The organism is Sphingobium sp. CCH11-B1, from assembly GCF_001556865.1.
GTDB lineage: Bacteria > Pseudomonadota > Alphaproteobacteria > Sphingomonadales > Sphingomonadaceae > Sphingobium.
In genome coordinates, this window is sequence record NZ_LSJY01000080.1 from 1 (window position 1) to 55934 (window position 55934).

The window sequence follows — 55934 nt, forward strand, 5'->3', positions numbered from 1 at the left end:
GAACATACCGTTCAATGGTGCGTCAGGCACGGTGCAGACTGTCCAGATAAGGCGATCAATTCTTCGCGCGCATAGTCCTTGCTGCCGAACGCATTGCGCAGATTGCGATTGAGGCGCGACGGGTGGCCGCTGGCATGACAGAGTTCGTGCAGCGCCGTCCGGTAGAAATTGATCTGTTCGTGGAAGGCCGGTTGCGGGGGCACCTGCACATAGTCGGCGCTCGGGACATAGTAGGCCTTGTCCCCACCGATGCGGAAATCGACGCCCGATGCCGCAATGACCGCTTCGGCGATCGGCACGACTTGGCGTTCGGGAAGCGGTGCGGGGTCGGTGGCAAGGCCGGGGCGCAAGCCTTCGCACTGTGCGACGTTGAACACGGTGAAGCGTTTGAGGAACGGCACCGCGCGGGCTTCGCCGCCGGTCTGGCGCGCGCGTTCCTTCTCGGCTTCGGGGGTGAAGCGGTCGGCATAGACAACCCTTGTCCCGCGCTCGCCTTTCCTGACATTGCCGCCCGCCTCCAAGGCTTGGCGGAAGGTCAGCCACGATTGCGACGGATAGCCGTTCTCGATCACTGCTCCCCACAGGATCAGGACATTGACGCCGCTGTAATTGCGGCTGGTGAGCCCGTTGCGCGGGAGGCCGGGGGCGGCGGAGAAGCCTTGACCATTGGGGCGGCCCCAAGGCTGGACCCAAGGGAAGCGGCCCGCCTCAAGTTCGGAAACAATGCGGCCCGTCACCTCGTCGTAAAGATTGGCGCGCTCCGCCGGGGGCTGGCGTTTGCTGCCCTCTGCGCGCGCGCGTTGGCTGCCGGTCTGGTGCATGGCTATCCTCCAATGCCGCCCCAAAAACCCCAGGGCCTCCCCCGGAGCGGGGGTGGGCGGCGAATTGCGACCTGCCGGGCGCGGCCAGGAGGCGGTCCGCACCCGCAGGGCCGAAATGCAATGGAGGAGCCGGACCCGAGCGCAGTCGAAGGCCGGCTTGCGGGACGCCGGGCCGGGCCCAGAAGGGAGCGCCGCCCACCCGCGCGACGAGGGGAAGGCCCAACGAAAAATGCCGCCGCGCCGGTCAGGCGCGGCGACGACAGGCCGGAGCAAGGCTCCGGCATCCCGCCAGTCCGATCGTCACCTTTGGCCGGGACGCGCGAAGCGTGGCCCGGTGGAGCTTGGCGAACGGATGTGAGCCTAGCGGAATAGAGCGGCGGTCGCGCCGCAGGCGCGAGGCGCCTGAAAACCCGGATGCGTCAGGTCAGACCCTGCCGTCTTGAAGCACTCTCGTCGTGGTCGCCATGCGCGCGGTGACACGAGGAGCGAGCACTCGGCCCACTGGCCCCAACAGATCAACCGTGCAGCGGGGATCCGTTCGAACCGGTGCAAGCGGTCATCGCGGGCAACAGGCTCATCATGGCGGCACCGGCGATGATGATCGCGCCGACCGCCGCGGCGATGCCGGTCGCGGTCGGCCCCGCACCGCCGAGCTGCATCAGGCTGGAGACGACACTGCCGCCGGCGATCCCGGCGGGCACGGCGAAGAGAAGCGCGATCGCTCCGCGAAGCGGAACGGGCAACCGCGACGCGATGAGCATGCGTCCGATCAGCAAGACCGCGACGCCGACGACGAGGCCGAGAAGCAGACCGAGCAACGGCCCCAGTTCGCCACCCCCCGCCCACAGAAATGCGGCCGCACCGAGCCCGACCGGGAGTGCGAAGACGGCGAGCCGGAACATCGCCCAGGCGAAGAGGACGATGCCGGTGGCGGACAGGATCAGACCGAGCAACATCACGACCAACTCCATAGGCTCGGAACATAGCAGAAACACGATTCGGCATGAAGCCCCGATCGGCTCGCACTATGGGCGGTCTGGCGCGTTCTTCTCGGGCGACGTCGATCGCAGCGCGACGAACAGCGTGGCCGCACCGGCTTCGCTCCGGCCGGCAGGGGGCCGGTCGCCGATCGCGAAGAAGATGGCATTGACGGTACGCGGCGTTGCACTGGCGGCCGTGACAGCCGACCGGGAATTGACGGGCACTCCGGCGACGCTCGCGAGATAGGCGCGGGTCTCACCGGGCAGCGCGCGGCCGGTCCGCACGTGCTCGGCATAGCGTGCCGGTCCCGCGTTATAGGCTGCGAACAGTCCGGGATAACCGAAGCGGTCATACATCAGACGAAGATAGAGCGTCCCCGCCAATATGTTGTCGCGCGGGCTATGGGGATCACGTCCGAGCCCGAGCCGCGCGCGCATTTCGGACCAGGTGCCGGGCATGAGCTGCATCAGTCCCATCGCGCCGGCGTGCCGGTAGAATGGATCGAGCGCGTCAGCCGGTGCCGCCGCCAGCAGCGCCAGGGCGGTGATGGCGACCCTCAGCCCAGCCACAGCAGTCGCACCTCGCCGATGACGTCGCCGCGCGATGTCGGTCCGAAATAACGCCCATCGAACGAATCCGGGCTGTCCATCAGCAGGAACAATGCGCCCGAACGCAACATCACGCAGCCATTCCACCACGGCATCGGACGGTCGCGGCCATCGGCTTCGCGGCGTTCGGCCACCGGGTGGCCGTTGACATAGATCTCCCGCCCGCGCGCACAGACGCGATCGCCGGGCGCGGCCGCGACGCGCTTGACCAGCGGGATATTGATCGGAATGTAGCGCCGCTCGGCGGCGAGCCGGCGCCAGCGGTCGGGCACCCGGACCAGCACCATGTCGCCCGATGCGATGTCCTGCCGTCCGCTGACGGCATAGAGACCGATCGGCGCGCTGGCCGATGCGTTCCAGACCAGCCACGGCGTTGGCGGCAGCGCGATCGTGGTCGCCAGCGCGGCCGCGCCGAGACCGATCAGCGCGGTGGGTTTAGCCGGCAGACGGGAGGGTAGCAGCCTAGCCATTGCCTCCCTCCCGCATGTTCGCGCGCGACCAGGCCTCGATATCGTCGATATGGTAGCGCCAGACGGTGCCATGCTTTCGGCACGGCGGGCCGCGCCGCTCCCGGCGCATCTTCTTGAGCGTGTCCCCCGCGAGACCGAGATGGAACGCGGCCTGCTTGGTTGTCAGAAACGGGCAATGCTCGCGTGCCCGCCGAGCGCGCTCCGCGGCCGACGACGCCGTGGCTCCACCGTCCACAGCGGATGAATCCGCCTCGATCCGTGTTCGCGCGCCGCCGCCTGCTTCGGGGTTTGGATCGTGTGTCATGAGTGCAGCGCCCGGTCCGACGAACCCGCGTTACCCGCCGATCAGGCCCGCACGCGCGGCTTCCTGTTCGGCGACATAGGCATCCAGCATGTCGGCCTGGCCGGGGAGCAGCGCGTCGATCGCAGGGAGGCCGTCGATATCGTCCCGGTGAAGCAGCACGGACGGGCACTGGCCTTCGACATTGCCGAGATTGGGGCGATGCTGGGCATAGCCGATGAGCGCGGCCAGATCGGGATCGAACGCTCGAGCGATGGCGGGCGGATAGACGAGATACTGATTCTCGAACGTCCGCAGCCATCCGAGGCAATAGGAGGTGATGACCGCGCGGCGCACATGATCGGACTGGTTAGCGCCGGCACCATGCAGGATCGATCCGAGGAACAGCAGCGCGGAGCCGGGTGGCATTTCGGCGGCGACCGGACGTGCATCGCCCGGTTGCGATGCCGCATCGTGATGGCTGCCCGGCCAGACCAGCGTCGCGCCACTCTCCAGCGTGAACGGATCGATCGGCCAGATGACGTTGATCTGATAGTGCATCCCGGTCTTGACGCCGCCCCAGAGATCCTGGTCGCGGTGCGGCACCTGCGCGAGCGCGCCGGGATGGATTTCGATCGCCTGGGTGAGGTTGAGAACGATACGATCGCACCATTCCCCGAGCACCGTTTCGGCGATACCGCGGATGATCGGGTGCAGCACAAGGCCGGCGATATGCCGTGAACGCCGCAACAACGCGCCAAAGCGCTTGGTGCGGGCTCCGTAGAATCCGCCTTCGCAAAAGGGCGTGGCGACGAAGCGCGGTGCGAGTTCGGCTTCGAGCGCGGTGATTAGCTCGGTCGGCACGGCGTTATCGACAATGACATAACCGTCGGCGAGCAGCATCGCGGCGAGGCGGGCGGGGTCGTGCATCGCCATTCCCTTCACGCGGCTCTTGCCGCCGCATCGGGAGTGATCGCACCCGGTACATAGATGCCGTTCGACGCCAGCAGCGCAGGCGTACCGGCGCAGATCTCGATGCGGAACGCTCCAAGGAACGCGCCATCGATGCGGCGCGCGGGGCCGAGCGGCGCTGCGCGCCAGCCCATCGCCAAAACCTCCTCGCGAAAAGCAGCGGTCACGACGCCGGTTAGCATGGTGATTCCGCTGCCGAGCGCATGATCGACCATCGCCGAGATGAGCCGGTTGCGGACACGCAGGCGTCCGGGGGCGCCCAATCGTTGCGGCAGGCAAAGTCGCGTAATCTCGCGAACCTGCTCCCCCCGGGGCGCATCGCACTCGCAGAGCGACGCGAAACGATCGGCGAGAAGATGTGCGCCCTCTGTCGATAGCAGCCGCATCGACCCCTGGTGAATGCAGCCATCGTCGGTGGCGATCAGATAGACCGCCTTGTCGCCGTCATAGCTGTCGATTTCATAGCGGCCGCCGACGACCGGAACATCCCAGCCCAGCAGATCGACGAACAGGGTCTTGCGGTCCTCGAACATCGAGGCGGCGCGCGCATCGGTAAGCGAGCACCCTTTGACAATATGGATCATGGCAGTAGCTCCCGTTCAAATTGAACAGTCGCGAAGGGAGCAGAGATGAAGGGCTCAAACAGTCGTCAATATTGAGGATGCGGCGATCCCGCTCAGAACCGCGGGACGATCTCCTCGATGCAGACGATTCCGCAGGCGAGCGCGATCGCCGGGAGCTGCGCGCGGGAATAGATTCCGAAATGTTCGCGCAGGTCACGCATGTAGGTGCGCACTGTCGTCGGGGCGATGTTCATCATGATCCCGATCTCGACGTCGCTCTTGCCCATCGCCGCCAAGCGAAAGCATTCGAGCCGCTTTGGGCTGAGATGGGGTAATTTCAGCGGGCGCGCCGGAAAGCCGTGCAAGCGCCGCGCCTCGGTAAACGCCTCGCTCGCCATCAGCGTCGCGATCCGGCAGATATGCGATGGCGGCAATTGCCCGTCGCGCGTTGCGAACGTACAGCATCCGGGCGGCTCGCCGGCGACGCCAATCGGAACGGTGAGGCCGTTGCGCAGGCCATGACGCGCGGCTTCGCGCACGATGCGCGCCTGTCGCCGCGTGAAGCCGCCCAGCAGTCGCTCCATTTCGTGCCAGCAGAACGCCCGGCTTGTCGAGCGCGCCGCGAGCAAGGCGGGATCGTCGCGGTAATAGCCTTCGGCGACGAAAACGTCGCCCCAGCTCTGGAAATTGTCCATGCGGAAATATCGCCCACCGGGCTGAAAGAAGGCCATGCTCTGGACGATCGCGAGCCATGGGAGGCCGAGCTGGCGTGCGGCGGCCTCGCTGCAACTGAACAGCTCGCGATCACTGTTCGCGCGCCTGGCCTGCTTAATATAGGCATCGAGGTCGCGAAACGGCACCGAGGGGCACTCCTTTCGACGCGCGCGTTGCGGGCGCGTCTATCGGGCGCGTGGTTCCAGCCCACGCGCGTGCAGCCCCCGATGATTTACTTGGTCTTGCTCGGCCGCCCCGTCGGCTTGTGCGGATGGCGCCGGAGCGTCACCGCCGGGCGCGCCAGTATCGCGCCGATTTCCAGTTCGTCGTCCGAAACGATCGAGATCGATATCCGGCCGGACAAGAGATAGACGGCATTAACGCCGAGTGCCTTCGCGAGCCGCTCCATTGCTTTCAGCGTCGGGCTCGACCGGCCATTTTCGATCGCACTCAGATAAGAGCTGCTCGTGCCCGCATCATGGGCGAGCGCTTCTTGCGTGATGCGCATCGCAAGCCGCAATTTCCTGAGATTCAAACTGAAGGACTTCGACGCATCCATAAGGGCGTAAGTTCACGCCCTGCGACCATTACTCCACACTGGATACAGGTTGGAGTTATTATCTATATTATTACGTTTTTACAAATATTTAAATGAGATTCCCGAACAACGCGCACTCAACTCTGATGCGGATTCTCAGGCGCGCCAAAAGACCGCATTCGGACGGTCGAATCGGTCGATGACCGAAGCCCTCACGCCAGGACATTGGCCGTGGACGCCGCAGTGGAAATCCCATCGGCGTCGTCACATCCGGGGCGAGCATTGATTTCAAGCGCCGAGCGAATCACGATGCGAACAACGTCCCGTGGACACGTCCGCAATCGCCGTTCCGGCGTGGCGTACAGGAATCATCGGATAGTTTGACGTGCCTGTGTGTCGTTGTCTCCTTTGATTTGAATGCAGCGCAGCGAAGCGGAGCGTCGCATTGGTTCATAGTTATGAAATCACCGTTCGTGTCGGGCCGCTGGCCGCCCACCATGCCAACCGACTACTCGCAACAGTCGGTTCTGGCGGTAATCCCGCAGCGGTCCGGTTTGCTCCAGCCCCGCCGAATTGTACTCGGATCTTCATGATGCAGCGGGATCGGTCCGGGGATCGGTAGTGACGAGCCCGAAAAACGTGGCGCCGGCATTGCCTGGAGGATATTGTCGATCTCCCGATAGACGCCTCGCGCTGCCATATGAGGATGGCGCGCCGCTTCGTCCGGATCAAGCACGGGGGCAAAGCAGGCATCGCTGCCTTCCAGCAGTGTGCGCCATTCTTCCCGTGTCCGCATGGCGAATATCTCGCTAAAACGCTGCTTGAGCTCGGGCCAGGCATCACGATCATAGCCGTCGTCAAAACTGCTATCGCCGGCCAACCCCAGCTTTTTGCAAAGCAGCGCATAGAACTTGGGCTCGAGTGATCCGACTGAGATGAAATTCCCGTCGGCGCACCGATAGGTCGAGTACCAGTGAGGGCCGTCAAGGATGCTGCAGCCGCGTATGCTGGCAACCTGGCCGGCGGCCTTCAGGCTCAGGAGCAAGTTCATCATGTGAGCGCTCCCATCGACGATCGCGGCGTCAACCACTTGCCCATTCCCGGTATCCCGCGCGTGCATTGCCGCTGCGAGGACGCCGATGGCCAAATAGAGCGCTCCACCCCCAATATCGCCTACCAGGCTTGGCGGCGCCATTGGCGGTTCACCGGGATGCCCAGCATACCAAAGGGCTCCTGACAGCGCGATATAGTTGATGTCATGGCCGGCCGCTTGGGCGAGAGGTCCCTGCTGCCCCCAACCCGTCATGCGACCGAATACAAGGCGGGGGTTACGCGCTAGGCAAACCTCGGGACCAAGGCCGAGCCTCTCCATCACCCCAGGCCGCATGCCTTCGATCAGTACATCGCCCCTTTGGACGAGATCCAGGACATGCGCGACGCCTTCGGGGGACTTCAGATCCAAGGCAATTACACGTTTCCCGCGGTTCACAATGGCGCCGCTGCCAAGATCGATATTTTCGGAGTTAGGGCTTACGCGTTCAATGACGACGACATCGGCGCCAAGGTCGGCCAACAGCATTCCGCAAAACGGCGCCGGGCCGATGCCCGCAATTTCGAGTATTTTGAGGCCTGCAAGCGGACCAGTTTTCGTCATTCAGGCATACCTGCGTCTGAGACCTTGGCGCTTTGATCCAGGCCGTTTCGCCGCTCCAGATTTCGAGACGGGTTGCAGTCGTGCTGGGCGGCAGTGTCGAAAGTAAGATTGGCAAAATGACCTTGATTCGCCTAATTCATTCTCTGGAGCAATTATTCCTGTGGGGCATGTCCATGCTCGATTCTCGCCTCAAGCATGCCGTCGCGGTTGGTCAGCTTCGTTCCTTCTCCAGGGCAGCGGATGCGGTTGGTGTCACGCAGTCGGCGGTGACCAAGAGTGTCGCTGAACTCGAACGGCATCTTGGCTATTCCCTTTTCCATCGGACCTCACGGGGCGCGATGCCGACAGAGGAGGGACGCGAATTTATTGATCGCGCAGCGCGCTTGCTTGCCGACGCAGCTGAACTACTCGGAGATACAGCCCGCCGCGCCGACGCCTATGCGGGCCCGCTTCGAATCGGACTGTTCCCAGGGTCAATCGACTGGTTGCTCACCCAACCTCTGGTTTCTTTGCTGCGGCGCCATCCGGCAGTGCGCGTCGAAGTCGTTTCGGGCAACAGCGAAAGGGGCGTGCGACTCCTGTCGCGCGGCGATATCGATGTCGCCTTTGGACTTGAAGCGGCCTTTGCACGCTGGCCGGAATTCAAGTGCGAGCGGGTCGCCTCGATCGAAATACTGCCTTTTGTGCGGAACAATCATCCCATTCTGGGGATAAACCCGACCAGCAAGGAGCCGCTGGTCCAGTTCGAATTCGTAGTGCCCTCATCTTCCGAACCCTACACATCGATCATTCAGCAGATGTACGAAAAAAGCGGTAAGCGTCCCGCTGACTGGATCCACATGACAGACTATTTTCAATTGGTTCGACGGATCGTTGCCACATCCGATGCTATCGGGATGGTTGCAAAACAGTTCACCGAGAACTCATGGTTTCGCGCCAATTTCGTGGCCTTGGAGGGAATCGGTTTATTCGATCCATTGACGCTTTGTTATGCTGTGCGTAGCCGCTGGCAGGTAAAACCGGCTGGCCGTGCGCTCGTCAGCCTTGTTCGTCAGGCATGGCGCACCGCATCATCGGATTAACGGCAAGGGGGCGGGGTGCGATCGGAAATCCGCTGCATCCGTCGCGATCAGCTAGAGCATTTCGCGCAGAAGTGGGAACCGGCTTTCCGGCAGGAAATGCTCTAGCAAATTGATCTTGGGCATTTTCCGAGTTGGCGGGTGATTCCACTCGCCTCGAAAATGGCCTAGAAGCTAATCGCCACTTCTCCGCCGATGACGCGCCCCCTGTTTAGCGGTGAAAGGCTTGCACCCGTGCCCCCGAAGGCCGCCGGCAAAGGTGTATCGCCGCCAATCGTCACCTCATTCAGGAGGTTTCGGCCATAGATGGAGAAGCGCCAGTGCTTGTTGTCGGTCGCCAATGTGAGGCTCGCATCGAGCATATCGGCGCCCTGAAGGAAGCCGACGTTGTTGTCGGTGAATGCCGCCTTGTCGCGATGCGTGAAGCTGACACGCGCCGTTGCTGTCCCCAATTCGCCAAGCTGCTGATCATAAGTCAGCCCCACGCCATAGGTCCATGGCGACAGCCTTGGCAATTTGAGCGCACGATCCACATCGTTGATGACGCCATCACCGCTGAGGTCGAACTGGACGTTGCGATACTGGCCATTCACGTAGCCGAGCTGACCCGAAATCACGAGGTTGGACAAAAGAAAAAACTGCCCCTCGGCCTCGACGCCTTTGATTGTGGCGTCGGCGGTGTTCCGTATGACCTGGCTGACGCCAAGCGGTCCGGGCAGGTTGATCTCGCGCTGCAGGTCCTTCATGCGATTGTAGAAGGCCGCCAGGTTGATCCGGTGGCGCCCGAATTGCTTCTTGGCGCCGAGTTCGAAACTGTCCTGGGTCTCTTGATTGAATGGCCCCGGCGGCACAGCGGGATCGGTGTTGCGCAAATTATATCCGCCGCTGCGGAACCCGCGCGTGTAAAGGCCATAAATCTGCGTGTCGTCATCCGGCTTCCACTGAAGGCCGATTTTCGGCGTAAACCCTCGCCATTTTGCCGCGTCGGCGAAATTGGTTGCACAGATCAGCGTGTCTAGATTGCAACCATTTGCGCGTAAGGCCGAGACCCGAACGGCTTTGCGTTCCCAACTATACCGCGCGCCGAGATTCAAGGTCAGCGTATCGGTGAAATGCCAGTCGGTCGAAGCAAAAATGCCCCATGTTGTCTGGTCTTGCGTACCCCCACCGGAAACGATCCGAGCACCGCCCAAAAGATTCCGCAGCTCGGCGTAACGAAGATCCTGGGAAAAATAGTATAGACCGGTTGTCAATTCGACGTCACCGAACCTTCCGGCATAACGAAGTTCGTCGCTGAGTTGATCCTGGTCGATTTCGAAAAAGGCATGAAAGAAGGACTGTGGTGTTCCATCGATATCAGCGCCCGCGGAGGATCGGAATTTCCGATAGCCAGCGATGTTGGTGAAGACGCCTTCGCCCAGACCGACATCGATGTTGGTTTCCACGATCGCCTGGTCCCATTTGGCATCATAGAAACCTGGGAAATTGATCGAAAACCTGAAGCTGTCGCGGGGAAACAGCGCGTGACTCTGGACAGGGGCTCCATCGCTTTCGACATCGCCATGCTCATAGCGGAGATCCATTCGGAAGCGGTCGCCACCCTTGAGCGAAAGTGCCGGGCGAATGATAAGGTCATGTGATTTACCGAAGCTGCGATTGTCGAAGCGGTTGCGAAACCAGCCATTGTCGTCGCTGTAGTAGACGGCCAATTTGGCAGCCAAAACGTCATCGACGATAGGTCCGGTAACCGTGCCGCTTACGGTCTTTTTCAGTCCCGTTTCAATGGATAGCTTGGCTTTGGCTCCAAAATCGAAGCTGGGCCGCGTGGTCCGCACAACCACGGCACCGCCGGTAACGTTGCGACCGAAAAGCAAGCCTTGCGGTCCACGCAGAACTTCGATCCCCTCAAGGTCGAAGTTGTCCAGCACGACACCAGCGTTGATGCCGAGGTAAATACCGTCAGTGAAAACGCCTACGGTGGGGTCGATCGATGGGATCGTGCTGTTGATGCCGAGGCCCCGGATAGTGAAATTGGCATAGCCCGGTGCCGTACCCACATCCTCGAGCTGGACGTTGGGAACGTCGTAGCTCAGACTTTGAAGATTCTGGACGAACTTGGCATCCAGCTGCGCTTCACCAAAAGCCGTGACCGCCATCGGTACTTTCTGCACGCTTTCGCCATAGCCCTTTTTGGTGGCGGTAACGACAATGTCCTCAGCCAGCGCTTCCGTGGCGCTCCCGGTTTGGTCGTTCGCCTGGGGCGTTGCTTCCTGGGCAAATGCTGTTCCCGAGCACAACAACGCGGCAGAAGCCAATAGACATCCTCTCATGGCTGATCCTCTCTTCCCAGGAGATATTGTGTAGTTCATGCCGTTTGGCGGCATTTGAGGGCCGTCGTCCAATTCAATTCGCTGCAGAACTATTCCTGCTGCTCATCGATATCTGGCGGCAGCACGACGCCATCGGCAGCCCGACGGCCGCTCAAAAATATCATGGTAATTCATCGGGTTGATTACGCTCTCAGCGCCCGTTCTACCGCCTCAAGGCTGTCATTCAGCCCGAGCGGGTGCTCGGCATCCGTGAAGTCGACAATTCTACCCCAGTGCCGGGCGACATCATCGAGCGTGAACGCCCTGTCCGCTCCGAAGGCGTGCCCAAGCGCGCGCTCCCACCTAAGCTTGGCGATATAGCCGGCTCCAACTTCAAAAAGCCCTTTGGTTTCGCTGCAATTCTCGTGCGCAAGCCAACCGACCAATGGACTGATCGCTTCCGCTCTGAGATTGGCGAGAAACTCTTGTGGAAAGGCAGTCGCGGTCATACGCGATGCGGCGATTGGGGCGATCGTATTAACCTGGATGTTTCTGGACCGCCCCTCCTCCGCCAGCGCGTTCGCAAGCCCCAATATTCCGAGCTTGGCTGCGGCATAGTTGGCCTGACCGAAGTTGCCGTAGATTGCGGCTGCAGACGTGGTCATGACGATGCGGCCATAGCCCTTGTCGCGCAGTATCGGCCATGCTGCCTGCGTCACTGCCCGCGTCCCATTCAGATGGACCCGCTGAAGCAGTGTCCAGTCTTCGTCGGTCATTTTGTGGAAGCTCACATCGCGCAGGATGCCGGCATTGTTGATGACGACGTCAACGGTTCCGAAGTTGTCAACCGCGGCTTGGATGATCAGCGCGCCCTCCTCGACCGACGCATAATTTGCCACCGCCTGACCGCCCGTGGCTCGAATTTCGTCGACCACATTGTCAGCGGCTGTGGAGCAGCTGCCGCTCCCTTTCTCGTCGCCACCCAGATCATTCACCACCACCTTGGCTCCGCGCCCGCCAAACATCAGCGCGTACTGGCGCCCAAGTCCGCCTCCGGCTCCGGTCACAACCACTACCCTGCCATCGAAACGAAGCTCTTCGTCCATCGCTTGTCTGCCTCTTTTACCTGAGCGACGCATCTGCGCATTTGATCCTGTGCGAGTCAGGCACGCGGCTCCATTTCCGTCGACGCTGTCGTTTTCGTCTGAGCCTTACCGAAAGGCTTGAATGCCGGTCAGGGCGCGCGAAACAACAAGCTTTTGAATCTCCGTCGTGCCATCGGGGATGGGGCAAATGATCGCCTCACGCACCAGCCGCTCAACGATGAATTCGCGGGTGACGCCGTTGCCGCCATGGATCTGAAGCGCATCGCGCGTCGCTTCGATCGCCATTTCGGTGGCGTACCACTTGGCCATCGAGCATTCCGTCTCTGCGCGCGTGCCCGCCTGGACGAGGGATATTGCCCGGTGCGTCAACAGACGGGCTGCGTCGATCTTGGTCGCCATGATGGCGATCTTGTCGGCGATCAGCTGATGGCCGGCGATCTTCTTGCCATGCTGCGCGCGATCGCGAGCGTACGCGATCGCCTCATCCATTGCTCGCCGTGCGATGCCGATACTCCACATCGCCATATGGCAGCGGGCAATCTCGAACACTTGCAACGTATTGCGCAATCCATCGCCGACCCGGCCGATCGTGTTTGCCACCGGTACGCGGCAATCGGACAGGAATATCTGTGCAGTCGATTGGCCGTTGAGCGCCATCTTCTGGATATCGCGCACCTCATACTCACTCTCGTCACGATCGACCAGGATGTGAGTGACTTCATTTTCGCCAGTCTTGCACGTACAGATGAAGATGTCCGAGTAGGCTCCGTTGGTGATCCAGGTCTTTTCGCCATTGATGACCCAGAAATCGCCGTCTCGTACGGCGCGTGTCTTGATGGCGGCGACGTCCGAGCCGACATCGGGCTCCGAGATGCCGAGCGAAACGAACTTCTCGGCCGCGACGAGGTCGGCAAGATAGCGTTGCTTGATCGTCTCCGGGGCGAAGCGGCGGATGAGTTCTGCGCCAACCGCGTTGATGAAGCCGGGTATGGCCACATCGAGCGAGGAATAGGCGATCTCCTCGAAAATGAGCAGATGAGTGAGCCATCCCATATCAAGCCCGCCCCATTGCTCCTGATGCGGTGCGGTAATATGGCCATAGCCGGTCAGTGCTTGAGTCCATTCCTTCATGAGCGGTTTGGGGATGAATCGCTCCCCATGCCGGCGGATTTCCGGCTCAAGCTTGTTGTCGAGAAAGCGGCGGACGGTTTCCACCGCCATGCGTTGTTCATCGGACAGCTCAAAGTTCATATCGTGACCCCGTGTTTCCCTAGGCGCGCTCTGACAACTACCGGCCCAGGATCGTGACGGCGACCACCGCCTCTTCCACCCCGATGACACCTCCGCCGTTCTGCGCGATCGCGAACCGGGCATTCGGAACCTGTCGATCTTCCGCCTCGCCGCGCAATTGCAGCGCAAGCTCGTAGATTTGGCCGAGCCCGGTGGCGCCGATCGGATGTCCCTTGCATTCAAGCCCGCCCGACGTGTTTACCGGAATACGCCCACCCAGCGCCGTCTCACCGCGCTCTGCCGCGAGTCCGCCCTCGCCAGGCGGCGTCAGGCCGAGCGCCTCGATTTCAATGATCTCGCCAACCGCCGTGGCGTCATGCACCTCCGCGACGCCAATATCTTCTGGCCCCACGCCGGCCATCGCATAGGCCCGGTTCGCCGCAAGGCGGCTGACATGGTGGTCATAATCAAAGGGATCGCGCGCGGCGCCGGTTTGCAGCACAGACGCCAGGATTCTTAGCGCCCTGTCCGGGGCTGCCGACAGTTTGCGCCGACCGGCTTCGCTGCAGATGATCGCAGCGGCGGCGCCGTCGCTGATCGGGGAGCACATCGGCAGTGTGAACGGGTAAACGATCGGAGGCGCAGCGAGTACACTTTCGACGGTATATGGGAGGCGATACTGGGCAAGCAGATTGCGCGTCGAATGCATGTGATTTTTCGCCGAGACGGCCGCGATTTGCGCTTGCGTCGAGCCGTAGGTCTTCATGTGCGCGCGTGCCATCGCGGCGTATACATCCATGAAAACGCTGTAAGGCTGACTCGATGTCGTTCCTTCCGGAACATCGACGCCATTGCCCATGGCCAGCAGCTGCGCGCGGCCCGACTCGGTTTCATGCACGTCCCAAGCGCCATCGAATGCACTGAACATGAGCGCCTTGTCGGGCGAGTACATCTTCTCCGCGCCGAGCGCGAGTACGACATCCGCTGCCCCCGATCGAACATAGGCGGCGGCCATGTGCAAGGCCGTGGAAGCCGTCGCACATGCGTTTTCGACATTCACCACGGGAACGCTTGAGATGCCCATCGCTCGCGCCACGATTTCGCCGCGGATCATGTCCTGGCCCTCCATATGCCCCTGGACGCAATTGCCGAAGAAGATGGCTTCGACATCGCCGGCGGTGCATCCTGCGTCGGAAAAGGCCTGCGACGAAGCTTCGGCGCAGAGCATTTTCAGGCTCTTGTCGAACTGTTTTCCGAACGGGGTCATCCCAACCCCCATGACGAATATGTCGGTCATTCGTTGATCCATTCTTCCAATGTGTTCCGCATCCGATCAGGTCTCACCGGTCGGAAAAATCGGGCTTCCGCTTCTCCCGGAATGCCGCCAGTCCTTCGACAATGTCGTTGGACAAGGCGTAAGCAGCCATGGTTTCGAGTTCCTGACGCAGCCCGACTTCGAGCGAGCTATCCTGCGCAGCGCGGACTAGCTGCTTCATGTAGGCGAGCCCTGGCCGGCTCTTTTCTGCAAGAGATTCTACCAGCGCTTGCGCTGCCGCAATGAGATCCTCGGGAGCAACCAGTTGGGTCACGAGTCCGGCTTCCTTCATCTCGGCAGCCGAGATGGTCCCGCCGGTCATCATCAGATGTTTCGCACGCGCTTCGCCGATCTTCCTAGGGAGTCGAACCGACCCTCCACCGCCGGGCAACAGGCCGTAATTTGCATGGGCGTCGCCAAATCTGGCCGGGTGCGCGGCAATGACGAGATCACAGCACAACACCAGTTCCAAGCCGCCGGCGAGCGTAAGGCCGTTGACCGCCGCAATTATCGGAAGGCGCGACGTCTCGATCCTGTTAAAAGCCTGACCGAGCGGCGGCAGAAACAGATTTAAGCGTTCGGCGAGAGTTTGTCCGCCTGTTCCATCGCCAATTGCGAGCAGATCCGCGCCAGCGCAAAACGCCCGTCCGGCGCCGGTAAGAATGCAAGCGCGCACCGTCGCATCTGCTTCCGCTGCCTCGATCGCTGCGGCGAGTTCCTCGGCCAAAGCCAACGACAGACTGTTCAACGCTGCCGGCCGGTTGAGGGTCACCCAAAGCGCTGGGCCGCGTTGCTCAACCAGGATGTATTCATAGTCCATTGCAGTCTCCCGCGCGCCGGCAGGCGGTCACCGGAATAGAGGATGTGGCTAGGATGGCTGCGTCGGTCATGCCCCCGAAATGCGCCGGTCCTGGCCCGCCCAATAGGGCTCTCGAAGCTTTGAACGAAGCACCTTTCCGACATTGCTCAACGGCAGTGGCTCGGCGGTAAAAACGACCTTGCTTGGCTTTTTTGCGGAGCCCAGACGCTGGCGCACCAAATCTATTATCTCGGTCTCCGTGATTTGTGCTCCGGGCTTGACACGCACCATTGCAAGCGGCGTTTCACCCCATTTTTCATGGGGCACGCCAAAGACCGCGACCTCGAGTACACCGGGATGGTCGGCAATTACGTTTTCGATTTCGGTGGGATAGATATTGAAGCCGCCTGACACGATCATGTCGTTGTTGCGATCGAGCAGATACAAAAATCCGTTTGTGTCGATCATGCCGACATCGCCGGTTTTGACCCAGCCATCTTCCATGCGCCGGGCGGTTTCCTCCGGATCGTTCCAGAATTCCTCCATCTGGCCATTTTCGAACCGTGCGACGATCTCGCCGGGCTCGTTTGGTCCCAGCACCTTTCCGTCCTCGTTACGGATTTCGATATCGGCGCCACTCATGGGACGTCCGACCGCCCGAATTGGGGCAGAACCTTCAAATTCGCCGAACCACTCGTTGGGCCCCATAGACGCGATGGGCAGGATTTCGGTCTGTCCATAGCCCGAATGAAGAACATGATTCCCGAATATCTGGCACGACTTGCGAAGCGTCGGCTCGGAGATCGGCGCTGAAGCACTCAGCAGAAACTTCAAATTCGGAAAGTGGCGGCCATATGCCCCGTCGTGATGCACTATGGCATTGAGCATGGTGGGGGCTACAAAGGCATGGCTGATCCGTTCCTGCTCGAGAGTGTCAAGAAAGGACGCTGGATCGAAGCCGTCCATCATCACGTTGCGGGCGCCGCAATACCAGGCCGGCACGAACAGGAAGCCCGATGCATGGGACAACGGGCCGACATGCAGAATGGCATCCCCTGGAGCCACTTGGGGGCCGATGCTGAAAAATGCGGCGGAGATCGTCATCCATGAACGGTGCCGATAGGCAACGCCCTTGGGTTTGCCCGTCGTGCCGCCGGTGTGGCGGATGACACAATAGTCCTCCGGCGCGACGACGGGATCGGGATCCCGGTCCGAGGCTGTCGCCAACCAATTCTCATAGTTGTGATCGCGGATAATGATCCGCTCAAGCGTCGGAGCTTGGGCATCCAGCCCCGCCAACTCCGAAGCCAATGCCTCATCGACCAGCGCCAACCGAGATCCGGTACTCGCGATCATATGGGCGTGCGCTTCACATCGGTTGCGCGCATAGAGAGGAACACGCGTATAGTTTCCAATGGCAGCCGCCAGTATGATGTCGGCGGCCTCGATGGAGTTCTTCTCCAGCGTAGCAATCCGGTCACCCGGTTGAAGGCCGCACTCCGCAAGAGCATTTGCGAGCTTCACGCCGCGCAACCAGGCTTCCGAGAAAGTCAACCGCCTGTGGCCGTGAACGAGAGCCTCTTGCTGGGCGAAATAACGTGCGGCGCGACGTATTTGCGTACGGACGTCCATCAGCCGCGCTCCTCTAAGGCGCTCGCCCACAATGGCGCAGTCGACACATAATAAACTGACATGCGATAGGCCTCTCCGGACTTCTTTTCGTAAGCATCTGTGTCTGCAGCATTGATCCAATCGTCCAATTCAATATTCTGCGATGCTATTCTTGCTGCTCATATTATCGTGCCGGATCATGTCGGCGGCTTTCTCGCCGATCATGATGCAGGTTGCATTGGTGTTGCCGTTGACGACTGATGGCATGATCGAGGCATCGGCCACGCGGATATTTGCGAGGCCGTGAACGCGCAGGCGGTTGTCGACCACCGCCATCTCGTCGGTGCCCATCTTGCATGTTCCCACCGGATGATAAGCATGATTGGCTTCTGCCCGGATATAGGCGTCGATCTCTTCATCAGTTTCAAGGTAGCGGTCAGGATAGAGAGGCCGTTTCATCATCGCCTTCATGCGATCCGAATGCAGGATCTCCTGCACGACACGGAAGGCATTGCGCAACGTCTTGAGGTCGTCGGGATGACTCAAGAGATTGAGGTCCATCTTGGGATCGGATTCGGGGTTTGAGTCATGTAAGGCAACCCAGCCGCGGCTCTTTGGGCGCCCAATATTGAGAATGATCGTATAGCCCCATTTCGTCATCAGCTTGTAGTCGCGCGCATGGTCGCGATAGGCGAGCGGCACGACATGGACCTGGCAGTCCGCCCGGTTCTGCCCCGGCGCGGATCGCAAGAAACCGCCTGCAGCCGTGGGCGGCGATGCCAGCCAGCTTTTCCTTTGCGTGAGATACTGGAATAGGTCTCGCACGGTCTTGAGCGCGCCAACGACATTGAGTGCGATCCCGAGCCGCTTCTTCGACTGGTAAACCAGCATCAGGTCAGGATGGTCGTGAAGATTCTGGCCGACACCGGGAATATCATGAATCACTTCGATTCCATGCTTCTCCAACTCATCACGCGGTCCGATACCGGAAAGCATCAACAGTTGGGGCGAATTATAGGCGCCGGCGCTGACAATGACTTCCTTTTCGCACGGGATCGTCTTCAACTGCCCGTCCTGGGAATACTCGACTGCCACCGCGCGGTTGCCCTCAAACCTGATACGATGGACGCGGGCATGTACTTCGACGCGGAGGTTGCCGCGCCTGCCCATCACCGGATCAAGGTAACACGCCTTCACGCTGGCGCGCTTCCCGTCCTTCACGGTAAACTGATAGATGCCGACACCTTCCTGGCTGGCACCATTGAAGTCCGGATTGGCTTGATGGTCCAGTCCAGTCGCCGCCTCGATGAAAGCATCATAGACATCGAATTCGCGCTTGCCGTTGGATACGTGAAGCGGTCCCGACGAGCCGTGAAACTCATCCTCACCGCGCTCATTATTCTCAGCCTTGCGGAAATAGGACAGGACATCGTTGTAACCCCAGCCGTCGTTGCCGAGTTCGGCCCAGTGGTCGAAATCCGACCGGTCGCCGCGGATATAGACCATCCCGTTCATACCGCTCGATCCACCCAGCATCTTCCCGCGCGGATTGTAGAGGCGGCGGTCGTTGAGCGCCTTTGAAGGGTCGGTGTTGAACCGCCAGTTGAGCGTATTGATCCGATAGTCTTGGATCAGCGCCGCAAAAGCGCCGGGCGTGGACACAAGCGGCGAGGTGCCTGGGCCGCCTGCCTCGAGCAGGCAAACGGTGACATCGGGGTCCTCGGACAACCGGCTGGCGATAACGCCGCCCGACGACCCACCTCCAATAATTACATAGTCAGCCATTTGCTTCCCTTGTCATTCGACCCATGCTGGCGACCCGGCGTCATGCAACATGCCAGCATCAACCGCCGCAGCCACGTCAGAGGATCTTTTCGAAGATGTTGAGTAGTCCTTCGGTCTTGCTCGAATAGGGTGGCAGAAGTTGACCAAGCAGGCTGAGTTTCGGCTGAGAGAACACCGGCTTGTAATGAGTGAAGCGCTCGAAACTGGCGACGCCGGTATAGGCACCGATGCCGCTCTGTCCGATGCCACCGAAAGGCAGCCGGCGCTGGAAGACGTGCATGACCGTGCCGTTGAGAGTCACGCCGCCAGCGTGCGTTTCGGAAATGATCTTGCGCCGTTCCTCACTTTCGTCGCCAAAATAATAGAGCGCCAGCGGGCGCTCATGCCGGTTTACGTAGCGAATGAGCTCGTCTTCGGAGCGATATGGCATGATCGGCAGGATCGGTCCGAAAATCTCCTCCTGCATCATCGCCATGTCATCGGTAACGTCGAGAACCGCCAACGGCACGATCCGATGCCGTTCAGGAAGCGTTCCATCGCCGTTGTCCGAGAGGTTGAGCACCGTCGCGCCCTTGGCTTCGGCATCATCGAGCAAACCTTGGAGCCGCGCGAACTGTCGGTCATTGATGATACTGGTGAAATCGGGGTTGCTTGCCGCGTTGGGGTAGCATTTGGCAACCTGAGCGCGGAGTGCGGCGACGAAGCTTTCCATCTGATCGACATGGACGAAGGCATAGTCAGCGGCGATGCAGGTCTGGCCGGCGTTGAGCAGCTTGCCGAACACTAAGCTTTCACAGACTTGTGCAAGCGATGCACCCTTGCCCACGATGGCAGGGCATTTGCCGCCAAGTTCCAGAGTAACAGGTGTAAGGTTGGCAGCCGCCGCTTCATAGACTTTGCGGCCAACCGCGGGTGAACCGGTGAAGAGAATATGGTCGAAAGGTAGGGCCGTCATCGCCTGTGCCATGTCGGGCCCGCCCTGGACAATCGCGAATTCCTCTTCGGCGAAATACCGGCGCACAAGCCGCTCGCTGGCTTCGGCGGCGTTGGCGGAAACTTCGCTCGGCTTTGCGATCACGCGGTTGCCGGCCGCCAATGCACCGGCCGCGCCAACGAATATGGTGCCGAGCGGATAGTTCCACGTGCCGAGAACGCCCACCACACCTAGGGGCTGGGGGACCAGGCGCGATGAACCGGGAAGGCCGAAGATGTCAGTCTTCACCCGCCGCGGCCTCAGCCACGTCTTCAGATTGCGGCGCGCAAATTTAATTTCCGATATGCCAAGCATCAGGTCGAGCAGGATAGTCTCGTAGCGGGATCGAATGCCGAAATCGGCGGCAACGGCATCGACCAATTCGTCTCTGTGCTGCTCAAATATCCGGCCAAGGCGCCCGAGCAGGTCCATGCGTTCTTCGTAGCTGCGCGAAACCTGCTCACGCGTCCCTTCGCGTTGGGTCGCGAAAATTCGTTCCAGCTCAGTTCTGTTCCGAGACGCATCCACGTTAAATCGTCCGGAGGCGCGCTGGCCGCTCGGCGCTGCTCGCCTGGGCGGTGCTTTCAGCTGCGCCGATCTCAGTGATCACAGCGCGCTCGATTCTGTACGCCGTGCCGATGAATGAGGGACCGTTGCCGGTGGAACGCATAATGGATGCTCCTCGGTCTGAAAGTCAGGTCGAAAAAATCGGGGGCAGCGGGCGGGAGAGGATGCCCGCCGCCCCCGTCGCAGCAGCGATCAGAACTTGACTGTCGCTTCGACGCCATAAGTGCGCGGCATGCCGCGGTTCAGATAATCGTAGCCGAACACGTTGATGTTGAGGCCGTAGGTGTAGTAATATTTGTCGAACAGATTCTTCGCCCACAAGCTAACCGACATATTGTCGTGCGCATAGGTTAATCGCGCATTGGCGAGCCAGTAGCCCGGATTTGCGCATGTAATCGCCTTACCCGCGAGCGTTATGTTCGATCCCGCTGGGGGTGTATCGCACGGTGTCTGCCCATAATTCTTGAACGGATCAAAATAGTACTTGCCCATGTAGGACGCATCACCGCGCAAGGTCAGCTTGTTGGTGCCGTCATCGATCATATCCCAGTCGAATCCGGCCTGGAACGTAACCTCCGGCGCGTTCGGGAAGGGATTGCCGTTGACGTTCAATGTCGGGCTGGCCGGGTTTGCCGGATCGATCACATTGCCTTTGTACTTGCTGTTGAGATAGCCCAGCGAAGCATCGAAACGCAACGTATCGGCCACCTGCCAGGCGAGTTCGGCCTCGCCACCGAACAGGCGACCATTGGCGCTGCGCGTGAAGGTTGTAGCGCCGACCACCTGCGTTACTTGGTGATTCGAATACTCGTAGTAGAAGCCCGCGAGGTTAAGTTGGACGCGGCGATCGAACAGCCGGGTTTTGAGCCCCGCCTCATATGCATTCACCTTTTCAGGCTGGATATAATAGACTTGATTGACGCCCTGATAGGCAAGCCCGTTGAAGCTGCCGCTGCGGTAACCGCGACTGTACTGGAGATAGCCCATGATATCATCGGCGAACTCATAGCTGACATTGATACGGCCGGTTAGCCTGTTTGCCTTTTCGCGCTGCTCAAGCGGCGCGAGATTGGGGTTGTATGGATTGCTGTAGGGGATCAGGTTGACAACCGGCGTCGTACCGTCGAGCGCATAGAGGAAAGTGCTGCCGTTAAGGTAATTGACCTTATCCTGGGTGTAGCGTGCACCCACCGCCACGGTCAGCCGCTCGGTCGCTTTCCAGGTTACGTCGCCGTAGATCGCCTTCGAGGGGCGCGACACGTCAAAACGCTGTTCGCCGAGGATCGGGGTGAACGGAGGCGCGCCTGCCCCGGCGCAGCCCGCCGAAAAGCTACCCCCCATGCCGCCATTGCCCGTATTATTGATCGCGATGTCGGTCTGGAGTGCAATCAGCGAGCGTGCATCAAGGAAGCCGTTGGGATTGATCTCGATCGCGTCGCAGAATCCGGCATCGCCAGGCCCCAACGCCGGATTGGCGGCAAAGGCTGGGATATAGCGGATCGCGTCGGGCGTTCCGATTGCGGCGTTATTGTAGCTGCCCGGAAGACCGGCGCCAAGCAGCAGCGGCCTCAGCGCCCCGAAAAAGTCCGGGTAGTTGACCGTCTTGACCTTGTCCCTGCCATAATAAAGGCCGGCAATGATATCGAGGCGGTCGTTCGAATAGCTGAAACGCAGGTCCTGGTTGAAATTCTTGCTCGTCGACGTGAGGCCGATCGAGCAGAGATCGGCTGGGCCGCCATCGCAATCATCAGGATTGTTGATATAGTCGCCGGTGTCGTAGCCGGTAATCGAGGTGACGGAGAATTGGTCGCTGACATCCCATTTGATGTTGAGGGCTATCCCTTTCGACTTGCTGATGTTCTTACCTACCCGATCAACTGCGACCTCATTGTCACGCAGCAACCGCCCGCCTAGGAAAGGTTGCGGATCGTAACGCGAATAGCCGAGCGCATCCTGCCCGCCCGCGAGTTGACCACCTGCATAGGGCGCGGTGCCCCATGGATCGTCCTTCGCGGCATAGAGCTTCAAATTGATGTCGAGATCGGGATCGGGCCGGAAGCGGATCGAGATGCGACCGCCGATCGTATCGGTGGTCCCTAGGTCGCGCTCATTCCCAGGCAGTACATTGCGCTGCCAACCATCCCCTTTTGCAAAAGTACCGGCGACGCGGACGCCCAAGATGTCGGGAACCAGCGTCGCTTCAGCGGCGCCCTGCACCGTGAAAGTGTCGTAATTGGCATAGCCGGCGGTCAGATAGCCATTGGCCTCTCCCAGATCCGGCTTGCGCGTGAAGAAGCTGATCGCGCCACCCGTGGTGTTGCGACCGTAGAGTGTTCCTTGCGGTCCGCGCAGTACCTCGACCCGGTCGATGTCATAGAGTTGCAGGCCATGGCTCGCCCGGAAGCTCTGATAGACTTCATCGACATAGACGCCAACCGGCGACGCAGTGGAGGCGGAAAATTCGTTCGCCACTGAAATCCCGCGCAGCGAGAAATTCGGTTGGGTGCGACCATAGGGAGTGGTGACTTGCAGGCTGGGGATCGCGCCCATCAAGTCTGAGGTCTCCGTGATGCCGCGCGTGCGCAGCGTCTCGCCGCCTATGGCGGAAACGGCGGCTGGAACATCCTGCAAATTCTGTTCGCGCTTCTGCGCCGTGACGACGATTGTCTCAAGGCCACCTTCCTGCGCCTCGGGCTTTTCGCCCTGCGATGCAGCGTCCTGGGCATGTGCCGGCACTGCAAGCGCACACGCGATCGATAGCGCGGTGGCACAAAGCAAATTTGTCCTAAAGGCTGTGACCATGACTGTCCTCCCCACGGCATTTTTTGATTTGGCGCCATTTGCCGCGCCTTGGGGCTCATCGTCCAATTCAATTTGTTGGCGAACTATTCCTCCCACTCATTGATTAAGGACTGATGAGCCTGCACCGCTGACGCTTCGTGGCGACGCAAATAACCCCATATATTTCATTGAATTAGTCACGCTGAGCGCGTCCATCGGGACGGATGCGCGCGTTCTGCTCGCCCCAATCGAGCCCTTCCAGACGATGTATCGGCGTAATTGGCGGTCCCGGCGGTTTCCCTTGTCGAGTTGCAAGGGGAATCAGCTATGATGAGATGTAGTGAGATACGGTTTCTTGGAGTTCATTCTACTATTCGCGGATGCATCTAAGTAGCTGATATTTCTAACAACTATGGCGAAAACCGCGCCTCTAAATCGGCGGTTCTGACTTTTGAGGCTCATCGCGAAGCCGCCCGAAGGGGGCGTTGCCAATACGGCTGTCTCTGGTCGCTTGGTGGCAGGTGCTGGATGGGAGCGGAACAGCGCATGAATTGTGAGAACTCGATAGGATTCTTCTCGACATTCGACACTGCGGTTGCCGCGTCGATCACGTCGGCCCAGTCTTGGAGCATCCGCCTTCGCGGTGTGAGATAGAGCGCACTGTTGTAAGCGCCGCGCACCTCATCCTCGTCCTCGTGAGCGAGCGCCATCTCGATCCAATCCGGCTTGTAGCGTTCGGCTTCGTTCGCCCAGGTCGAGCCGAGCCCCCTAAACCCATGTACCGTCTGCCGATGGAGATACCCCATCCGATAACAGGCATAGATCATGGTGTTCTCGGAAATAGACTTTCCAGGCTTGGCTCCGGGAAAGAGGAACGCATCGTTCGTCGCCTGCAAGCGGCGCTGAACGATCATTGCGGCCTGGCGGGACAGCGGAACAAGATGCTCACGTTCCATCTTCATGCGCTCCGGCGACAGACGCCATAGCGGGTTCGGTCCATAGAGATCCTCGAACTCGTCCCTGGCCGCGAAGCGGGTTTCGCTGGTTCGGACCCATGTGAGCAAGGTGAACAGCAGCGCGTCACGGGTGATCTCGCGGCGGCGCGGCGTGTCCTCGCCGTCATAGGCGAAGATCGCTCGCACCAGCTTCGGAAACTCCGCGAGCGGCACGCGCGCCATGTGCCTGACGGGCGGCTTGGGCTTGAGCGCATCGTTGAGGCCGAGCGTCGGATCGATGGTCGCCCAGCCGCTCGCGATCGCGAAGCGATAGATCTGGCTGACGTTCTGCTTGAGGCGACGGGCGATATCGAGGGCGCCGCGCGCTTCGACCGCGCGGATCATCTCGAGAATCTCGGGCGGGTCGATTTCCGTGATCGGACGCTTCCCGATGACCGGAAAGACGTCGCGCTCCATCCGGTTGATGACGCGCAGGGCATGGGCCGAGTCCAGCCCTTCAATACGATTGGCGTGCCAGGCCCGCGCAATCTCTTCGAACAGCTTGAGCGCGGCCCTCTGCTTCTTCGCCCGCTTCCTGGCCTCGGCGGGGTCCTCACCCTGATCGAGCAGCCGCTTGGCTTCGGTCCGCTTCTCGCGGGCGATCGCCAGCGTGACGGTCGGATATTTGCCGAAGCTCAGCAGTTTTTCCTTGCCGTCGAAGCGGTATTTCAGGCGCCAGAGCTTCGATCCGTTCGGCTGGACGAGCAGGTGCAGGCCTTCTCCATCGGACAGCTTGTAGGGGCGCTGCCGCTTGGTGGCGTATTTGACCTCAAGTTCTTTCAAAGCCATCTGGGGGTATCGCCTGTTTTGGGGACAGCCGAAAAATACCCCCAAAATACCCCCAATCCAAATCGCCGTGGGTGGCCGCAGCCGGTCGCACCGGGACGCCGGCGTACGCAACGGGACGCGAAAAATATTTGATTTTCCTCGAAAAATGTCTGCCAGTGGCCTCAGTGGGTCACTGGTGGACAATCCGGGTTGGTAGCGGAGGAGGGACTCGAACCCCCGACACGCGGATTATGATTCCGCTGCTCTAACCGGCTGAGCTACTCCGCCCCTGGGGCTACCGGGGCATGGCCCCGTGGTGAGGCGGCGCTATACGCAGGCGATGGTGAACGGTCAACGGGCCTTTTGCGGGATGGGCAAAAATGCTGATCCGCTACTTGCGCCGCAACTGCCACCCTGCCGGAAGGGATGGGGCAAAGTGCGACAGGGCATGCGCGTCGATCGCCTCCACAGCGGCGCTGACAAGCGGACCGATCCGGGCCATATCCGGATTATGGCCCGCGCCGGGTGCGACGATCCAGGCCGCGGGTGCTTGAGCCGCGGCGAAAAGCGCCGCCGCCTGACCCATGTCCACGCGATCGTCGGCCGTGCCCTGCAACATGAGGAACGGGGCTCCAATCGTTCGCACGGCGTCCAGATTGTTCCATTTGTCGGGCAGCAGGCCGCCGATCCCCGCCGGTGCGGAACCCGCCAACCTGTCGAAGGTCGACAGCGTCACGACACCCGCTACCGGCGCGGTCTGCCCATCCCGCCTCAGCGCGGCGGCGACATGCAGCGCGACGGCACCGCCCAGCGAATGACCGATCAGGAAGACCCGTGCGTCCGGTCCTGCCAGTCGGCGCGCTTGCGCGACGAAGGCGCGCCCGTCAGCGACCAGTCCCGCCTGTGTCGGCTTGCCGGGATTGCCGGCAAAGCCACGGTAGGAGACGACGATCACATGGTCGCCGTGCCCGGTCAGATATTCGGCATAGCGCGCGCTGATGCCCGGGTTCGACCCACGCCCATGGAAGAAGAGCAACACGTCGCGATCGCTCGCATCGCCCGGCCAGTAGTAGCCGGTCAACGCAAGGCCATCTTCGCCGGTCACGCGCAGAGGGCGTGGCGCGTGCCGCGTGAAGGCGGCCACATCGACCGGCGCGCCGTCCGCGTGATAGATGCCGTGTCGCATGGTGCCGGCGCATCCGGCGAGCGTCAGGAATAGCGCTGCCGACATGCCCGCGCGGCGGAAAATACCTGACGTCATGGCGTCTTTGTGGGCCTCCGCACGTTGGAGGGCAAGCAAGGCGGCGTTGACGGCATTTTTTCTGTTGCAATCGCGGCGTCGCCGCGCCCTACTGTTGCAACGCACAACCGGCCCGACGGCCGAGGGAGGATTGTCCACTTGCCCTTCCATGAGATGTTTGAGCCTGACGGTTCGATCCGAGGCTGTTACGACGAAGTGCAGCAATGGGTGGAACGAACCGGCATCGCCGGGCTCAATCGCCGCATGGACGAGGCCGAAGCGATCTTCCGCCGCATCGGCATTACCTTCGCGGTATATGGGGAAGGGGGCGATCCCGAGCGGCTGATCCCCTTCGACCTGCTGCCCCGCATCTTCACCGCGCAGGAATGGCGTATTCTGGACAAGGGCATCCGCCAGCGGGCGCGCGCGCTCAACGCCTTCCTGCATGACGTCTATCACCGCGGGGAAATCGTGAAGGCCGGCATCATGCCTGCCGACATCATCTATAAAAACAGCGCCTATCTGGCCGAAATGGCGGATTTCACGCCGCCGGGCAAGGTTTACAGCCATATCGTCGGCATCGATATCGTGCGAACCGGGCCAGGCAGTTTCGAGGTGCTGGAGGATAATTGCCGCACCCCCTCGGGCGTGTCCTATATGCTGGAAAACCGGGAGATCATGACGCGCATGTTCCCGGAGCTTTTCGCCCAGGGCGTCGTCGCACCCGTGGATGACTATCCTGCCGAATTGCTCAAGTCGCTGAAGGAAGTCGCGCCGCCCGCCTGCAAGGGCGATCCGGTGGTCGTCGTCCTTACGCCCGGTTCGCTGAACAGCGCCTATTACGAGCATAGTTTCCTCGCCGACCTGATGGGCGTCGAACTGGTCGAACCTGCGGACCTTTTCGTTGAAGACGACCGCGTCTGGATGAAGACGACGCTGGGCCCCAAAGCGGTCGACGTCATCTACCGCCGCATCGATGACGAATATATCGATCCGCTGGTGTTCCGGCCTGACAGCCTGCTGGGGGTGCCCGGCATCTTCAATGTCTATCGCAATGGCGGCGTGACGCTGGCGTCGGCGCCCGGATCGGGCATCGCGGACGACAAGGCCGTTTATATCTACGTGCCTGAGATGATCCGCTTCTACCTGGGAGAAAAGCCGATCCTGGACAATATCCAGACCTGGCAGTGCGGCAAGCCTGACGAACTTGCCTATGTGCTGGACAACCTCCACGAACTGGTTGCCAAGGAAGTGCATGGATCGGGCGGCTACGGCATGCTGATCGGGCCAAAATCCACGAAGGACGAGATCGCCGCCTATGCCGATCGCATCAGGGCCAATCCGGGCGAATTCATCGCGCAACCGACGCTCGATCTTTCCACCGTCCCGACGCTCGGCCCAGCGGCGGTGGTCGGTCGCCACGCGGACTTTCGCCCCTATTGCCTGGTGGGCAAGCAGATTCGTCTCGTCCCCGGCGGTCTTACCCGAGTCGCACTGACCGAAGGATCGCTGGTGGTCAATTCCAGCCAGGGTGGCGGGGTCAAGGACACCTGGGTCCTGCAGGATTGATGACATGCTGAGCCGGACCGCAGAAAATCTCTTCTGGATGGCGCGCTATATGGAGCGCGCAGAATCCACCGCCCGGCTGCTCACCATGGGGCAGCGAATGGCGATCCTTCCTGGCGCGCATCACCGCGACGAATGGCGATCGGTCGCGCGCGCGACCGGCGCGGAGCATCGCTTCCCCGAAGGCAAGACCGTCACCGAAAGCGATGTCGTCGCCTGGCTGATGCTCGACCTCGACAATCCCAGCTCGATCCGCTCCTGCCTGCTCAAGGCGCGTTCCAACGCCAAATCTGCCCGCACCATGCTGACCCAGGACATGTGGGAAGCGCTGAACGAAGGCTGGCGCAAGCTCGACAGCTATGACGTGGCTGAGGCGCGGCAGCAGTTGCCGGCGCTGATTGACTGGGTGAAGACCCGCGTCATGACCTTTCGCGGCGCGGCCCATTCGGGACAATTGCGCAATGAGGGGCATGACTTCCTGCGCACCGGCTCCGCGCTGGAGCGGGCGCAGATGACGCTGCGCCTGCTGGACGTCAAATATTATGTGCTGTTGCCCGAAACCGAGGTGATCGGCGGCAATCGCGACCATTATCAATGGACGTCGGTGCTTTACGCCCTGTCGGGCGCGCGCGCCTATCATCATGTCTATGGCGGCACCTATACGCCCTGGCAGATCACCGATTTCCTGATGCTGAACCGACTGTTCCCGCGCAGCGTCGCCTATTGTTACGATCAACTGGCTTACCGGCTCAACCGGCTTGCGGGCTGGCATGATGCGCGTGCCGCCTGCCATGATACGGTGCAGGAACTGGTCGCGGGCCTTGAGGCGCAGGACAGCGGTGAGATTTTCCGGCGGGGCCTGCATGAAACGGTGCAGGGTGGCCTCATGATGACGAATCGCCTGGGGCATGAGATCGCCCAGGCCTATCATTTCGGCTGACGGCAGGCGGGGAGGGGCGCGCTCGCATGAAATTGCTGGTCCGTCACCAGACTGTCTATCGCTACGCAGCATCGGCGGGACGGGTCGCCATGCGCCTGAAGCTGATGCCAGTGGATACGCCGATGCAGACGGTCGAGGACTGGCAGGTCAGCGTCAACGGCGATCCGCTGACTGGCTTTCGCTCCAACAGCTATGGCGAGATGGAGGCGGTCTGGATTCGCCACGATCGGCTCGACGACGCTGTCATCGTTGCCGAAGGGCTGGTCGAAACCCGCGAGACGCACGGCATAGTGGGTCATCTCTCCAGTCGCGTGCCGCCCGCTTATTATCTGCGCGACACGCCGCTGACCCGTGCGTCGGAAGGGATAGCCGCCCTTGCCAGCGATCTGCCGGAAGAGGGCGGACCGCTCAATCGCCTCCACGCCCTGTCTGGTGCGGTCCGCGATGCCGTCGCCTACCGCGCCGGTGTCACGAGCGCTGAAACCAGCGCGGCGCAGGCATTCGCCATCGGCGCGGGCGTTTGCCAGGACCATGCTCAAATATTCATCGCCGCCGCCCGCTCGCTAGGCGTGCCGGCGCGCTATGTCTCGGGCTATCTGCTCGCGGGCGATGGTGATTTGCTGCATGAAACCCATGGCTGGGCGGAAGCTTTCCTGCCGGATCTCGGCTGGATCGGCTTCGATCCGTCCAACCGCGTCTGCGTCACCGACCGTTATCTCCGCCTGGCGAGCGGCCTTGATGCCGACGATGCCGCGCCTATCCGTGGCTCGGTCACGGTAGCGGGCGACATCAGCATCGACGCGGATGTCCGCATCGCGGTGGCGCAGGATGGCGTCGAGGAACGGCAGTTGCAGCGCCAGCAGCAACAGACTAGGCCCTAGACCCGACAGGACCGATTCCCAGCGATCGCGTACCGGGCGGACGTCCGGCGCCGCGAACGCGCCAACGAGAATGTGAGGAGGCCGGGGGGCCATGACCTATTGTGTGGCGGTGCGCGTGGACCAGGGGCTGGTCATGCTGTCCGACACCCGCACCAACGCGGGAATGGACAATATTGCGCGCTTCCGGAAGAGCTTCACCTATCATGTGCCGGGCGAACGGGCGATCACAATGCTCTGTTCGGGCAACCTGTCCATCACCCAGGGCGTGAAGGCGGTTCTGAGCAAGGCGATCAAGGAATCCGCGCTCGACCCCGATGTGGAGACCATCCTCAATTGCGACACCATGCATCGCGCCGCGCAGATCGTGGGTGACGCGATGCGCGCGATGCAGAGCCGGTACCGGGAAAGCATCGAGATGGGCGGATCGGGATCGGGCGCGTCCATCATGATCGCGGGTCAACGGCGGGGCGGCAAGCCTCGCCTATACCTCGTCTATTCCGCCGGCAATTTCATCGAGGCGACCGAAGACACGCCCTTCTTCCAGATCGGCGAGCATAAATATGGCAAGCCCATTCTCGACCGCATCATTCGCCGCGAAACCAGCCTGGAAGATGCGGTGAAAGCGGTGCTGGTGTCGATGGATTCGACCCTGCGCTCCAATCTTTCGGTGGGCATGCCCCTCGACCTGACGGTGATACCGACGGACATTTACGACTTCCGCGTCCGCACCCGGATCGAAGCCGACAATGAGGAGTTCGCGCGCATTTCCCACAGTTGGGGCGCCGCCCTGCACAAGGGCTTCAAGGATCTGCCGAACGTCCTGGACTAGAGCATTTTGGAAGCGGACGGCATCGGCCGCTGCCTGGGGAAGAAATGCGGAAAATAAAAGATCATATCTTAGGCGAGCACTATTTCTCGATCTGGCTGACGTCGCGCACCGCGCCCCTGGCGGCATTGGTCGTCATCGCCGCATAGGCGCGCAGCGCCGGCGTGACCTCGCGCTTGCGGCCGAACGGCTTCCACGCCTTCGGCCCTCGCGCGTCCATGGCCTCGCGCCGCGCGGCCAGCACCGCGTCGTCCAGTTCCACATTTATGGCTCGCGCCGGAATGTCGATCAGGATCGGATCGCCCGTTTCGATCAGCGCGATCATGCCGCCTTCCGCCGCCTCGGGCGAGACATGGCCGATCGAAAGACCGGACGAGCCGCCGGAGAAGCGCCCGTCCGTGATGAGCGCGCAGCTCTTCCCCAACCCCTTCGATTTCAGATAGCTGGTGGGGTAGAGCATTTCCTGCATGCCCGGTCCGCCCTTTGGCCCTTCATAGCGCACGATGACGATGTCTCCGGGCTTTACTTCATTGCCGAGGATGCCGGCGACCGCCGCGTCCTGGCTTTCATAAACGCGCGCGGTGCCGCGGAAGACATGGATGCTTTCGTCCACGCCAGCAGTCTTCACGATGCAGCCTTCAGGCGCGAGATTGCCGAATAGCACGGCGAGGCCGCCATCCTTCGAGAAGGGATGGTCGATCGAGCGGATCACGCCATTTTCGCGGTCGGTGTCCAGTTCTTCCCAGCGCGCCGACTGGCTGAAGGCGACCTGCGTCGGTACGCCGCCGGGTGCGGCGCGATAGAAGGTGCGCACATCGTCGCTGTTGGTGCGGGTAATGTCCCACCGCGAAAGGGCGTCTCGCAGCGTGGCGCTGTGGATGGTCGGCAGCGAGGCGTCGACGAGCCCCGCGCGTTCCAGTTCGCCCAGGATCGCCATGATGCCGCCGGCACGATGGACATCCTCCATATGGACGTCGTTCTTCGCGGGCGCGACCTTGCACAGGCAGGGAACGCGGCGGGAAAGCCGGTCGATGTCGGACATGGTGAAATCGACGCCGCCCTCATAGGCGGCGGCGAGCAGGTGAAGCACCGTGTTCGTGGAGCCGCCCATCGCGATGTCGAGGCTCATCGCATTTTCGAACGCGGCGAAATTCGCGATCGACCGGGGCAGGACGCTGGCGTCGTCCTGCTCATAATAGCGCTTGGTGATGTCGACGATCAGATGGCCGGCCTCGCGGAAGAGACGCTCGCGGTCGGCATGGGTGGCGAGCACGGAGCCGTTGCCAGGCAGCGACAGGCCAAGCGCTTCTGTCAGGCAGTTCATCGAATTGGCGGTGAACATGCCCGAACAACTGCCGCAGGTGGGGCAGGCGGACCGCTCGATGGTCTCCACTTCCTCGTCGGTATAGCTGTCGTCGGCGGCGACGACCATCGCGTCCACCAGATCGAGCGCGACCTTCTTGCCGCGCACCACGGTCTTGCCCGCTTCCATCGGGCCGCCGGACACGAAGACCACGGGAATGTTGAGGCGCATGGCGGCCATCAGCATGCCGGGCGTGATCTTGTCGCAGTTGGAGATGCACACGATGGCGTCAGCGCAGTGCGCATTGACCATATATTCGACGCTGTCGGCGATCAGGTCACGGCTGGGCAGGGAATAGAGCATGCCGCCATGGCCCATGGCGATGCCGTCATCGACCGCGATGGTGTTGAATTCCTTGGCGACGCCGCCCGCCGCCTCGATCTCGCGCGCGACCAGCTGGCCCAGATCCTTGAGATGGACGTGGCCGGGCACGAACTGGGTGAATGAATTGGCGATTGCGATGATCGGCTTGCCGAAATCCTCGTCCTTCATGCCCGTCGCACGCCAGAGGCCCCGGGCACCCGCCATGTTGCGGCCGTGGGTGGTCGTGCGGGAACGATAGGCAGGCATCTGGAACGGTCCTTGACGAGGGGGAAAGCGGCTCCTCTACAGCCATGCGGCCTAGTGTGAAACATATTATTCCTGCCGCCTGGCCTATTTCGCCTTTCGTGCTTCCAAGGGCTCCGCAGCATTCCTTTTGTTACGCAGGCGGCGCGATGTGCCAGCGCGGGACGTGGGACCGTAACAGGCCTGACATCCGCGCCGATCATGGTTAAGGAAGGGTTATGCCGACCTTGAGGCGATCCCTGCTGCACTATGCCGCCATCCTGCTGGCCTCCGCCGCGATGGCTGCTGGCTCCGGGCAGGCGGGGGCGCAGGGGGAGGAAGATCGCCTGGCGCCTGGCGCCTATCGCTGGATGGCGGAAGGACCGTTCGATGGGCCCATATACCTCATCATCAGCATCGAGAAGCAGCGGGTCCATGTCTATGACGGAGACCGGCTGATCGGCATCGCGCGGGTTTCGACCGGGACGAAGGGACATCGGACGCCGACCGGCGAGTTTCCGATCCTTCAGAAACGCCAATGGCATCGATCCAATCTCTACAGCAACGCGCCGATGCCTTTCATGCAGCGACTGACATGGGACGGGATCGCGCTTCACGCCGGGCATGATCCCGGCTATCCGGCGAGCCACGGGTGCATCCGCCTGCCCTATGCCTTTGCCCGGCAGCTTTTCGCCCTGACGGCGATCGGTACGCCGGTCGCCGTCACGCAGGATCGGCTGACGGCGGCGCTGAAGCTGGATGCGCTGGTGGCGGCCGATCCGGCCAGCGCGGTCGTGACTTTCGGGACGGCGCTTCGCCAGGAGAAGGCGGCAGTGACGGAACCGCCCCGACAGGCCGAGGTGCCGATGCTGGAGGTCGATCCGGCGATATTCGGGATGCGCCTCAGACGTCGCTGACCAGCATCGCTGGCCAGAATTTTCCGCGCAGCATCCGGGCGGCCGATCAGGAGACCGGCCGCCCGTCCAACGCCCGCTGGGAAGGTCAGGCTGCCTGTGCGGCGTCTTCCACCGCTGGCAGGCGGATGAGATAGTCGAAGGCGGAAAGCGCCGCGGTCGATCCCGCGCCCATGGCGATGACGATCTGCTTGTAAGGCACGGTCGTGCAGTCGCCCGCCGCGAAGATGCCGGGCTGGCTGGTCTCGCCGCGCGCGTCGATCTCGATCTCGCCACGTGGCGAAAGGGCGATCGCGTCCTTCAGCCATTCAGTGTTGGGGACAAGGCCGATCTGAACGAAGATGCCTTCCAGTTCGATGTCATGCTCGGTGCCGTGGTTGCGGTCCTTGTAGCTAAGGCCCGTCACCCTCTCGCCATTGCCGTCCACCTTCGTCGTCAGCGCCGACGTGATGATCTTGACGTTGGGCAGGCTGGCGAGTTTGCGCTGGAGAACGGCGTCGGCGCGCAACTGGCTGTCATATTCGATCAGAGTCACATGGGCGACGATGCCGGCGAGGTCGATCGCCGCCTCGACGCCGCTGTTGCCGCCGCCGATCACCGCGACGCGCTTGCCCTTGAACAGCGGACCGTCGCAGTGCGGGCAATAGGCCACGCCCTTATTCTTATACTCGTCTTCGCCGGGAACGCCCATCTGCCGCCAGCGCGCGCCGGTGGAGAGGATGAGGGTCTTGCCCTTCAAGGACGCGCCATTTTCCAGCACGACTTCATGATAGCCGCCTTCGGCCCTGGCAGGGATCAGCTTTGCCGCCTTCTGGAGGTTCATGATCTCCACGTCATATTCCTTGACGTGCGCCTCCAGTGCTGAGGCGAGCTTGGGCCCTTCGGTGCGGCTGACCGAGATGAAATTCTCGATATCCATCGTGTCGAGCACCTGTCCGCCGAAGCGTTCCGCCGCGACGCCGGTGCGAATACCCTTGCGCGCCGCATAGATCGCCGCCGCCGCCCCAGCGGGGCCGCCGCCGATCACCAGCACTTCGAACGGATCCTGGGCCTTGATCTTTTCGGCGGCTCGCGCTGCCGCGCCGCTGTCGATCTTCGCAACGATCTGCTCCAGCTCCATGCGACCGCTGGCAAAGGGTTCGCCATTCAGAAAGACAGTGGGTACGGCCATGACCTTGCGGGCGTCGACCTCTTCCTGGAACAGCGCGCCATCGATGGCGACATGGCTGATCCGGGGGTTCAATACGCTCATAAGGTTCAGCGCCTGCACCACGTCCGGGCAATTCTGGCAGGACAGGGAGAAATAGGTCTCGAACGCGAAGTCGCCGTCGAGGTCGCGGATCTGCTGGATCAGGTCCTGCGCCGCCTTCGACGGATGGCCGCCGACCTGGAGCAGCGCGAGCACGAGGCTGGTGAATTCATGTCCCATCGGCAGCCCGGCGAAGGTGACGCCGATGTCCGTGCCCACGCGCCGTATCATGAAGCTCGGGACTCGCTTGCCGCTGCCCGATGTGACGCTCACCTTGTCCGACAGCTCGGCGATCTCACCCAGCAACTCCTTGAGCTCGCGCGACTTTGCGCTATCGTCAAGCGACGCCACCAGCTCTATGGGCTGCGTGATGTTCGCCATATAGGCCTTGAGCTGGCCCTTGAGATTTGCGTCCAACATGATCGTAGCTCCGTTGATGGCGCGCCCGTTCGTGCGGCGCGGAGGCGCATGCGCCGGACGGTGCGACCCGAAGGCCCGGCGGATGCGGTTATGACTTTTCGCGAAGGACCCCTGCAAAAGCAGGAGCCGACTTCCCAGGCGGGACTGGCCCCTGCTTTTGCAGGAGTAGGCCAGTCTCAACCTCATGGCGTCGCCGGAGCGGGTGGATGGTCCTCACCCCGGCGGCGCCGGTCTTTTTAGATCTTGCCGACCAGGTCGAGCGACGGCGCGAGGGTTTCGGCGCCTTCTTCCCACTTGGCAGGGCAGACTTCGCCCGGATGGCTCGCCCAATATTGCAGCGCCTTCACCTTGCGCAGCAGTTCGGCGGCGTTGCGGCCGACGCCTTCGGGAGTGATTTCAACCAGCTGGATCACGCCCTCGGGATCGAGCACGAAGGTGCCGCGGTCGGCGAGGCCGACGCCCTCACGCAGCACGCCGAACTGGTTCGACAGCGCGTGGTTCTGATCACCCAGCATGTAATAATTGATCTTGCCGATGGCCGGCGAGGTGTCGTGCCAGGCCTTGTGGCAGAAATGCGTGTCGGTCGACACCGAATAGACTTCCACGTCCATGCCCTGCAGCGTGGGGTAGATGTCCGCCAGGTCTTCCAGTTCGGTCGGGCAGACGAAGGTGAAGTCGGCCGGGTAGAAGAAGAAGACGGCCCACTTGCCCTTCACATCGGCGTCCGTGACGTCGACGAACTTGCCTTCCTTGTACGCGGTGGCCTTGAAGGGCTGAAGGGGAGTGTTGATGAGAGCCATGGGCTATCCAGTTCCTTGCTTGAGAGGTTGGCGTTGCAATGCCGCATGTATGAATTCGGCGGGGGGATGGGAAATTGGTTTTCTCGGACGGGAAGATCGATAAAAACGATCACTATTCGCCCTATTGATCGACCGCTTCAGCAGCGGAAGGGAGGCAGACTAGTCCAGTTCCGATTTCCGTCGCACGATATAAGGCCCTGACGATCAACCTGATTTTGGTGGCCGACCGCGCGGACGCATCGCCGGGTCCGCCAGGGCAACGCCACGCCGGGCCAGGGATTCGCGCAAAAGCAGTTCCACCTGCGCGTTGACGCTGCGCAATTCTGCTGCAGCGCACCGCTCCAATGCGCGATAAAGCGCCGGGTCGAGTCGCAACGGGAAGGCCTTGCGCGCGGAGGGGGCATCCGTTGGCACCGCGGACCTATTGATAGAGAGTGCCGGTGTTCACTACGGGCTGGGCATCGCGCTCGCCGCACAGCACGACCATCAGGTTGCTGACCATGGCGGCGCGGCGCTCATCGTCCAGTTCGACCACATTCTTGGCGGACAATTGCTCCAGCGCGAGTTCGACCATGGACACGGCGCCTTCCACCAGTCGCGTCCGGGCGGCGATCACGGCTTCGGCCTGTTGCCGGCGCAGCATCGCCTGCGCGATTTCCGGCGCATAAGCGAGGTGGGTAAGGCGGCATTCGTCGATGCTGACCCCGGCGATCGCGACTCGCTCCTGCAATTCGGCCTGCAATTCGTCCGCGACATGGGCGCCGTCGCCCCGCAGCGTCTTTTCCTCATGGTCGAAATCGTCATAGGGATAGCGCGACCCGATTGCCCGGACAGCGCTTTCGATCTGGATTTCGACGAAGGCCTTATAATCGTCCACGTCGAATAGCGCCTGCGCGGTGTCGGTCACGCGCCACACCACATTGGACGCGATTTCCACGGGATTGCCGCGCTTGTCGTTGATCTTGAGCTTTTCCGAGGTGACGTTGTGGACGCGGACGCTGACTTTCTGGCGGCTGAGCCAGGGCAGGACCCAGCGCAGGCCGGCGGTTCGGTCGGTGCCGCGATAATCGCCGAACAGGAGGATCGCGGCGGCCTGGTTCGGCTGGATCAGGTAGAAGCCCGGCACCGTGAAAATGAACAGCGAAATAGACAGCGGGAGGAGGATCGCGCCGAGCGTGCCGCTGCCTTCCGAACCGATCAGGCTGAGCCCGGCCAGCGCCCCGATTATACAGAATGCAAGCAGAAGAAGCATGATATAGCCACTGGCGGTCGAGGCCTCTTTTTCGCGGGTGGCCTGAAGCAGGGTCATGGCACGCTCCTCCTCATAAACATGATATCATAGTTATATCATGTTTATGAGGAGGAGCAAGCAGGCCGCGCCGCCGCCATTGGCGCTTCATCGCGCTCTCCCGAGCGGCTAGGGGGCTGGGCAAAGGAGGCCCGTCATGCCGCACACGCCCGCCATTACCGTCGAAGATGTCCTGGACGCCGCACGGATGATCGCGCCCGCCGCCGTGCGGACGCCGTTGCTGGAAAATGCGGCGTTCAATGAGCGCTGCGGTCGCCGCGTGCTGATCAAGTTCGAGGGCGCGCAACGCACGGGATCGTTCAAGTTCCGGGGCGCCTATAACCGGCTGGCGCGGCTCGACGCGGCGGAGCGGCGGGCGGGCGTCGTCGCCTGGTCTTCGGGCAACCATGCGCAGGGTGTGGCGGCGGCCGCCAGCCTGCTCGCCATGCCCGCCGTCATCGTCATGCCGGCCGACGCACCCGCGATCAAGCTGGCCAACACGCGCGCGTTGGGCGCGCAGGTCGTGACCTATGATCGTCATACGGAAAGCCGCGAGGAAATCGCCACCGCGCTGGCGCAGGAACGCGGCGCGACATTGGTGCCGTCCTTCGACGATCCTTTCATCATCGCCGGGCAGGGCACGGCGGGGGATACTGGACCAGGCGGCGGAGGCCGGCGTCGAAGTGGGGCAGATACTGGTCTGTTGCGGCGGCGGCGGCCTGACCGCCGGCATCGCAACTGCCGTCAAGGCGCGAGCGCCATCTACCCGCATCTACACGGTCGAACCTGCCGGGTTCGACGATACGGCCCGGTCGCTGTCGAGCGGCGTGCGGGAAAGCGTGCGGCCCGATGCGCGCACCATTTGCGATGCGCTGATGTCGCCCAGCCCGGGCGCGCTGACCTTCCCGATCAACCGGGCGCTGGTTTCCGGCGGGCTGGTGGTCGATGACGACCAGGTGCGCGACGCCATGCGGTTCGCCTTTTCGACGCTGAAGCTGGTGGTGGAGCCGGGCGGCGCGGTCGCGCTGGCGGCGATGCTGGCGGGCCTTGCGCCGCAGGACGACGGCGCAAGCGTGGTCGTGATGTCGGGGAGCAATGTCGACGGCGCGGACTATGCGGCGATCGTCGGCGGCGGGTGACGGATCAATGATCGGCAGGGGCGCTGCCTCGCGGCCGCTTCACCTTCTTGAGCTGGCGAAGCCCGGCCCAGACGGCGACGACGATCGCCGGTATGAGGGCCAGGTCGATCCAGCCGGGCAGATGCGCGCCCTGCGCCTCCAGCGCTTCCCTGAAATAATGCCACAGGCCCAGCGCATAATAGCTGATCGCGACGACCGACAGTCCTTCCACCGTGTGCTGAAGGCGCAATTGCAGCCCGGTGCGCCGGTCCATCGACGCCAGAAGGTCACGGTTGCGCCGGGCAAGCGCGGTATCGACCCGGGTTCGCAGCATCGCGCTGGTCCAGGCGGTGCGTTGCGACAGATCCTCCAGCCGCCGATTGAACGCGTCGCAGGTCCGCATCGCCGGCAGCAGACGCCGCTCGGTGAAGTCGTCCAGCGATCGATAGCCGCGCACCGGCGCGACATCGAGCCGGCGGATGCGATCCAGGCAGAGCTCCGCATAGGCACGGGTGGCGCTCATGCGATAACGGGTTCGCGCCACGATCTGGGCCAGTTCGGCGCTCAACGCCGATAGCTTTTCCAGTACCGCGTCGGCGTCCGCGCTGGGCTGCGCAACCTGCGCCGTGACTTCTGTCAGACGCCGTTCCAGAGCGGCGACGGCGGGCGTCGCCTGTTGCGCTTCGGGAAGGCCCAGCAGGGCGATCTTGCGGTAATTGCCGAGTTCCTGAAGGCGCTGGACCAACAGGGCGGCTTCGGCGCCCTCCAGCCCGCGATCATGGATGAGCAAGCGCCCAAAGCCGCAGTCGTGCAAGCGGAAGTCGCTCCATATCCGTGCCCGGCCCTGCGCTACGTCCGATATGATGAGGTCGTCGGACGCGAAATGCGCGGCGATGGTGGCGCCGTCGGGTTCGTCGCCGACCAGCGCGATCTGGGTCGACCGGATGATACGGCCGGGCAGTTGGTCGATCCAGGGCCCGACGCCGTGGAAGGGCGCCAGGTCGAAGGGCAGGCCGTCCGTCGCGACGATGAAGCTGTAGGTGATGAATTCGCTGTGCCGTTCCCAGGAAAAGCCAAGCGTGTCGAGCGGGCAGGCGAAGAAACGGTCCCCCTCGTGCGGGCGCGCCACCTCCGGCGGGAGCAGGCTGTCGAGCGCGGCGATGCTGGCGCGGGCTTCTTCCTCATCGACCATCAGCATAAACTGGACGGCGCGGGATGGCGTGCCAAGGCGGGGCATCTTGCGCACATGCATCTCGCGCGAGAGCGAGGCGCGCAAAGGATGGCTAAGGGCGTCCAGCCGGTAGAAGGGATGTGCTTGCCCGCCTTCCGTCCCGCTCATCCGACCTGCCCCCCTTTGCCCCTCTCGCCGCATTAGTCCGACATAAAGGGGGCGAAAGTCAAATCCGTTTGGCGATGGCGCCCGCTGCCCAGCCCATGCCGACCGCAAGCGCGATGGCGGCAAGGCCGTAGAAGAAGGACCAGTGTTCCGCCGCGCTGGCCATGAACTGTTCGAAGCCCGACTTGCGGACGGTGATGTCGCGTACCGCCGCGGCGACGACGCGGCCGTTCTGCACCAGGAATGTCTCCGCGGTGTAATCGCCCACGATCACGCGCGCCGACAATGGCAGCCGCGCGCGGTACAGCACGCCGTCGCTGATCTCGACCGTGCCGGGGCGCTCCACGAACAGGCCGGACCGCTCCCGCAGGGCGACGAGGCCATTTTCGAAGCGGCTGAGTTCGGCGCTGTCGTTCAGCGAGGAGGGGGAAAGTTGCAGTTTGTCCACGCCCAGTTCGTAGATGGCGGCGGTGCGTTCATCGACGATCTGGTTGATCGGCCTCGACGATGCCATGGCGTAGAAGCTCGGCGCGGAGCGGAAACGCGCGGTGTCGGCATTGACCCAGATGCCGGCGACCTTTTGCTTTTCGCGAATGATGACCGATTGTTCCGGTCCCTTCAGCACCACGACGATGTCGGCCGGCTTTTCCGGGCGACGACCGTCTGGATAGACGATGGCGCCGAACAGCAGCAGGTCAGCGCCGGTGAAGCTGTACTGGATCTCCACGTCCCGCTGCGACACGTCTGGCACCAGTTGGGGCGCGTCCGCCCCGCCCAGCGGCAGGGCGACGGCCGCGAGGAGCAGGGCGGCGGCCTTGCGCATCAGCCAAGCTCTATCGTGTAGATGGCATCCGGCCGCCAGCCCAGCCCCAGCGCCATCCGCGCGGCGACCAGAAGCACGATGGCAGCGAGCAGCACGCGCAGATATTCCGGCCGGATCGTCATGGAAAGGCGCGTACCGATCTGCGCCCCGGTGACGCTGCCCACCAGCAGCAGCATGGCCAGCACCAGATCGACCGCCTTGGTCGTCATCGCGTGCATCATCGTGGTCGCCATCGTGACGAAGAGAATCTGGAACAGCGACGTGCCGACCACCGACTGCGTCGTCATGCCCAGCAGATAGAGCATGGCGGGTACGAGGATGAAGCCGCCGCCCACGCCCAGCAACATGGTGAGGATGCCGGTGGCCACGCCCAGCAGCAGGGGCGCGAGCGGGGAGATATAAAGGCCCGAGCGATAGAAGCGCCAGCGCATCGGCAGAGCGGCGACGAGCGGATGGTGACGGCGCTTGCGGGCAGGCGCGCGCTTGCCGGTCTTCAGCGCGACGAGCGCCTGGATCGATTCCTTGGCCATCAGCCCGCCGATGCCGCCGAGCATCAGGACATAGAGGATGCCGATGACGGTATCGATCTGCCCCAGATGCTGGAGCAGCCGGAAGATCAGCACGCCAAGCCCCGCGCCCACGATGCCGCCCGCTATCAGGACGCCACCCATGCGGAAGTCGACCGTGCCGCGCGATATGTGGGTGACGACGCCGGAAACGCTGGCGCCCGTCACCTGCGACGCGGCCGAGGCGGCTGCGACGGTCGGCGGGATGCCGTAGAAGATGAGGAGCGGCGTCGTCAGGAAGCCGCCACCGACGCCGAACATGCCCGACAACAGTCCTACGACCCCGCCCAGCGCGACAATGACGAGCGCGTTCACCGAAAGGTTGGCGATGGGCAGATAAAGATCCATGCTGGCCTTCGGTTAACCCCAAAGACGCCCGGCATAAAGGCGAAAGCCTCGTTCGCTCAAAAATCGGCGCCCAACGTCAGCGCCAGGCCGGATGCCGGGCGGGCGTCGCCGGCGATTCGCTGACGCCATTCGAGCGACATGCGGGCGTTGGCGTTGGGGAGGGGCAGGCGCAGCTGAAGTTCGGGACTGGCGTCAAGCCTGCTGACACCCGGTTGCGCGCCCCCCGAGAGCGCAGCGCCGACACGGACAGGGGCACCCCGAACCGGGGCGAGCAGCGACATTTTGCCGTCGATGAACAGGTCCGTGCGGCGGAGGCCGACGACACCCGCTTGCGCATAAGCTTCCGCCTCCAGCCCTTTTGCGACAGGCATCGGGCCAAAGCCCCCGACGGCCATGATGGCCGTGGCGTTGCGTGCTCCGGCCCCGAGCGCGATACGGCGTTCAGCGGCGATGGTGACGGGGATGGTATGCACAGGCTGGAATGCGACGCCCGCCGCCGCTTCGGGCGCGGCCGGCCGCTGGAGTGCGCTGGTGAGGCGGCCATAGGCGGTCATGCGCGCCGATCCCCTGTCGGACAGTAGATACTCAACACGGATGCCCGCCTGCGATCCGCCGAGCCGCCCGACCGCCGCGGCGTCCGACGGCACGGTGCTGCCGTCGCGCCAAAGTACCCAGCTGCTCGCCCGCCATCGGTCCTGAGCGGGCAGGGAGGACAGGCTGGGAGGCGGGGAGGCCGTGGCGGGTCGTGCCGTAGCGGCGATTGGCGAAACCGACCGAGAAATGGATGAATTGCAACAGGTCGATGCTGGCGTCGGGGCGGTTTGCGATGTCTGGCCGCCGGGCGGGAGCCGGAAGGCTGGGCGAAGGCGGCGGGACCGGGATGAGGGCTGGCGGGAACAGCGCGACTATGGTCGCGCGCCCAGACGGGGTGCTTCGCTTACCCGTTTGCGGTGTCCATGCGGCGAGAACGGGTGAAGCGGCAGCCAACGGCGCGGGCGAGGGCCCGATGCGCGGCAGTTGCTCGCTGGCGACGCGCAGTCCGACCCAGCTCAACATCATGAGCAGAAGGAAGCGCAAGGGGCGGCTGTGGACGGCGCCGATCATGCGTCGGCCTGCATGTCGGGGAATCGATGGCTGGTCTTGTCCCAGCGAAGCGGCTTTCCGAACAACGACCTGCCGTAAAGGAAGATCGCGCGGCGCGCGGCCAGGATCGCGATATAGTTGGCGATGACCGTGCGCGGGATCGCGCTGAGACCCTGCCGCCAACCATAGACCCGACCAGTGAAGAGTGCGCGCATGACGATCCGCCATGTCATCAGCATGAGGTTGGCGGTCAGCAGCCATTTCATGAAGGGCGAAACATGGAGCGGCGGAACCGCGACCAGCAGCCCGATCAGCAGCATGGCCGCCCATAGGATGAAAGAGAGGTAGGCCGCGCAGAGAATCAGCGCCGCCATCGTCGCCCGTCGGTCGCGGATGCGCATCCACCATTCGGCCGGGCCGCCCCGCCAGCCCAGCCGGTCCCAACCCGCCAGCGATATGCCGACCATCCAGCGCGCCTTTTGCCGGACGGCTTCGTGCAGTGTGTCGGGGAAGAATTCGCGGGTTGCGACCAGGCCACCGCGCTGGTCGCGCATCCGCACGAACACGCCGCGTCCGCCCATGTCGCTGATCCGAAGGCCGACCTCATAATCTTCGGTGAGCGAAGAAGGATCGAACGGACCGCCGTGGCGGTCATCGACCAGTTGCCCCAATATGGCTCGTTCGAAGGCGCAGGCGACCCCGGCGGAGGGAATGGACGCGCCCAGCGCCTCCCCACGGTGAGCAGCCGGCCATGGCTTTCGGCAAATTCGTCGCAATAATGATCGGCGATCGCCCGGTTGAACCAGCCGCCCCGGCCGGGAAGGGGCAGGACCGGCAACTGGACGAGGGCAAAGCGGTCGATCATGAAGTCGAACAGGCGGATCTCGTCCGCATGAACGACATCTTCGGCGTCGTGGAGCAGGACAGCCTTGAACGTTAAGCCCTCCCTTGCCTCGCATGCCCTCATCGCCCGCCACAGCGTGTTGAGGCAGTCGGCCTTTGTGGTCGGACCGGGGCGGGGATTGACTGCGACGACGATGCGCGGCTCCCCTTCGGCCACGGCGGTAAGGGCCGTCACGGTATCGGGATCATTGGGATAGACGCCCACGAAGATGCGGTAGCGCGCGTCCTGCCACTGGCTGAGCGCGTGGCGCAGCATGGGCGCGATCACCTCGGCTTCGCGCCAGGCGGGGATGAAGACGGCGATGGTTCCGGGCGCGGCCGCCGCAGGAAGGGTCGCGGTCGTCATGCGGGGGTGGCGCGCATAGACCGAAAGGTCGCGCCAATATTTCCGCACGAGGAAAAGGAGATCCATGAGCAGATCGTCGATGCCGCCGATCCACAGGCCCACCATGGCGAAAAGCAGCAGTTCGCTATGAATTGCCTGCAGCCCAGCCGCCAACGTATCGCCCAAGCCGAACGCCCCCCAGCTTCTTCCGTGCAGATGTTGGCATCTACGCAGCGCGCATCCAAGCCTTTTACGCAATTTACCGAAAAGCGGTCCTGCGACTGCAGCCGGGAAGGCCTGGCGGGCGGCCGGACGAGGCCGCGGCAGGGCGGTCTGTTGCCCGGGCGAGCCGATTGCGGTCGCCACGGGGCCGCTGCCGTGCTATAGAGTCCCCTGACGTTCCGCATGTCACGGCCAGCCCATGAGGGCGCCGACAGCGGGTATCGTCCAATCGACCACACTTCTGAACGCAAAGAGGAGGAGGGCGAGATATGGAGACGGATGTCAATTATCTGCTGCATCGGCAGCAAATGGCGCTCATCCGGGCGCAGGGCAGCCAGTCGGAACAGGGCAAGGCAGCTTATGAAGGGCTGGCGCGCGGCTATGCAAGCCGGATCGACGCCTACCGGCAGGCGAACCAGAGGATGATCCTGCCGGCCCATTGACGCCGGGTGGCAGTCCCGACCATCGCACCGCTGCCGCTCTTGCGCCCTATCTGCAGGAGCGACAGAAAGCATGGCATGAGACCCGCTCTTTTCGCGATTGCGTTCAGCCTTTTTGCCTTTTGCCTGGCGGGCTGCGCGTCCCTGTCCCCCGAGTCGCGCGTCAGAGCAGGGCTGATGAATGCCGGCCTGTCTGAGCCGATGGCGTCCTGCATGGCAAAGCCGATGGCGAGGAACCTCAGCGTCCTGCAACTCCGCCGGCTTCAGTCGCTGGGCGGAATCCGCAAATCGCACAGGCAGGGCCTGACCATAGCGGAACTGCTGCGCAGGCTGCGCGCTTTGCAGGATCCGGAGATCGTCGCAGTCACCGGACGGGCCGCCGTCGCTTGCGCATTTTGACGTAATTTTGCGATTTTTCCTCTGGTTCACAGGAATGAAATTTGCAATTTTGCAAAGTGATTTTGCAAATTGCGCTGGCCTGCCGGGTTCGCCTGTGCTTATCGATCCGTCATCTGCTTCATCGCAAAAGGACGGGCCCGACCCATGAACATTCACGAATATCAGGCCAAGGAACTGCTGGCGAAATATGGCGCGCCGATCGCAGCCGGCTATGCCGCCTTCTCGGTCGACGAAGCTGTCGAGGCCGCCAAGAAACTGCCTGGGCCGCTTTATGTCGTGAAGTCGCAGATCCATGCCGGCGGTCGCGGCAAGGGCAAGTTCAAGGAACTCGGCCCCGATGCGAAGGGCGGCGTCCGCCTCGCCTTCAACCTTGACGAAGTGAAGGCCCATGCCACCGACATGCTGGGCAACACGCTGGTCACGATCCAGACCGGCGACGCGGGCAAGCAGGTGAACCGCCTCTACGTCACCGATGGCGCGGACATCGCCAAGGAATTCTACCTCGCGCTGCTGGTCGATCGCGCCACCAGCCGCGTCGCCTTCGTCGTGTCGACCGAAGGCGGCATGGACATTGAAGAGGTCGCCCACTCGACCCCCGAAAAGATCCACAGCTTCTCGGTCGATCCGGCTTCGGGCTTCCAGCCGCACCATGGCCGCACCGTGGCCGCCGCGCTGGGCCTGACCGGAGATCAGGCGAAGCAGGCCGCCAAGGTCGCTGCCTCGCTCTATGCCGCCTTCCTCGACACCGATGCCGAGCAGATCGAGGTCAATCCGCTTGCGCTGACGGAGCAGGGCAACCTCCTCGTGCTCGACGCCAAGGTGGGCTTCGACGGCAACGCCATGTTCCGCCACAAGGACATCGCCGAACTGCGCGACCTGACCGAAGAGGACGCGGCCGAAGTCGAAGCGTCGAAGTACGACCTTGCCTACATCAAGCTGGACGGCAACATCGGCTGCATGGTGAACGGCGCGGGCCTCGCCATGGCGACGATGGACATCATCAAGCTGAACGGCGAATTCCCCGCCAACTTCCTGGACGTGGGCGGCGGCGCCACCACGGAAAAGGTGACGGCGGCCTTCAAGATCATCCTGAAAGACCCGGCGGTGAAGGGTATTTTGGTCAACATCTTCGGCGGCATCATGAAATGCGACATCATCGCCAACGGCATTGTCGCCGCCGCCAAGGAAGTGAACCTGTCGGTCCCGCTGGTCGTTCGTCTGGAAGGCACCAACGTTCAGCAGGGCAAGGACATCTTGGCCAATTCGGGGCTGCCCATCGTTCCGGCGGACGACCTGGGCGACGCGGCGAAGAAGATCGTGGCAGAAGTGAGGAAGGCGGCCTGACGCTCTCACCAGCCTGAACGGAAAAATCGAGGGTGCGGGTGGTCCGGAAACGGGCCGCCCGCGCCCGCGCTGGCATTGATAATGGAGGATGTTGGAGATGAAGATCCTTGTGCCCGTGAAGCGGGTTATCGACTATAACGTAAAGCCGCGGGTGAAAGCGGACGGGACGGGCGTGGACCTGGCCAATGTCAAGATGAGCATGAACCCGTTCGACGAGATCGCGGTCGAGGAAGCCATTCGCCTGAAGGAAAAGGGCGTGGCGACCGAGATCGTCGCTGTGTCGATCGGCGTTGCCAAGGCGCAGGAGACGCTGCGTACCGCGCTTGCCATGGGCGCTGACCGGGCGATCCTCATTCAGACCGACGATGAGGTGGAGCCGCTGGGCGTCGCCAAGCTGCTGGCCAAGGTTCAGGAAGAGGAAGGTGCTGGCCTCATCATCCTGGGCAAGCAGGCGATCGACGACGACAGCAACCAGACGGGCCAGATGCTGGCCGCGCTGCTGGGCCTGCCGCAGGGCACCTTTGCCAGCAAGGTCGAGGTTGAGGGCGGCACGGTGAACGTCACCCGTGAAGTCGATGGCGGACTGGAGACGGTGAAGCTCAATACCCCTGCCATCATCACCACCGACCTTCGCTTGAACGAGCCGCGCTATGCGTCGCTGCCCAACATCATGAAGGCAAAGAGCAAGCCGCTGGCGACCAAGACGCCCGCCGATCTGGGCGTCGACATCGCGCCGCGCCTGTCGACGCTGAAGGTCGAGGAGCCGGCCAAGCGTTCTGCCGGCGTGAAGGTCGCCGATGTGGACGAACTGGTGGCGAAGCTGAAGGCGCTGGGCGTCGCGGCTTGATTTCCCGCACGGGGTTGAAAGGACAATCTGATGAAGACTCTTGTTTGGGTTGAGCATGAGGGCGGCGCGGTCAAGGATGCCACGCTGTCCGCTGTCACGGCGGCGTCGAAACTGGGCGAGGTGCACCTGCTGGTCGCCGGTCAGGGCGTGGACGGTGTCGCCGCCGAAGCTGCGAAGATCGCTGGCGTGGGCAAGGTCCATGTGGCCGACGACGCCGCGTTCGGCCATGCGCTTGCCGAGAATGTTGCGCCGCTGATCGTCGAGTTGATGGGCAGCCATGACGCGTTTGTCGCGCCTGCCACCAGCAACGGCAAGAATATCGCGCCGCGCGTCGCTGCTTTGCTGGACGTGATGCAATTGAGCGATATCCTTTCGGTCGAGGGTGAGGACACGTTCACGCGGCCGATTTATGCGGGCAATGCGATCGCGACCGTCCAGTCCAAGGACGCCAAGAAGGTCATCACCGTGCGCGGCACCGCGTTCGAAAAGGCGGCCCGTGACGGTGGCAGCGGCACGGTGGAGGCGGTCGCCTCGACCGGGGACAAGGGCCTCAGCAGCTTCGTCGGCGCGGAAATCGCCAAGCTGGAGCGCCCCGAGCTGACCAGCGCCAAGATCATCGTGTCGGGCGGCCGCGCGCTGAAGGACAGCGAGACGTTCGAGCAGATCATCTTCCCGCTCGCCGACAAGCTGGGGGCCGCGGTTGGCGCGAGCCGGGCGGCGGTCGACGCGGGCTATGTCCCCAACGACTATCAGGTCGGCCAGACCGGCAAGATCGTCGCGCCCGAAGTCTATGTCGCGGTCGGCATTTCCGGCGCGATCCAGCACCTGGCCGGCATGAAGGACAGCAAGACCATCATCGCCATCAACAAGGACGAGGATGCGCCGATCTTCCAGGTGGCGGATGTCGGCCTGGTGGGCGATCTGTTCAAGGTCGTGCCGGAACTCACCGAAAAGCTCTAACCCGATCTTCGTCGGGTAGGAAAGAGGGCGCGGAAATCCGTTTCCGTGCCCTTTTTCACGTCATTCGCAATTGATGTCGTTGCGATCTATGGCGCGTCCGGCAAGCGCGCCGCCGGCGCCGCCCAGGATGGTGCCCAGCGTCTTCGATCCGCCCGGCGCGATGACATTGCCCAGCACGCCGCCCGCCAGAGCACCGACGATGGTGCCGGTGGTGCCGTCATCCCGCTTGCAATAATAGCGGCCGTCGCGGTCGCGATAGATGGCGTCATTGTCCCCCAGCCGGCGCCGTTCGTAGCGCTGGCCGTCGCGCCGGTCGCGCGAGCGGTCGTAGCGGGGCGGACCGCGCCGGTCGGAGGGACGGTCATAGCCGTAGCCGCCGCCATAATCGTCCGTCCCGCACGCGCCCAGCGGCAGCATCGCGGCGATCAGCGCCATCATCATCGGGGTACGCATCCAATGTCTCCTTCTTATCTTTGGTTCGCCCCGGAGGATAACCCCCGCCGGCCCACTATGTTGCCAGGGCATGAAAAACCGCCCGCCTGCTGCCGTGAGAGGGGGGACGCGGCAGCGGGCGGGCGGTGACCGGCGGCAATGCGGGGGGGATGCGCCGCCGGAGAGAAAATTGTCAGTGCCAGTGCGGCTTTACCAGCGCGGCTTTACCAGCGCGGCCCTTATCAGTGGGGCAGGGGCACGCCGGGCGCGGTGTTGCTGCTGACGACCGGGCTGGTCGAGGACGAGCCGCTGTCGGCGCGCTGCTCGTCCAGCTTCACCTTGGCTTCATTGTAGCGGCCGACCAGGTCGTTCTTGAATTCGGTCAGCTTGCCTTCGTCATACAGTTTCTTGCCAACATAGCCTGCGATCGCGCCGAAGATCAGGGTCCGGATCATTGGGTGTCTCCTTGAAGGGTTTGGGGGAATAACCGGCCGCGCGGCGAAGGGTTCCGGCGGTTTCGACGCCGGCCGCGCACGGCTCGGCTCAACGGCCGGGCAGGTCAGCCGGCGGCGGCGTGGGGGCCGAGCGGCTGCGGCGGGGCGAAGAAGGCGTTGCGGGCGTGCATCGCGGCGATCTCATAGGGCAGGCGGGCGACGGCCTCCTGCGCGTCCAGCGCCGCCTCTTCCTCCGGCGTCAGGTCGCGTTCGTAGAAATCGGGATCATAGGGTTCCTCGCTCTGATCCCCGTCGAAGCCGGGCGGCGGCGGGAAATCGGTGCGCTGGCGGCCCAGCCGATCGTCGAACCAGACGCCGCGCAGCCGGTCGGCCGCTTCCTCCGGCGGCAATTCCATCAGCCGGACGGGCGGTTCGGGCGGAAGTTCACACCGTTCCTGAGCGTCGGAAATCTGCGGGATGTTGGCGGCCGAGGAGAGGAGGGCGACGCGCTGCGCGATGAAGAGCGCGACGCTGGCGGTGGTGGCGAAGCTGGGCGCTGAGGCGGCGGCGCTTTCCTGCGCGGCGGGGTCGGCTTGCGCGTCGGGCGCGGGCGCGGCTTCGGGTGCATGTGGGGCGGCATCGGGCGGCGGGCAGAGCAGGTCGAGATAGGCGATGAAATCCTGCGCCACGATGCGGGCGAGCGCGGCGTCGGAGCCTTCCGCCGGCTGATCGGCCATGCGGTCCAGCCGCGCGAGCATCGACATGGCGAGCCGGTTGTCATGGCGGTGGCGGCGCATTTCCGTGCCGTCCTCGTCGCGGGTCATGACCTCCTCCTGCCCCTCCAGCGCGCGGGCGAGCAGCGTGTCGGCCAGCCGCGCACGGGCGATGAGGATCGCCGCGTCCCACCCCAGGCGAAAGGCGGTGCCCTCGCGGCGCAGGCGCAAGGCATAGGCGGCGCGCTCGGAAATATGCACCGCCTCGCAGGCGGCGCGGACGATGCCGGTGGCGGCAAGCGTTTCGACGAAGAGGCGCTGGCGCGCAGGGGACCAGCCATCGACGCGGACCTGCTGCGCGGCGACGGGAAGGGTGATGTCGTGGAAGGTCATGGCTGTGCGCTCCCGGATGGAAAGGGTTTGCCGGGAGGGTAAGGGAGCGGTGGGGGTGTAGGACAGGGGGTGAGGTTTAGGGATATTGTTGGCGGGTGTGTTTGACGGCGAGGATTTCTATCCTGTCCTCCGTCACCCGGTAAATCAGAAGATAATTGGGTGTGACGATTGCTTCGCGCGTGTCAGCTACCCGGCCGGGGCGGTGCATATAGGGGTGATCGGTCAGCTTTTCGGCGGCTTGCTCGAAAAGATCGGCGAGGCGGAGCGCGGCAGAAGCATTACGGTCCGAAATATAGTCGAGAATATTGCGCGCGTCCTGCCGCGCCTTCGGGCGCCAGACGACATGCGGCATCAGGCGCGCCTTGCCGCCTTGGCTTCGATAAGCGCGCGCAGTTCGGCCATGACCTGATCGTGCGGGATGCTGGGGCGCGGATCGGCAAGGCTCGCCTCAACCTCCGCGCGGAGCCACGCGTCATAGGCTTCCGCTTCCTCGGTCGTCGCAAATTCGGACTCGATGGGGGTGAGTTTGGTCATCCAATTTCCCGCTACTGCAACCTATTGGTGGGGAGTAACCTCCCCACCAATCACTTACATTGCTAAGTTGTCAACTTTAAAATGCTGGTTAATATGACTCGCTGGCCGCTGTTTAATTCGTGGATCTCTCTCTCCAGCCTACGGACATGATCTTCAAATTCTCTACGCTGCTTCGACATTTCAAACAGCAAATCTGAAATGGTCGACGAAGAATCAGAATTATCACTATTTGATTTTGATTTCTCTGTAGAAATTTCGTCCAATGCTCTCATTGCGGCTTCTCTAAGCCTCATCGACACCCAAGAGTTTATTTTCATACCCTCCTGTCCTGCTGCAGCTCGCATCAGATTAATAGTGTCAGACTCAATGCCTTTGAGAGTATATTGTCTTCTGACGGGGCGTCCTTCTTCCTCCTCAAAATGGACGCAGTCAGAGGCTTGATGGCCTGCGTCTAGCATGGGGCTCTCCCTCTCGTGATAGCCGATAGTTTCGGCGGAACTTCACTCACAACAAAAACGACGGAGAGGCTAGTCTAGCCTCTCCGTCGGTTCGGATTATCTTCATTTATATGGGGTACCTTTAGGGGCCCTTGTCAATCAATGAACGTTAATAAATCGGGCTTTCCGCGACGAAAAGTGCTTTTTACGCGTCCAAACGAAAGCTTGGCAGTCTTGCCCTGGGACTGCTTAATGGGTACTTAGGTATCCCGACGCGGGGTGAAATCGACATGAGGGGGCCCCCATGACCATCGGTGTGACCACGATTGACCTTAGGCAGCAGGTAAGCCCTTTTTTGGGTTGCTCCAGCAACGAACTAGCTGAGTTTGCTCAGGATGCCTTAAGGCGAGTCTCGGCGATTATGGCCGAAGATGGAATGGTGCCTTCCAGATTGAAGAAGGCCTACACAGGCGCGATTTCAGACATAAAGACGGTTTCGATTAAACCACTTGTTGAGACAGCGGGCGCCTTCAGGGTTGATCGTAACGAACTGATCGTTTCCGAAAATCACGTCGTTCGGATCATCGACGCCGTTAACGTCGAAATGATGCGTCGCCATTCTAAGGGCCAAGTGATCGTTTCCGTCGAGGAAATTAGATCGGTTTATCAGCAAGTCTTCATTACTTTTGTCATGCATGAGTTGCGCCATCGCACGCAAGGCGTAGAACACTTGGACGAGGTATCGAGGCTTAAGGGGCTTGCAACTCCCTCTGCTATGGTCCGGCTAGATGTTAATGCCGACGCTGACGCGGCGACCGCCTGCGCCGCAATTTTCGGAAGCTATGCTCAGCGCCGAGAATATTTGAGAGCATTTCAGTCAGCTATCGCTTTATCGCTCGAGTATTTTTTTCAAGCATTTCCCTTGTCTGAAGCAAAGCATCATAAAATAGAAAGGGCTGCGGGTATTTTCATAATGGCCGGTAGATTGGCTTTGGCAGAACTTGCCGATCATCAGTTCGAAGATCCCAGCTTGCCTTTGGACACACCGCTATGGGTATCTTTGTCGCTCGACAAATTTCGCCTTTCACTTCACAGAGGCGATAGGTATCCAGATTTGATCGGCGTGGCCAACGATGATCAGGTGCCGAGGCTAGCGAAAAATATCGAAGCGGGCGATTTTGACGCTGCCTTGGGTGACGCGATTGTGCTCGTCAAGACGATGGAAATTTGACAGCTTAATCACTCCGCCGCCACAGCCTCCAGCCCCAGCAACGGAGCGAGATACCGCCCGGTAAAGCTCCGCGGTTCCTTCACCACCTGCTCCGGGGTGCCGACAGCGACGATCTCGCCGCCCTTCACGCCGCCTTCCGGTCCCATGTCGATGATCCAGTCGGCGGTCTTGATGACGTCGAGATTATGTTCGATCACGACCACGCTGTTGCCCTGGTCGACGAGGGCGTGGAGGACTTCGAGGAGTTTGCGGACGTCCTCGAAATGCAGGCCGGTGGTGGGCTCGTCCAATATGTAGAGGGTGTTGCCGGTGGCTCTGCGGGAGAGTTCCTTGGCGAGCTTGACGCGCTGGGCCTCGCCGCCCGAGAGGGTCGTCGCCTGCTGGCCGACCTTGACATAGCCAAGGCCCACTTCCGCGAGCATCGCCATCTTGTCGCGGATGGGGGGGACGGCCTTGAAGAATTCCACCGCATCCTCGACCGTCATGTCGAGCACGTCGGCGATCGACTTGCCCTTGAACTTCACCTCCAGCGTCTCACGATTGTAGCGCGCGCCGTGGCACACGTCGCAGGTGACATAGACGTCGGGGAGGAAGTGCATCTCGATCTTGAGCACGCCGTCGCCCTGGCAGGCTTCGCAGCGGCCGCCCTTGACGTTGAAGCTGAAGCGGCCGGGCTTGTAGCCGCGCGCCTGGGCTTCGGGGAGGCCGGCGAACCAGTCGCGGATGTTGGTGAAGGCGCCGGTATAGGTCGCCGGGTTGGAGCGCGGGGTGCGGCCGATGGGCGACTGGTCGATGTCGATCACCTTGTCGCAATGGTCTAGGCCGCTCACCTTGTCATGCGGCCCCGCGACGATCCGCGCGCCGTTGAGGGCGCGGGCCGACGCGGCGTAGAGCGTGTCGATGGTGAAGCTGGACTTGCCCGATCCCGACACGCCGGTGATGCAGGTGAAGGTGCCGAGCGGGATCGACGCGGTGACGCCGCGCAGATTGTTGGCGCGGGCGTTGTGGACGGTGAGCTTCTTGCCCGACCCCTTGCGGCGCTTGACCGGCACGTCGATGCGGCGGGTGCCGTTGAGGTAATCGGCGGTCAGGCTGTCCTTGTGCGCCAGGATTTCGGGCAGGGTGCCCTGCGCCACGATGGTGCCGCCATGGACGCCCGCGCCCGGCCCCATGTCCACGATATAGTCGGCGGCGCGGATCGCATCCTCGTCATGCTCCACGACGATGACGCTGTTGCCAAGGTCGCGCAGGCGCTTCAAGGTCACGAGCAGGCGGTCATTGTCGCGCTGATGCAGGCCGATCGAGGGTTCGTCGAGGACGTAGAGGACGCCCGAGAGGCCGCTGCCGATCTGGGAGGCGAGGCGGATGCGCTGGGACTCGCCGCCCGACAGGGTGCCGCTGGTGCGGTCGAGGTTCAGATAGTCGAGGCCGACATTGTTGAGGAAGCCCAGGCGCTCCACGATTTCCTTGAGGATGGCGCGGGCGATCTGGTTCTGCTGATCGTTGAGGTGCGCGGGGAGGGTGGAGAAGAAGCCCAGCGCGTCCACCACCGAGCGGCGGGTGGAAACCGAGATGTCCTCGCCTGCGATCTTGACCGCCAGCGCCTCGGGCTTCAACCGCGCGCCGTGGCAGGTCTCGCAGGGCATGGCGGTCTGATACTTGCTCAGTTCCTCGCGCATCCAGGCGGAGTCGGTTTGCAGGAGCCGGCGATTGAGATTGCCGATGACGCCCTCGAACGGCTTTTTCACTTCGTAGCTTTTGCGGCCGTCCTGAAAGCGCAGCGTGACCGGCTTGCCGCCAGTGCCGTGGAGGATGATGAGTTGCACCTCTCCGGGCAGATCCTGCCACGGCGTGTCGAGGCTGAACCCATATTCGCGCGCGAGGGAGCCGAGCACCTGCATATAATAAGGCGAGGGCGGGTTGGATTTCGCCCAGGGGACGACCGCGCCCTTCTTCAGGGACAGGGCTTCGTTGGGGACGACCAGTTCGGGGTCGAACTCCTGCCGCTCGCCAAGCCCGTCGCAGGCCGGGCAGGCGCCCATGGGGGCGTTGAAGGAAAAGAGGCGCGGTTCGATTTCGGGAATGGTGAAGCCGCTGACGGGGCAGGCGAATTTTTCCGAAAAGACGATGCGGTTGGCGGGGATGCCCGCGCCCTTCATCTTCTTGTCGGTAGAGGCGGCTTCGTCCTCCCGCCCCGGCACGACGCCGTCCGCCAGATCCACATAGGCGAGGCCGTCCGCCAGTTTCAGTGCCTGCTCGAAACTGTCGGCAAGGCGTGTGCCCATGTCCGCGTCCACGGCGAGGCGGTCGACCACGACTTCGATGTCATGCTTATATTTCTTGTCGAGCGCGGGCGCGTCCTCGATTCCGTACATTTCGCCGTCGATGCGGACGCGGGTGTAGCCCGCCTTCTGCCATTCGGCGAGTTCCTTGCGATATTCCCCCTTGCGGCCGCGCACCACCGGGGCGAGCAGGTAGAAGCGGGTGCCCGCCGGCAACTGCATCACGCGGTCGACCATCTGGCTGACGGTCTGGGCGCTGATCGGTTCGCCCGTGACCGGGCTGTAGGGGATGCCGACGCGCGCCCAGAGCAGGCGCATATAGTCGTATATTTCAGTGACGGTCGCGACGGTCGAGCGCGGGTTGCGCGAGGTGGTCTTCTGCTCGATGGAGATGGCGGGGCTGAGGCCCTCGATATGCTCGACATCGGGCTTCTGCATCATCTCCAGAAACTGGCGCGCATAGGCGGAAAGCGATTCCACATAGCGCCGCTGCCCCTCCGCATAGATGGTGTCGAAGGCAAGGCTCGACTTGCCCGAGCCGGAAAGGCCGGTGATGACGATGAGGGAGTCGCGGGGCAGATCGACGTCGACGCCCTTGAGGTTGTGCTCGCGGGCGCCCCGCACGCTTATGTGGGTCAGCATTCGCTAAAGCTCTGCTTCTGGATATGGGTAAGGCTCATGGGGCGATGTTCTATCTTCGTTCCTGGCGGGAATCCAGAGCGGAAGATAGGAAGCGAAGCCGCGAAGGAAAAGGGCGGCATTTCATCGGGCGGCGGGGCGGTCGCGGCGGTATGCAAGTAATTCGGTCATTATGGAGGATGATCGATAATAAAGTTGTGAAAAAGCTGGACCTGGGCAATATTCATCCCTGGGGGGTCGGGGGACCAGTATGAACAGGAAAAGAATAGGGGGTCTGGCGGCCCTATGTTTTGTCGTGAGTGCCTGCAACCAGCAGCAGGGGCGGCCAGCCTTTTTGTCCGACCGGGGCGTGAGCAAGGAAGTGTTCGACGCCAAGGGGAACAGGCAGACAGGGGATGGGCTGCTCTACCAGTTCAGCCTGGCGGCGGATGCAGCCAAGCCAACTTTGGTCAGCGGCCAGCTGAGCGTGCCCAACACCGCGCGGCAGCGCGCCTTCATGGAAGCTGGCTTCGCGCTGATCCTGGCGCGGTGCAACGGCTATATCCTCGCCAAGTCCGACCGGCAGCGCGGCGTCAACGTGACGCGCGACGCGTTCGCCCCGATCACGGCGCTGGCGACGGGCATCGTGGCGCTGGTGAGCAGCGGCGACAGCGTGGACAGCGATGTGCTGACGGCGCTGTCGCTGGGCACGACCGCCGCCAGCGCAGGTTTCCGCATCTACGAGCAGCGGTTCCTGTTCGGGGCGGAGAATGTCAATTCGGTGCGGCGGCTGATCCTGACCGCCCTGACCGACAATGCCGCCGAAGCGTTGCGCAAGACCGATGAGGTGGCCAAGCAGATCCAGGCCGACAACGCGCGGGGCGGAGCGCAGCAAAATCGGGAGGCGCTGAGCTATTCCCAGGCGGTGATCTACCTGATCAACAACCAGTCCATCTGTTCGCCCGGCCACATATTGGAACTGGTGAATGGCGCGATCAGCGCGGGCAAGATCGAATCGATAAGCTCCACGGATGGCAAGCCGGCCAGTGGCGGCGCGGCTGGCGCGGGCGGCGCGGCCCAGCCGGGAGCGGGCGCGGCACCACCCGGAGCGGGCAATCCGCCGCCGGACGCTACGGAATCGGCGCCACCGCCCCCTGCCCCTGCCGGCAGCCTGAATGTCGTGACCACCACGGT

General features: G+C 62.6%; 51 protein-coding genes, 1 tRNA gene and 2 pseudogenes. 14 read left to right on the top strand and 40 right to left on the bottom strand.

What is annotated here, in order from left to right:
* Window positions 1-11 precede the first annotated feature (11 nt).
* From AX724_RS09035 to AX724_RS09080, 10 genes are all read right to left on the bottom strand, one after another.
* On the bottom strand, window positions 12-821 hold the full coding sequence (locus AX724_RS09035) for an ArdC family protein (protein ID WP_066765575.1): 810 nt from the start codon (window positions 819-821) through the stop codon (window positions 12-14).
* 515 nt (window positions 822-1336) lie between these two features.
* Entirely contained in the window at window positions 1337-1780 is a 444-nt protein-coding gene (locus AX724_RS09040) for a hypothetical protein (RefSeq protein ID WP_136175471.1), read from the bottom strand.
* Window positions 1781-1846: 66 nt separating this feature from the next.
* Window positions 1847-2362, bottom strand: coding sequence for a lytic transglycosylase domain-containing protein (locus AX724_RS09045; RefSeq protein ID WP_443018680.1), 516 nt, complete (start codon window positions 2360-2362; stop codon window positions 1847-1849).
* On the bottom strand, window positions 2359-2880 hold the full coding sequence (locus tag AX724_RS09050; protein ID WP_017499958.1) for a S26 family signal peptidase: 522 nt from the start codon (window positions 2878-2880) through the stop codon (window positions 2359-2361). The genes AX724_RS09045 and AX724_RS09050 overlap by 4 nt, the downstream gene beginning before the upstream one ends.
* The gene (locus tag AX724_RS09055; protein ID WP_081095412.1) at window positions 2873-3184 is read right to left on the bottom strand and encodes a helix-turn-helix domain-containing protein; all 312 of its coding nucleotides are present in this window, start codon (window positions 3182-3184) and stop codon (window positions 2873-2875) included. Before AX724_RS09055 ends, AX724_RS09050 begins: the two co-directional genes overlap by 8 nt.
* A gap of 30 nt (window positions 3185-3214) precedes the next feature.
* Window positions 3215-4096: a phytanoyl-CoA dioxygenase family protein gene (locus AX724_RS09060; RefSeq protein WP_017499960.1), complete on the bottom strand. Its 882-nt coding sequence runs from the start codon at window positions 4094-4096 to the stop codon at window positions 3215-3217.
* 5 nt (window positions 4097-4101) lie between these two features.
* A complete protein-coding gene (locus AX724_RS09065) occupies window positions 4102-4716 on the bottom strand; it encodes an acyl-homoserine-lactone synthase (protein WP_017499961.1) in 615 nt (204 codons plus the stop codon).
* A 92-nt stretch (window positions 4717-4808) separates the two neighbouring features.
* Window positions 4809-5555, bottom strand: a complete 747-nt coding sequence (locus AX724_RS09070; protein WP_017499962.1) for a LuxR family transcriptional regulator — start codon at window positions 5553-5555, stop codon at window positions 4809-4811.
* 86 nt (window positions 5556-5641) lie between these two features.
* Window positions 5642-5968, bottom strand: coding sequence for a helix-turn-helix domain-containing protein (locus AX724_RS22780; RefSeq protein WP_017499963.1), 327 nt, complete (start codon window positions 5966-5968; stop codon window positions 5642-5644).
* A gap of 487 nt (window positions 5969-6455) precedes the next feature.
* Window positions 6456-7601, bottom strand: coding sequence for a CaiB/BaiF CoA transferase family protein (locus tag AX724_RS09080; protein WP_026108913.1), 1146 nt, complete (start codon window positions 7599-7601; stop codon window positions 6456-6458).
* Window positions 7602-7633: 32 nt separating this feature from the next.
* Between AX724_RS09080 and AX724_RS09085 the strand changes: the two genes are divergently transcribed.
* On the top strand, window positions 7634-8683 hold the full coding sequence (locus tag AX724_RS09085) for a LysR family transcriptional regulator (RefSeq protein WP_026108914.1): 1050 nt from the start codon (window positions 7634-7636) through the stop codon (window positions 8681-8683).
* A gap of 164 nt (window positions 8684-8847) precedes the next feature.
* Here the strand turns inward: AX724_RS09085 and AX724_RS09090 are convergent, their stop codons facing one another.
* From AX724_RS09090 to AX724_RS09145, 12 genes are all read right to left on the bottom strand, one after another.
* Window positions 8848-10995, bottom strand: a complete 2148-nt coding sequence (locus AX724_RS09090; RefSeq protein WP_208598043.1) for a TonB-dependent receptor — start codon at window positions 10993-10995, stop codon at window positions 8848-8850.
* Between the two features lie 197 nt (window positions 10996-11192).
* Window positions 11193-12095 (bottom strand): SDR family oxidoreductase, encoded by a 903-nt coding sequence (locus tag AX724_RS09095; protein ID WP_011415065.1) that lies wholly within the window; start codon window positions 12093-12095, stop codon window positions 11193-11195.
* A 105-nt stretch (window positions 12096-12200) separates the two neighbouring features.
* On the bottom strand, window positions 12201-13346 hold the full coding sequence (locus tag AX724_RS09100) for an acyl-CoA dehydrogenase family protein (RefSeq protein ID WP_017499968.1): 1146 nt from the start codon (window positions 13344-13346) through the stop codon (window positions 12201-12203).
* A gap of 37 nt (window positions 13347-13383) precedes the next feature.
* Window positions 13384-14634, bottom strand: coding sequence for a thiolase family protein (locus AX724_RS09105; RefSeq protein WP_443018679.1), 1251 nt, complete (start codon window positions 14632-14634; stop codon window positions 13384-13386).
* A 31-nt stretch (window positions 14635-14665) separates the two neighbouring features.
* A complete protein-coding gene (locus AX724_RS09110; protein WP_011415062.1) occupies window positions 14666-15460 on the bottom strand; it encodes an enoyl-CoA hydratase/isomerase family protein in 795 nt (264 codons plus the stop codon).
* A 66-nt stretch (window positions 15461-15526) separates the two neighbouring features.
* The gene (locus AX724_RS09115) at window positions 15527-17071 is read right to left on the bottom strand and encodes a class I adenylate-forming enzyme family protein (RefSeq protein ID WP_026108915.1); all 1545 of its coding nucleotides are present in this window, start codon (window positions 17069-17071) and stop codon (window positions 15527-15529) included.
* Between the two features lie 129 nt (window positions 17072-17200).
* On the bottom strand, window positions 17201-18835 hold the full coding sequence (locus AX724_RS09120) for a GMC family oxidoreductase (protein WP_082730782.1): 1635 nt from the start codon (window positions 18833-18835) through the stop codon (window positions 17201-17203).
* 76 nt (window positions 18836-18911) lie between these two features.
* Entirely contained in the window at window positions 18912-20336 is a 1425-nt protein-coding gene (locus tag AX724_RS09125; RefSeq protein WP_157228455.1) for an aldehyde dehydrogenase family protein, read from the bottom strand.
* Between the two features lie 231 nt (window positions 20337-20567).
* Window positions 20568-23111, bottom strand: a complete 2544-nt coding sequence (locus AX724_RS09130) for a TonB-dependent receptor (protein WP_060978502.1) — start codon at window positions 23109-23111, stop codon at window positions 20568-20570.
* Between the two features lie 503 nt (window positions 23112-23614).
* Complete coding sequence (locus AX724_RS09135; protein WP_231736599.1) at window positions 23615-25123, bottom strand: tyrosine-type recombinase/integrase; 1509 nt, start codon at window positions 25121-25123, stop codon at window positions 23615-23617.
* 7 nt (window positions 25124-25130) lie between these two features.
* Window positions 25131-25207, bottom strand: a tRNA-Met gene (locus AX724_RS09140).
* Window positions 25208-25310: 103 nt separating this feature from the next.
* Window positions 25311-26180 (bottom strand): alpha/beta hydrolase, encoded by an 870-nt coding sequence (locus AX724_RS09145; protein WP_066765578.1) that lies wholly within the window; start codon window positions 26178-26180, stop codon window positions 25311-25313.
* Window positions 26181-26318: 138 nt separating this feature from the next.
* Here AX724_RS09145 and AX724_RS09150 point away from each other — a divergent pair, with 138 nt between their 5' ends.
* The 4 genes from AX724_RS09150 to AX724_RS09165 all read left to right on the top strand — a co-directional run bounded on the left by AX724_RS09150 (window position 26319) and on the right by AX724_RS09165 (window position 30375).
* Window positions 26319-27728, top strand: coding sequence for a circularly permuted type 2 ATP-grasp protein (locus AX724_RS09150; protein WP_066765581.1), 1410 nt, complete (start codon window positions 26319-26321; stop codon window positions 27726-27728).
* Window positions 27729-27732: 4 nt separating this feature from the next.
* The gene (locus AX724_RS09155) at window positions 27733-28665 is read left to right on the top strand and encodes an alpha-E domain-containing protein (RefSeq protein WP_066765583.1); all 933 of its coding nucleotides are present in this window, start codon (window positions 27733-27735) and stop codon (window positions 28663-28665) included.
* A gap of 26 nt (window positions 28666-28691) precedes the next feature.
* Complete coding sequence (locus tag AX724_RS09160; RefSeq protein ID WP_066765585.1) at window positions 28692-29546, top strand: transglutaminase family protein; 855 nt, start codon at window positions 28692-28694, stop codon at window positions 29544-29546.
* A 91-nt stretch (window positions 29547-29637) separates the two neighbouring features.
* Complete coding sequence (locus AX724_RS09165) at window positions 29638-30375, top strand: peptidase (RefSeq protein WP_066765586.1); 738 nt, start codon at window positions 29638-29640, stop codon at window positions 30373-30375.
* A gap of 79 nt (window positions 30376-30454) precedes the next feature.
* Here AX724_RS09165 and ilvD read toward each other — a convergent pair whose 3' ends face one another.
* Window positions 30455-32305, bottom strand: coding sequence for a dihydroxy-acid dehydratase (ilvD, locus tag AX724_RS09170; RefSeq protein WP_066765587.1), 1851 nt, complete (start codon window positions 32303-32305; stop codon window positions 30455-30457).
* A gap of 215 nt (window positions 32306-32520) precedes the next feature.
* Between ilvD and AX724_RS09175 the strand changes: the two genes are divergently transcribed.
* Window positions 32521-33198: a L,D-transpeptidase family protein gene (locus AX724_RS09175; protein ID WP_082733469.1), complete on the top strand. Its 678-nt coding sequence runs from the start codon at window positions 32521-32523 to the stop codon at window positions 33196-33198.
* 85 nt (window positions 33199-33283) lie between these two features.
* On the opposite strand, the gene ahpF is transcribed toward AX724_RS09175, so the two are convergent.
* From ahpF to AX724_RS09190, 4 genes are all read right to left on the bottom strand, one after another.
* Window positions 33284-34864 (bottom strand): alkyl hydroperoxide reductase subunit F, encoded by a 1581-nt coding sequence (gene ahpF, locus AX724_RS09180; RefSeq protein ID WP_066765619.1) that lies wholly within the window; start codon window positions 34862-34864, stop codon window positions 33284-33286.
* A 236-nt stretch (window positions 34865-35100) separates the two neighbouring features.
* Window positions 35101-35664 (bottom strand): alkyl hydroperoxide reductase subunit C, encoded by a 564-nt coding sequence (gene ahpC, locus AX724_RS09185; RefSeq protein WP_066765588.1) that lies wholly within the window; start codon window positions 35662-35664, stop codon window positions 35101-35103.
* A gap of 204 nt (window positions 35665-35868) precedes the next feature.
* Window positions 35869-36078, bottom strand: a complete 210-nt coding sequence (locus AX724_RS24445; RefSeq protein ID WP_082733470.1) for a hypothetical protein — start codon at window positions 36076-36078, stop codon at window positions 35869-35871.
* 7 nt (window positions 36079-36085) lie between these two features.
* Window positions 36086-36973, bottom strand: coding sequence for an SPFH domain-containing protein (locus AX724_RS09190; protein ID WP_066765589.1), 888 nt, complete (start codon window positions 36971-36973; stop codon window positions 36086-36088).
* A gap of 136 nt (window positions 36974-37109) precedes the next feature.
* Here AX724_RS09190 and AX724_RS09195 point away from each other — a divergent pair.
* Window positions 37110-38091, top strand: a pseudogene (locus tag AX724_RS09195) (threonine ammonia-lyase).
* Between the two features lie 4 nt (window positions 38092-38095).
* On the opposite strand, the gene AX724_RS09200 reads toward AX724_RS09195, so the two are convergent.
* The 6 genes and pseudogenes from AX724_RS09200 to AX724_RS09220 all read right to left on the bottom strand — a co-directional run bounded on the left by AX724_RS09200 (window position 38096) and on the right by AX724_RS09220 (window position 43580).
* Entirely contained in the window at window positions 38096-39409 is a 1314-nt protein-coding gene (locus AX724_RS09200) for a DUF3422 domain-containing protein (protein ID WP_066765591.1), read from the bottom strand.
* A gap of 58 nt (window positions 39410-39467) precedes the next feature.
* Window positions 39468-40229 (bottom strand): TIGR02186 family protein, encoded by a 762-nt coding sequence (locus tag AX724_RS09205; protein WP_066765592.1) that lies wholly within the window; start codon window positions 40227-40229, stop codon window positions 39468-39470.
* On the bottom strand, window positions 40229-41143 hold the full coding sequence (locus AX724_RS09210; RefSeq protein WP_066765594.1) for a sulfite exporter TauE/SafE family protein: 915 nt from the start codon (window positions 41141-41143) through the stop codon (window positions 40229-40231). Before AX724_RS09210 ends, AX724_RS09205 begins: the two co-directional genes overlap by 1 nt.
* A 56-nt stretch (window positions 41144-41199) precedes the next feature.
* Entirely contained in the window at window positions 41200-41790 is a 591-nt protein-coding gene (locus AX724_RS09215) for a hypothetical protein (protein WP_231736600.1), read from the bottom strand.
* Window positions 41729-42247, bottom strand: a complete 519-nt coding sequence (locus tag AX724_RS24450) for a hypothetical protein (protein WP_231736602.1) — start codon at window positions 42245-42247, stop codon at window positions 41729-41731. Before AX724_RS24450 ends, AX724_RS09215 begins: the two co-directional genes overlap by 62 nt.
* Window positions 42244-43580, bottom strand: a pseudogene (locus AX724_RS09220) (glycosyl transferase family protein). Before AX724_RS09220 ends, AX724_RS24450 begins: the two are co-directional and overlap by 4 nt.
* Before the next feature lie 365 nt (window positions 43581-43945).
* Between AX724_RS09220 and AX724_RS23995 the strand changes: the two are divergent.
* From AX724_RS23995 to AX724_RS09240, 5 genes are all read left to right on the top strand, one after another.
* The gene (locus AX724_RS23995; RefSeq protein ID WP_197421529.1) at window positions 43946-44119 is read left to right on the top strand and encodes a hypothetical protein; all 174 of its coding nucleotides are present in this window, start codon (window positions 43946-43948) and stop codon (window positions 44117-44119) included.
* Window positions 44120-44341: 222 nt separating this feature from the next.
* Entirely contained in the window at window positions 44342-44515 is a 174-nt protein-coding gene (locus AX724_RS24845) for a hypothetical protein (protein ID WP_331711437.1), read from the top strand.
* 144 nt (window positions 44516-44659) lie between these two features.
* Window positions 44660-45859 (top strand): ADP-forming succinate--CoA ligase subunit beta, encoded by a 1200-nt coding sequence (sucC, locus tag AX724_RS09230; protein ID WP_066765600.1) that lies wholly within the window; start codon window positions 44660-44662, stop codon window positions 45857-45859.
* A 97-nt stretch (window positions 45860-45956) separates the two neighbouring features.
* Window positions 45957-46706: an electron transfer flavoprotein subunit beta/FixA family protein gene (locus AX724_RS09235; RefSeq protein ID WP_066765602.1), complete on the top strand. Its 750-nt coding sequence runs from the start codon at window positions 45957-45959 to the stop codon at window positions 46704-46706.
* Between the two features lie 30 nt (window positions 46707-46736).
* Entirely contained in the window at window positions 46737-47666 is a 930-nt protein-coding gene (locus tag AX724_RS09240) for an electron transfer flavoprotein subunit alpha/FixB family protein (protein WP_066765605.1), read from the top strand.
* Between the two features lie 60 nt (window positions 47667-47726).
* Here the strand turns inward: AX724_RS09240 and AX724_RS09245 are convergent, their stop codons facing one another.
* From AX724_RS09245 to AX724_RS23320, 6 genes are all read right to left on the bottom strand, one after another.
* Window positions 47727-48119: a glycine zipper 2TM domain-containing protein gene (locus AX724_RS09245; RefSeq protein ID WP_066765606.1), complete on the bottom strand. Its 393-nt coding sequence runs from the start codon at window positions 48117-48119 to the stop codon at window positions 47727-47729.
* Window positions 48120-48340: 221 nt separating this feature from the next.
* Window positions 48341-48553, bottom strand: a complete 213-nt coding sequence (locus AX724_RS09250; protein WP_066765608.1) for a hypothetical protein — start codon at window positions 48551-48553, stop codon at window positions 48341-48343.
* A 104-nt stretch (window positions 48554-48657) separates the two neighbouring features.
* Window positions 48658-49638, bottom strand: a complete 981-nt coding sequence (locus AX724_RS09255; protein ID WP_066765611.1) for a hypothetical protein — start codon at window positions 49636-49638, stop codon at window positions 48658-48660.
* Window positions 49639-49714: 76 nt separating this feature from the next.
* Complete coding sequence (locus AX724_RS09260) at window positions 49715-49990, bottom strand: type II toxin-antitoxin system RelE/ParE family toxin (RefSeq protein WP_066765612.1); 276 nt, start codon at window positions 49988-49990, stop codon at window positions 49715-49717.
* Window positions 49990-50172 (bottom strand): type II toxin-antitoxin system RelB family antitoxin, encoded by a 183-nt coding sequence (gene relB / locus AX724_RS09265; RefSeq protein WP_066765613.1) that lies wholly within the window; start codon window positions 50170-50172, stop codon window positions 49990-49992. The genes AX724_RS09260 and relB overlap by 1 nt, the downstream gene beginning before the upstream one ends.
* Before the next feature lie 62 nt (window positions 50173-50234).
* On the bottom strand, window positions 50235-50630 hold the full coding sequence (locus tag AX724_RS23320; RefSeq protein ID WP_156448035.1) for a hypothetical protein: 396 nt from the start codon (window positions 50628-50630) through the stop codon (window positions 50235-50237).
* 283 nt (window positions 50631-50913) lie between these two features.
* Between AX724_RS23320 and AX724_RS09270 the strand changes: the two genes are divergently transcribed.
* Window positions 50914-51840: a hypothetical protein gene (locus tag AX724_RS09270; RefSeq protein WP_066765614.1), complete on the top strand. Its 927-nt coding sequence runs from the start codon at window positions 50914-50916 to the stop codon at window positions 51838-51840.
* Between the two features lie 8 nt (window positions 51841-51848).
* Here AX724_RS09270 and uvrA read toward each other — a convergent pair whose 3' ends face one another.
* Window positions 51849-54764, bottom strand: a complete 2916-nt coding sequence (gene uvrA / locus AX724_RS09275; RefSeq protein ID WP_066765616.1) for an excinuclease ABC subunit UvrA — start codon at window positions 54762-54764, stop codon at window positions 51849-51851.
* 292 nt (window positions 54765-55056) lie between these two features.
* On the opposite strand from uvrA, the gene AX724_RS09280 reads away from it, so the two are divergent.
* Window positions 55057-55934: hypothetical protein (locus AX724_RS09280; RefSeq protein WP_197421530.1), on the top strand; the 878-nt coding region annotated here is incomplete at its 3' end.

Excerpts from the sequence above, each read along its gene's own strand:
- AX724_RS09065 (WP_017499961.1), bottom strand. The coding sequence starts at position 4,716 with ATGATCCATATTGTCAAAGGGTGCTCGCTTACCGATGCGCGCGCCGCC.
- AX724_RS09250 (WP_066765608.1), bottom strand. The coding sequence starts at position 48,553 with ATGATCCGGACCCTGATCTTCGGCGCGATCGCAGGCTATGTTGGCAAG.
- AX724_RS09110 (WP_011415062.1), bottom strand. The coding sequence starts at position 15,460 with ATGGACTATGAATACATCCTGGTTGAGCAACGCGGCCCAGCGCTTTGG.
- AX724_RS09270 (WP_066765614.1), top strand. The coding sequence starts at position 50,914 with ATGACCATCGGTGTGACCACGATTGACCTTAGGCAGCAGGTAAGCCCT.
- AX724_RS09165 (WP_066765586.1), top strand. The coding sequence starts at position 29,638 with ATGACCTATTGTGTGGCGGTGCGCGTGGACCAGGGGCTGGTCATGCTG.
- AX724_RS09200 (WP_066765591.1), bottom strand. The coding sequence starts at position 39,409 with ATGAGCGGGACGGAAGGCGGGCAAGCACATCCCTTCTACCGGCTGGAC.
- AX724_RS09155 (WP_066765583.1), top strand. The coding sequence starts at position 27,733 with ATGCTGAGCCGGACCGCAGAAAATCTCTTCTGGATGGCGCGCTATATG.
- AX724_RS09255 (WP_066765611.1), bottom strand. The coding sequence starts at position 49,638 with ATGACCTTCCACGACATCACCCTTCCCGTCGCCGCGCAGCAGGTCCGC.
- AX724_RS09260 (WP_066765612.1), bottom strand. The coding sequence starts at position 49,990 with ATGCCGCATGTCGTCTGGCGCCCGAAGGCGCGGCAGGACGCGCGCAAT.
- AX724_RS22780 (WP_017499963.1), bottom strand. The coding sequence starts at position 5,968 with ATGGATGCGTCGAAGTCCTTCAGTTTGAATCTCAGGAAATTGCGGCTT.
- relB (WP_066765613.1), bottom strand. The coding sequence starts at position 50,172 with ATGACCAAACTCACCCCCATCGAGTCCGAATTTGCGACGACCGAGGAA.
- AX724_RS09205 (WP_066765592.1), bottom strand. The coding sequence starts at position 40,229 with ATGCGCAAGGCCGCCGCCCTGCTCCTCGCGGCCGTCGCCCTGCCGCTG.
- AX724_RS09210 (WP_066765594.1), bottom strand. The coding sequence starts at position 41,143 with ATGGATCTTTATCTGCCCATCGCCAACCTTTCGGTGAACGCGCTCGTC.
- AX724_RS09035 (WP_066765575.1), bottom strand. The coding sequence starts at position 821 with ATGCACCAGACCGGCAGCCAACGCGCGCGCGCAGAGGGCAGCAAACGC.
- AX724_RS09145 (WP_066765578.1), bottom strand. The coding sequence starts at position 26,180 with ATGACGTCAGGTATTTTCCGCCGCGCGGGCATGTCGGCAGCGCTATTC.
- AX724_RS09105 (WP_443018679.1), bottom strand. The coding sequence starts at position 14,634 with ATGGATCAACGAATGACCGACATATTCGTCATGGGGGTTGGGATGACC.
- AX724_RS09100 (WP_017499968.1), bottom strand. The coding sequence starts at position 13,346 with ATGAACTTTGAGCTGTCCGATGAACAACGCATGGCGGTGGAAACCGTC.
- AX724_RS09115 (WP_026108915.1), bottom strand. The coding sequence starts at position 17,071 with ATGGACGTCCGTACGCAAATACGTCGCGCCGCACGTTATTTCGCCCAG.
- AX724_RS09240 (WP_066765605.1), top strand. The coding sequence starts at position 46,737 with ATGAAGACTCTTGTTTGGGTTGAGCATGAGGGCGGCGCGGTCAAGGAT.
- uvrA (WP_066765616.1), bottom strand. The coding sequence starts at position 54,764 with ATGCTGACCCACATAAGCGTGCGGGGCGCCCGCGAGCACAACCTCAAG.
- AX724_RS09055 (WP_081095412.1), bottom strand. The coding sequence starts at position 3,184 with ATGACACACGATCCAAACCCCGAAGCAGGCGGCGGCGCGCGAACACGG.
- AX724_RS09120 (WP_082730782.1), bottom strand. The coding sequence starts at position 18,835 with ATGGCTGACTATGTAATTATTGGAGGTGGGTCGTCGGGCGGCGTTATC.
- AX724_RS09160 (WP_066765585.1), top strand. The coding sequence starts at position 28,692 with ATGAAATTGCTGGTCCGTCACCAGACTGTCTATCGCTACGCAGCATCG.
- ilvD (WP_066765587.1), bottom strand. The coding sequence starts at position 32,305 with ATGCCTGCCTATCGTTCCCGCACGACCACCCACGGCCGCAACATGGCG.
- ahpF (WP_066765619.1), bottom strand. The coding sequence starts at position 34,864 with ATGTTGGACGCAAATCTCAAGGGCCAGCTCAAGGCCTATATGGCGAAC.
- AX724_RS23995 (WP_197421529.1), top strand. The coding sequence starts at position 43,946 with ATGGAGACGGATGTCAATTATCTGCTGCATCGGCAGCAAATGGCGCTC.
- AX724_RS09060 (WP_017499960.1), bottom strand. The coding sequence starts at position 4,096 with ATGGCGATGCACGACCCCGCCCGCCTCGCCGCGATGCTGCTCGCCGAC.
- AX724_RS24450 (WP_231736602.1), bottom strand. The coding sequence starts at position 42,247 with ATGATCGGCGCCGTCCACAGCCGCCCCTTGCGCTTCCTTCTGCTCATG.
- AX724_RS09080 (WP_026108913.1), bottom strand. The coding sequence starts at position 7,601 with ATGACGAAAACTGGTCCGCTTGCAGGCCTCAAAATACTCGAAATTGCG.
- AX724_RS09095 (WP_011415065.1), bottom strand. The coding sequence starts at position 12,095 with ATGGACGAAGAGCTTCGTTTCGATGGCAGGGTAGTGGTTGTGACCGGA.
- AX724_RS23320 (WP_156448035.1), bottom strand. The coding sequence starts at position 50,630 with ATGCTAGACGCAGGCCATCAAGCCTCTGACTGCGTCCATTTTGAGGAG.
- AX724_RS24845 (WP_331711437.1), top strand. The coding sequence starts at position 44,342 with ATGGCGAGGAACCTCAGCGTCCTGCAACTCCGCCGGCTTCAGTCGCTG.
- AX724_RS09245 (WP_066765606.1), bottom strand. The coding sequence starts at position 48,119 with ATGCGTACCCCGATGATGATGGCGCTGATCGCCGCGATGCTGCCGCTG.
- ahpC (WP_066765588.1), bottom strand. The coding sequence starts at position 35,664 with ATGGCTCTCATCAACACTCCCCTTCAGCCCTTCAAGGCCACCGCGTAC.
- AX724_RS09190 (WP_066765589.1), bottom strand. The coding sequence starts at position 36,973 with ATGACCCTGCTTCAGGCCACCCGCGAAAAAGAGGCCTCGACCGCCAGT.
- AX724_RS09235 (WP_066765602.1), top strand. The coding sequence starts at position 45,957 with ATGAAGATCCTTGTGCCCGTGAAGCGGGTTATCGACTATAACGTAAAG.
- AX724_RS09175 (WP_082733469.1), top strand. The coding sequence starts at position 32,521 with ATGCCGACCTTGAGGCGATCCCTGCTGCACTATGCCGCCATCCTGCTG.
- AX724_RS09050 (WP_017499958.1), bottom strand. The coding sequence starts at position 2,880 with ATGGCTAGGCTGCTACCCTCCCGTCTGCCGGCTAAACCCACCGCGCTG.
- sucC (WP_066765600.1), top strand. The coding sequence starts at position 44,660 with ATGAACATTCACGAATATCAGGCCAAGGAACTGCTGGCGAAATATGGC.